The sequence below is a fragment of the Klebsiella sp. NPDC088457 genome (assembly GCF_044900465.1).
Classification (GTDB): Bacteria; Pseudomonadota; Gammaproteobacteria; order Enterobacterales; family Enterobacteriaceae; genus Klebsiella.
The window spans coordinates 1-56,568 of the sequence record NZ_JBJDNH010000014.1; the positions used below are offsets into that span (position 1 = coordinate 1).

Consider the following 56,568-nt stretch of genomic DNA (forward strand, 5'->3'; position numbering starts at 1 on the left):
GGGTTATCGCTGAAGCTAATCCTGAGTAAAACGGTGGATCAATATTAGACCGTCGGTGGAGATGTAAGTGGATCACTTTTTAACCGTCGTTGACACCAAGGTGATGAGACGTTCTATTTCCTGAACAGTGTAATACCCTTCCTGAGTACCGAGTTCTTCATGTAAACGAGCAGCATCAAGACGCAACTTAGATAAAGGTTTCACCAGCGAACAAGCTGCGGAAAAACCATTAACGTGAAAATCACGAGGAAGCCTTGCCAGCGCATCTTCCAGTTCGGTAACTGGAGTTTCAATTTCTTCAGTTACTATATCTCTCTCAAGATCTAAGCGAGCTTGCTGATACTGCTTACCCACTGCAACAAGTCGTTTAATTGCAGGCGCCTTATCATGCCAAACAGCAGAAATAAAGGCTTCCGCTGACAGGTCCGGTGCTTTATTGATACATTCAGCAACCTCAACTAATTTATAAATTGAAGAGAATGTTTCCGGTACGGGTGTAACGGTAAGCTCAGCAGACAGATTTGCAACAACGTTTTTAAGACGTACGACATCTCTTTCAAGCTCTTGCAGACGTGGAAGTAATTTTTCTACATCTATAGGTAATATCTGTTCAAGACCAACGCCACTCCACGGATGCTGAGCGGGCAAACCAATATCTCGGATGCGATCAACAATCTCTTTCACGAGCTCAAGACGTTTCTCAAGATCACTGGCATTCCAATGTTCAAATTCTTCGAGATGAAAATCGGTCGGGGCCTGACCTAACTGACGTAATCGAACAAGATGCCCCATGACCTGATAGGGAGAGAAAGTTGAAGGATGATATATCTTGTGCAGCCTTGCTGGATGCTCGTTAAGTTTATCCCTCGCCTCCGTTAGGTTTCCTACCAGTGTGTCTGGAAACTCACCTCTAGGAGATCCCAGCTCCCAGACCCTTTTCAATTCCTCCAGGAAGACCCTTTTATTCGTCTTATTACTATGCAACTCTAAGCAGGCGTCGCCCACACCCGCATGGTCAAGGCGACGTTTCACCACTTCAAGAGCAGCCATTTTTTCTGCGACAAATAATACAGTTTTGCCATCTACCACTGCAGAAGCAATGACATTCGCAATCGTCTGAGATTTCCCTGTCCCAGGAGGTCCTTGAATTATAAGGTTTTTTCCTTTCCGTACATCATGGATAGCAAGAGTTTGAGAAGTATCGCTATCCATGATATGGAGCATATCCCTCGGCGAAATAAAAGGATCTATATGTGCATCATCTGAAATCCTTTCATCCCTCTCATCAAACCCATCAACCATAAGTGACTGGATAAGAGGTTGTTCTGTGATATTGTCATTCTCTGGCCAGTTTTCTGGATCTAAATCCCGGTACATGAGGAATTTAGCGAAGGAGAAGAACCCCAGAGTAATATCGTTTTCTTGAACGCTCCAGTCAGGCTTTGTCTGCACAGCCTGAGCAACCTCATCGATATACCCAGAAAGATCTAGCTCCTCATCAGTGTTGATCTTAGGCAATAAAATCTCATGTGTTCGCTGTAGATATGCCTCCAGAGAAAGGTTTTCAATAATCTCATCCTGCCTTGCCCGTAGTTTAAACCTCTCACCAGCAGTTCCACGCTCAAGAGACGCGGGGATCAAGATTAAAGGGGCATATCTAACATTTTCTTTATTATTGGGATCAATCCATTTTAAGGTTCCGAGCGTCAGATAGAGTATGTTTACACCCTGTTCTTCTTCTAACGTTTTAGAATCGTGGTAAAGATCCAACAATCTCTTTTGCAAACCTTGCGGAGTTAGCCTTGTTTGTAGTTTTGTATCCTGATGCTCAGCACTGATTGCTTTTGGATCAACATCATCATCAAAAACAAGCAGCCGATCATCAACAAGAGCATCATCCGAATCCGATACAATGCCCTCATCATCAATTAGCTCCCCCTTCTTGCCTTCCCGTCCCGGTAGAAAAGTAAATACTTTTCCTTCTTTAACCAGTAAACGATAAATCTCAGTAGACCTCTCATCGATAATTTCTAAGAGTTTGGTTGTTTTAGAGCGAGGAATATTGAGGAGTTTATTGCGCGCAGATAAGTCAAGAAGCTCTGTACGAGCTCGCTCTAGCTTTTGCTGAAGAGAAAGATTATTATTCTTAAACAGTGAATCTTCGTTATCATTCATGGCTGGGATTCCGTAGGTTCCATAACATCATCATTGCATACCCAATTTATAGTGTAACGAAGGTATTCAACGTCAGAATTCTACCATCTTAGCCATTTTTTTTAGGACAATTCTAATAGATATCTTTGAAATCAAGGTAGGCAGAGTGGTATCCATAGTAGCTTCATTCTGATGAATGAGTTACAGGCTTTGACCTGTTTCCTATGGAGCGCCCCTTACTGTTAAGGTACCTTTATCATTGACAGCCCCCACACACAAGAAGTCAATTCCATGTAATACAAAAAAAACAGAATAAAACCCTTAAAATTACCCCAAAAAAGAGTCTATTCATATGAAGTATGATGTTTTTTTCTAGCTAAACCTATTAGCACCCATTCTGGTAGTCTTGACAGGGATGGGGTTCGGCTTTAGCTTTTTTATCAGCCAGTTACTGGTTAAGGCGATCCCAGTCAGAGGAGCCATATTTAAGAAGCCCGCTTAAGGAAACTTAAGCGGGCTTTTTGTTTGTGTGTCCCCTTCTTTCTCATGCTTCACGCGCATCGGGAAAGCATCCCCCGCCGGTGAAAAACCATTGCCTCTCCCTGGCGCTGGAGCGACGGCCCGAAAATAAATGGCTATCTACGGGATAGTTAAATAGATCGGATGGCCCCCGTACGGAAATTAGCCCGGGTATGGCGCGCCGGGAACTGTCCACGGATGAAGATAGATGGCAATGGCACAATGGCCGTCTCATTGCGCAATCAGGTCCTAATCCATCAACAGGATCGGGCCTGAAAACGATAATCCGCATCTGTATTCCTGCCGTTTAACGCTGCTTCCAGGTCTCGACAGTATACCCAGCGAAAATACGCTCTCGTGGCAGATTAAAAATTAAATACGGGTTCATCATAGGCAACTGCCCTGCGGCCTCCAGACGGGATAATCGATCGGCCGTCAGCTCAATTTCCAGAGAGGCTATATTCTCCTGCAATTGTTCTACCCTGCTCGCGCCAAGCAAAACTGAGGAGACCCCTGACCGGTTCGCGACCCAGGAGAGCGCAACCTGCGCCATCGGTCTGCCTACTTCGGCTGCAACTTCGCGAAGCACGTCGACGATACGGAAATTTGCCTCAGTAAAGAGCAGCCCACCAAACGGGTTATCCCCATTGAGACGCCCGTTACTCCCTCCGCTGGACTCTCCGGCACGATTAGGTAGATTGCCGGCAGGCCCGGCATCAGCAAGTTTTTCCCTGCCATATTTCCCGGTCAGCAAACCGGCGCCAAGTGGACTCCAGGCCACCAGCCCCATGCCAAGCGCATTGCCGGCCGGAAGTATGTCCAGTTCAACGCCGCGATCGATGAGTGAATAGGAATATTGCAGGCAGACGGGTCGCGGCAAACCCTGGGCGGAAGCCAGGGTGGCGATTTGCGCGGCATACCATGCCGGAGCATTGGAAAAGCCATAGTAGAGAATATCGCCACGACGTACGGCGTCGGTTAGTGTCCGGAGCACCTCTTCTGGCGGAGTCGTCATATCCCAGATATGAGTCCAGTAGACGTCGATATAGTCAGTGGCAAGCCGCTTCAGCGACCCTTCAATTCCGTTACGGATGTTCCGTGCCGAATTTCCCCCGGCGAGCGGCGTATCCTGACGGCGCGGGAAGCCTGACCGGGTCGATATCACCATTTTCTCACGACTACCGCTCCTGGCCAGAAAACGGCCCAGCATCATTTCACTGTTTCCGCCAGCATAAACATCTGCGGTGTCGATGAAGTTTCCCCCCGCCGCGGAATAAGCATCAAAAATCGCGCGGGCGCCTGTTTCATCCACTCCCCAACGGCCAGCACCAAACGTCATCGTGCCCAGAGCCAATGGACTAACCGCCAGCCCGGAGTTGCCGAGCGTGCGATAGCACGTCATATCCATGATATTATCCTCTCAATAAGCCGGTAAAAAGTAAGAATATGACAGCGAACACCGGTACGAGTATCCCTGTAACGTGGCAAAGCCTTATGAAAGGAATGCAGCAATGAAGCGTGGTGACCTTGACGACCTGGCGGCATTCGCCACCGTGGCCAGAACCGGCAGTTTCACCCGAGCCGGGGCCGAATTAGGTTTGTCCCCGTCGGCACTCAGTCACGCGATGCGCAGCCTGGAACAACGACTGGGTGTGGTCTTGCTGGCACGAACCACCCGCTCGGTAGCCCCTACAGCCGCGGGCAAACAGCTGTTACAGACGCTGGAACCCGCGCTGACCAGCCTGGCGGAAGGGCTGGAAGGACTGTCTGATTTTCGCAGCGCTCCGTCCGGCGCTATTCGCCTGACAACGTTCCACTATGCCGCGCGTACCCTTCTCGCGGATAAACTTCCCACCTTTTTACTGGAACATCCTGACATATCAGTCGAAGTTATTGTGGATGACCACCTGGTGGATATCGTCGCTAACGGCTTTGATGCCGGTATCCGACTCGGCGAAACGGTGGAACGCGATATGATCGCAGTCCGAATTGGGCCAGATGTCCGCGCACTGGTGGTAGGAACGCCGGACTATTTTGCACGCCATGGAAAACCCACCTCTCCTCTCGCTTTGGACGAACATATTTGTATTAACTATCGCCTCGTCAGCACGGGGAAGCTCCTGCCATGGGCATTTAAACACGAAGGCCATGAGGTAAAACGCCGGACTACGGGTCAGCTGATCGTGAACGATGGCGTTCTGGCCGCGGCGACGGTCAGAGCAGGCGCAGGGCTAGGCATGTTGATGGAGCATGAGGTCGCAGAAGAACTGGCTGACGGTAGACTCATTTCTGTGCTGGACGAATGGTGCCCAGCCTTTCCAGGCTGTCATTTATACTACCCGAACCGCCGGGTGACTTCAGCGCTACGGGCGCTGATTGATACGCTGCGCTGGAAGGATGCCGGCTCCAGCCGGTGACGCCATACTCGCCCTGCTGCTACCGTGTCGCAAAAAGTCACAGCCAGAATGGTAAAAATCAATAGCCGAACCGTTCTAAACCAAACAACACGTTGCTGAAGCTCGGGTTGTTCCCGATACTTCACGACCGGGCGAACATAAAAAAAGCCCCGCAGGGCTTTTCATTGGTCAGCAGCGTCAACCGGTGAATTACCACATCAAATCATCGGGCACTTTAAAATCGGCGTACGGATCGTCTTCGTCTTGCTCTTCCTGACTCAGCGCGCTATTTAATACAATGCTGTTCGCATCTCGCTGCGCAATTTTATCGGCTACGCTCGCCGGGATAATCACGTATGTGCTTTCGCTATTGTTATCCCCGTCCAGACGAGCAATGGCGAGACGGCCGCTGGTCAGCTGGGCCTGAGTCAGCTTATCGACAAATATTTTTTTAATTAAATTATTATCGGTGAAGTTAAAACCAATATCGCCTTTTGCAATGTCGATTCTGTTCATTTCAATAAGCTGCTTAACCTGAGCTTTATACTCTTTAGATAAAGCGGCCTGTTTTTGTTGTTCGCTTAGCTGCTTATCACGCTCAAGCTGCGTTTTTTTATTTTCCTCGACAGCCGCTCTTGCCTCCCGGGCCTGAACGCGTGATTTTTTGGCCGTCCTCTGGACTTTGGCCATTTTTTTGCTGGTTACTAATCCAGCTTTGAGCATTTGCTCTTGTAAGGTCAGTTTTGTCATCTTCGTTGCTAAGCCCGTTGCACATTTTGTAGGATTATACCCGTAATTTTTAAGGCTGTACCAGCTTGCAGGAACGGCTAACGATACGGGTTGCGTCCGAAAGGAGTGCGCTAAGGCCGCCGGGAGCTGCGTCCAGGATCGGTTTGCTTACCGAACATCCCCCTTTCTCACCGCTTGCGCACCCGCTCGTTCCCCCGTATTTTGAGCATTCTGCTCTGCCCGTTAGGGTAATCACTGCTTTGGCTAACGAGGGATAATGGAACGCTTGTTTGTCTACGGGACGCTACGTCCGGGCTATGCTAATGCCCATATTCTGGAAAACATCGGTGGGGAGTGGCTGACGGGGTCGGTAACGGGGACATTTTATGAGCGCGGCTGGGGAGCGGCTGCCGATTTTCCTGGGATCGTTCTGGATAATCAAGGTCCGCTCGTCCACGGTTACCTGTTTTTCTCCGCGAACCTGGCAGCGCACTGGCCAATGCTGGATGAATTTGAAGAGGGCTACGACCGCGTTGAGGTGGAAGTAACCACGGCAGAGGGTCAGCGCGTTACGGCATGGATCTATCAGCTACAGCCACCAACGACCGCGTAATATTGCCCTGCTCCGGGAATTCCGCTTTAACGCCTCGCCAGGCATAACCCAGGCGAGACGTTTTTCAGGGCTCGGCTATGCCTCGCGCCAGCCCATCGCCGGAGCGACATGCTGCAGAATAGATTCGATAACGTGCACGTTGTAATCCACGCCCAGCTGATTTGGCACGGTCAGCAACAAGGTGTCCGCTTCGGCAATCGCTTCATCCTGTTTCAGCTGCTCGATCAGCTTATCCGGTGCGGCGGCATAGCTGCGCCCGAATATCGCCCGGGTTTTCTCATCCAGAAAACCGACCTTATCGCTATCGTCGCGGCTTGAACCAAAGTACATCCGGTCGCGATCGTCCATCAGCGCGAAAATGCTGCGGCTCACCGAGACGCGGGGCGTCCGCGTGTGCCCCGCCTGCGCCCAGGCCTCACGATAGGCACGGATCTGTTTTGCCTGCTGAATGTGGAACGGCTCGCCGGTTTCATCGTCCTTTAATGTCGAACTTTGCAGGTTCATACCCAGCTTCGCAGCCCACATCGCCGTAGCGTTTGAACCGGCCCCCCACCAGATACGCTCGCGTAACCCCTCGGAGTATGGCTCAGGGCGCAGCAGGCCCGGCGGGTTCGGGAACATCGGCTGCGGATTGGGTTTCGCAAAACCTTCACCACGCAGCACATCCAACAGCACTTCGGTATGGCGGCGCGCCATATCAGACTCGTTTTCCCCTTTCGCAGGAACGTAGCCGAAATGGCGCCAGCCATCAATGACCTGCTCCGGTGAGCCACGGCTGATCCCCAGCTGTAGACGCCCGCCGGCGATCAAATCCGCCGCCCCCGCCTCCTCCGCCATATACAACGGGTTCTCATAGCGCATGTCGATGACGCCGGTACCAATTTCAATACGCCGGGTTTTCGCGCCTATCGCGGCCAGCAGAGGGAACGGCGAGCTCAGCTGGCGGGCAAAGTGATGCACCCTGAAATAGGCTCCGTCGGCCCCCAGCTCTTCAGCGGCAACGGCCAGATCGATGGATTGCAACAATGCGTCAGCGGCCGAGCGGGTGCCGGACTGCGGCGATGGCGTCCAGTGACCAAATGACAAAAATCCAATCTTTTTCATGACGTATTTATCCTGGTTGCAGGGAGATGTTCAGCAGATGAGGTATCATTGGTCATCGAACGTACCTGGCCCTGCCTTGTGTGACCTCTACTCTACGCATTAGCCGTTGAGAATAAATATCGGTTGTTTAACATAAAGCATCAAATAAATTGACGGATGTCCGCCGAACCTTACTCCGGCGGCCTGTGACATTAATCCGTATTACGCCCGTATATCTCCAGCACCAGTTGCGTCGTACGCCGGGCGTCGCGGCCGCTGCACAAAGGCGAGCTCCCGGTCTTAACCGCCCGGGCAAAATCATGAAGTATAGCTTCATGGCGCGACGTGTCCGTCACTACCGCACTACGCGCGCCGTCATCTGCGGCCGTCACCAGCGTGCTCGCCGGGTTAGCGACCCCGTCAATATCCCACTGCGTGATCCGATCGTCCGTTAGCGTAAAGGTGCCTTTTTCACAGCAGACTTCGAGGCGCGCAGCATAACCCGGCCGCGCGCAGGTAGAAGCGACTATCGTCCCAATCATGCCGTTGGCATGACGCAGCAGCACGGCGCCATGATCTTCGGCCTCCATCCGGTGGGCAAAGGTCGCGAGTTCACTGGTGACACGCGCCGGCATACCAAACAACCAGATATAGTTATCGATATTGTGCGCAGCCTGCTGAATAAAAACGCCACCGCCGTCAATTTCATAGCCGCCACGATACTCTGCGCTGTCGTAATAGGCCTGCTCGCGCCAGAACCGACAGGAAAGATCGGCGGCGTAACATTTTCCCAGCACGCCGCTATCGACCATTTTTTTTACCGCCATATTGTCCGGATAGGTCCGCCGCTGGAAGGCAACGGCCAGCACCACGCCAGCCTCTTCGGCGCGGTTAATGATCTGGTCAGCGGCGGCGAGGGTGATATCCAGCGGTTTCTCAACCAGAATATGTTTGCCTGCCTGTGCGGCGGCAATCGCACTCTGATGATGTAACCCATTAGGTGTGGTGATAATCACGGCATCAAAGGGCCGATCCACCGCGTCCAGGCTGTTCCAGCAGGCTAAGTCTGGCGCCGATTGCGGCGCGCGACAGCTGCGCGAAACACAGCCCACAATGTCAGCATGGTCGATGTTTTTTACCGCCCGAAGATAGGTATTACTGATATTTCCGCTGCCTACGATGACATATTTCATTTACCCTCCAGGAATCAGTCCCCGGCCCAGCCGGTGACGCAAGGCTAAGCCGCTGCCGTCATTTCCGCCCAACGGATCTTATCAAGGCGGTTCACCGGCTAACGCTCATACGTATCATTTTCTGCCTGAGTGAGGGTCGGCGCATTCACCGTGACCTGATCAAACCGCAGCCCCTTCACCCCGGCTATTTTGCCAAATTCTGTCGCATCGATATCAATGGCGCTTAAGGTCAGGCCGTCAATCGCCAGCTCCGGATACCCTTCAATAAAGAACGCGCGGGAAAAAACCTCCTGCTGCCCGCGGCGGGCTGAAATATCGCGAATCTCAATGGCGGAGACCCGCGTTAAACCGGCCTCGCCATCAACGCCTTCGGCCAGATCGCGCCAGTGGGCCGGGGCATCGGTAAGATTTTCCCGCGCGCCGTAGCTATAGAGAGGGAACCAGTTCAGTTGGATCATCAGCGGAAAGGTGACATCCAACAGGTCGAGATGGCGAACCGTAATATCACGAATAAACCCGCCGCGATTACGCGCGGATTTAATGCGAAACCCCACGCCGGTACCGCGAAAACGGTTCTGTTCGATGGTAATACGTTCAATGCCGCCGGAGGTTTCGCTACCGAGGGTAATCCCGGAACCGCGTAGCAGCGTACAATGGCGAATCACCACATCCCGCGACGCTCGCCCCTGCAACGCGGCCGCTTTTCCCCGCCCTGCCTTCACGCAGATATTGTCATCATTACAGGAGACGGTACATCCTTCAATCAGGACCTGTTCACATGAGTCGACGTCAATTCCGTCGGTGCTGGGGCCCGCGGAATTAGCAATCGTCAGGTTCTGGACGCATAGACGACGCGAATAGCACAGGTGCAGATTCCAGAAACCTGACTCGCGACTGGTGAAATCCTGTAACAGGATAGTATCGCTCTCGTAGACCACAATATTACGCGGCCGCTGACAATCATAATCGACCACCCAGCGTAACCCCTTCGCCGCGTATGTTTCCAGCATGCCGCCGCGGCCGTCGCTCCCCCAGAAAGCCTCCCACCAGCTGACCCCCTGACCATCGATGGTACCCGCCCCGCTAACCTGCACATTCTGGCAGCGATGAATATTGATGATGCCTGCCGGCCAGGGCATATCGATACCGGCCACCCGCGTGGTTATCAGAGGGTAATCGGCAAGGTTCTGACTGCCGAGTAACAGTGCATCTTTGGCTAAATGGAGGGTAATGTCGCTTTTCAGAAACAGCGCTCCGCTAAGAAAGCGTCCGGCGGGGATCAGGATCGTGTCGCCGGTTTTGGCGCTACCGATGGTTTGCTGGATAGCGGATGTTGCCAGCCGCGTGGCCAGCGGGTCTGCGCCAAAGTCGCGAATATTAAGGATTGCCATCGTTATCTCCTGCTCAAAATGAACCGGGATCATAATCGTTTAGCAGCGGAGCAACCTTTACATAGGCGCCAGGCGTCGTCCGTCGATGGCAATATCTGCATAAAAAGCGCTGTGCCGATCGCATTTACTGGGCTAAAAGTTCGGGCATCCCATCAAAACCGTATCTATGTGGGTGCTGCTATGCCACAGAGACCAGCGAGGACATGGCTGCGGGGAAACGGAATAGACAATAAAAAACTGTTTCTTCTTTAAACAAGCATGATATTTCGAGGAAAGATAAGATTATAACTTATGCAGCCATCTCATCCTGGATGCAATCAGCGTATCAGAGCCGTTTTCATCCCTCCCGGTAGCGCACTCTTCTCCCTTCCTCGTTATAGAGCAGAACAATTATCCGCGCTTAACCGATACTCCAGCTGGTAGAGCGCATTTTTTAATTCAGCCCTGAGGTCTTGATTCGCCCGGCCAGCCGCCGTTGAGGCAAAGACGGCCTTATCGTAGATATCATTTAGCATCACGGCGACAGACGGTGCCATATTGCGGCAAAGTAAATAGCTAAGCACCCTGGCTCTTGTCAGACATTCACAGGATTGTGGGGAGGTGGTCGCCAGAATGGCACTATTCACTTCATGCTTGAATTGTTGAAAATCAGATAGATACTGTGATTTTTTCTTCATATTCCTGATGCCACCCAGCCAACAATAATATTATTAAAATATAAAATCCTTTTTAATATTAAGCGCTATTAATATATTTCGCCGCAGTAAAAAGCGCCTCGCAGAACTATCACCCCATCCAGTCGACACGATACCCTCACTACGGAAGATTTCATTTTGTGCAAGAGGATAGACCTTGTCCATGATTTTATATTGAATTTTTGTTCTGTTTGTAAAGCGTTTAGAAAGTCGCCTCTTCACGTTGCTGGCGCGCGACGCTATGCATAGGGTGAAATGGCGGATGGCAGCATAGTCTAAAGCCATCAGATATTCCGCAGGATAATTTATCACGTAGCCAGGATGCAGCGTATATAAACCCGTAACATCAGCATAAGAAAATTAATGTCATTACAAATATTGATCGTGTAAGTCATTGTAATTGTGGATATTTACAGTTTACATGATTGATCTAAAACAATATTCACCGCCCATTTTTTGTAATCATAGCCCCGCATTTCCGCTTGACTAAAACAAAGGAGTTGTTATGAAAAAGGTCATTACTGCCATTGCTGCCGCCTCTATTTTTGTGTCCATGAATGGTTTTGCTTCAATGCTCATTTCAAAAGATGAAGCGCATCACTTCAAATATGAGTATGTTGATAATATCTCTGTGGGGGCGTCCGGAGGTGAAATATCATCGCCAATGGATCTACATGAAAAGTTATCCCAGCTGGCCGATAAGAAAGGTGGGAAATATTACGTCATTATCTCAGCCAGAGAACACGGCCCAAACTTTGAAGCCACCGCTGAAGTATTCAAATAATAGATAGTATTGTTATTACTCCCGAGGCCGCAGCAGACGATGCGGCCTTAACCTCTGCTCCCGGCCCGCTGAACGCGCGTTCCCCCGGCAGATTCCCCGGGGTAAGAATGAGCAGAGATTCATCGTAGCTCCCCCGCCGACATGCTCAGCGCGCGATAACGAAACGGCTGCGGGCATTCGCACGCCCCGCGCTTGCGGCGCTCAGCGACAGAATCCCCTTCCTCCTCCCGGGAGGATTGCTGTATAACAAATATCAGAATATATATGATAAATTTTTGAAGGCTGTCATACCTTACCAGGCCGCAGAACCTTAGAATCAGCACGTCATACCGGGAGAAACAGGCGCCGGGTACCGTTTTATCACCCTGATTTTATAAGGAGAATCTGATGACTGATATCGTCAACTGGGGGGTACTGGGCTATGCCCGGATAGCCCGACTGTCCGTTATTCCGGCCATCGAACGGGCGGCAAACGCCCGGCTGCTCGGGGTAGCATCACGCAAACCTGACGAACTCCCCACGGATAAGTGGGAGAGAAGTTATGCCAGCTATGCCGACCTGCTGGCGGATAGCGATATTCAGGCGGTTTATATTCCCTTACCCAATTCGTTACATAAAGAGTGGGTTATTCGGGCGCTGGAAGCGGGCAAACACGTGTTATGCGAGAAACCGCTGGGATTAGATGCCGCCGAAGTGGCGGCCATGCAGCAGGTCGCAAGCCGGCATAAGCGTATTCTGATGGAAGCCTTTATGTACCGCTATACCGACCGGATGCGGGTAGTGCAAGAGGTGCTGGACGGCGGGGAATTAGGCGAATTACGCCATATCAATGCCTCCTTCCGCTTCCTGCTGGATCGTCCCAATACGATCAAGATGCAAGCCGAACTCGGCGGCGGCGCCCTGTATGATGTGGGATGCTATCCGGTCAACTTTCTCGGGATGGTCACCGGGCGCATACCGCGCCGTTGCCAGGTGCTGAGCGAGAGGCATCAGGGCGTAGATACCAATTTGTCGGCGCTGTTGCAGTACGACGATGGTCTTATTGCCAATATTCACTGTGGTTTCAATGCATTCGGGCGAAACTATGCGGAAATTATCGGCGACAAAGGCATGCTCTGTATCGACACGCCTTTCCTGGATGATGCGGGAGAAATTTATCTGCATAGCGCTCAGGGGGTACGCGCCCTTTCCGTCGCGCAAGCGGATCGCTATCAGGCGGAAATTCACCACTTTTCCACCGCCGTGCTAAACCAGCCCGCACGGCTGATATCCCTCCAGGAAAGCCTGCGGAACATGCAGGTGCTGGACATGATTCGTCACGCTCAACTCCCCGGCTGAACAGCGACGTCGCCGTTGGCGCCGTGAGCGCGCCTCACCAGTTTTTCATATCAAGCCACACGGAGTGTGGCTTTGGTGATTAATTTTCGCATTCGCCCCATTGCAGCGAATAGATTCGCCTCCTGCAGCGTTAACTCCTTATCTGAGCCAAGGAGTTTCCATTATGAACCGTTTCCCCCCGCTGCTGCTCGTAACGCTGATGATAAGCCCGCTCCTGCATGCAAAGCCGCTTAACTACGCCATCGACACGGAAAGTACCGCCATCCAGCTCACGTGGCGCGCCTTCGGCGGCGTCCAGTCCTGGGCCAACATTCACGGCGTGACGGGTGACGTGACGCTGGATCCGCAAAACGAGTTCAACGATCGTATCAGGGTAAAAATTCCTGTCGCCACCCTCGTCGCCTCCAACGCCTTGTTGACCTGGCAGCTAAAAAGCAACCTGTTTTTTGACGCCGGACGCTACCCGTATATCACCTTCATCAGTGACAGAGTGGTAATGCAGGACGCGGGTCATATGCGGATCTTTGGCTCGCTGCGGGTCAAAGATATCCGGCGGCCGGTTATCCTCGACACCACGCTCGAAGCGCAAACAGGGTTATCGCCAGAGGATGGTGACCTGGCGCTCCATGCCGCCAGCGCGATTTCACGTTCCGCCTACAACATGGACAGCTTCGCGATGGTGGTGGATGACCGGATCGCAATCGCGATTGCCATCCGCGCCACCAGGTCCTAGGCCAGCGGCCTCACTGTATTCTTTATCCAGGCGGTTGATGAAAACGCGTTCTTCAACCGCCGGGCTATTAACGAAAAGCACGCCCCGGCAGCATGCGGCGTAGAACGTTATCCCGCAACAGATAGTGGTGCGCCAGCGCCGTCAACGCGTGGCCGCAGGCAAGCACGATCAGCGCCCAGGCCACGTTGTTATGCCACTGCCCCAGACTATGCCGGAGGGCAGGATCCACATACAGCAGGTCGGCAAGATCGAATTGGCCAAAAAAGCGGAAGGGCTCCTGCTGCGCCCAGCGAAATAAAAAGCCCAGGCACACCTGCGCCAACAGCAGCAGGTAGAGTGCGCCATGGACGCAGTGGGCAAGGAATTTAACCGCTCGCGGTCCCTGCACCGCGGGCATGCGATATCGCGGGGACAGCTGGCTCAACAGGCGCCATAGGGGGCGAATCACCATCACTATCGCCAGCATAATACCGCAGGAGATATGTACCGCCTGCAGACCTTTCCTCAGCGCCGTGCCCCGCTCCAGAAACTCCCAGATATGGGCGCTGGCAAAAAGGAAAATCACGCAGGCGGCGGTGAGCCAGTGCAGCGTTAACGTCAGGCCGTCGTAACGCTGGCGCCGCTGAGTTATACCCTTATCATTCATCGCAAAATTACTCCGTAGTGGTGTGAATGAGGGGTAAACGCCCCAGCGAGCGTTTTTATTCGCCAGCAGGCGATTTTTTCCGATCCGGCACGGGGATGGCCTGAAAGCAAAAGCCCGCAAAGGCGGCCTTTTTGAGAGCATCATCGGAGTATCGAAGGTTAGCTGCCGGCAGCATTGAGACCAGAAGCGCTGATATTCACCGGCATACCGGAGCGCCTTTCCAGCGCCTGGCTGGCCTGATTGACATCAACGCCCTCACCTTTTACAAAGGTCTGAAGCCCCGCCGCCATCGGTAGCGGAACTTTGCGATCCGACTCATATTCCGCGCGGTTACGCGACAACGGTTCATGTACTTCAACCCAGCGGCTGCCGTCCGGCTCCTGGGTAAATTTCACCGGCTGATCGATAATCTGCACGCGGGTGCCCAGCGGCACGTTGTCGAACAGATACTTGATATCGGCGTTACGTAAACGGATGCAGCCCTGGCTGACGCGCAGCCCAATACCAAAATTGGCATTGGTGCCATGAATGGCGTACAGCCTGCCGATATAAATGGCATATAGCCCCATCGGGTTATCTGGCCCGGCCGGCACGACGGCCGGTAGGGTTTTGCCTTCTTTAGCATATTCGCGGCGGGTATTGGCTGTCGGCACCCAGGTCGGCCCCTCTTGCTTGCGCTCAACCGCCGTGACCCAGTTACGCGGCGTTTCACGCCCCGCCTGGCCAATACCGATCGGCAACACTTCCACCGTATTTCCTTCCGGCGGATAGTAGTAGAGGCGCATTTCGGCCACGTTGACCACAATACCATTGCGCACCGTGGCGGGCAGGATCAGCTGCTGCGGCACCACCAGCGTGGTCCCCGACTTTGGCAGAAATACGTCAACGCCAGGGTTGGCCTCGAGCATATTGCTCAGCCCCTGCCCGTACTGCGCGGCAAAGGCCTCCAGCGGCTGCGTATTATTGTGCGGAACGGTGATAGTCTGCGGGTTTCCCACCAGACGGCTTCCTTCCGGCGGCAAGGGATAGCTCACCGCCAGCACGCTGGGGCTTGAGATCATAAATAATAGAGAACAAAGCAATTTCACACGCCGCACCATCATTTCCCTTCCTCAGTCGCGACAATCGTGAATGAATTATAGCTTTTTTATCTCCCGCAGGTGCAGCGGAGCGCTCTTCCCGCTGGCGCCCCGGCGTTTATTCAGATCTGATAGTCGATTGCCGCTTCTTCCGGCTCCATCGCCTGACGCTTGATTTCATCCAGCGACAGCCCGGCGTTGCACAGTTCGATAAAGCGCCAGACATAGTTACGCTGCAGCTGTCCGCGTTTTAAACCTAGCCAGACGGTATTCGCGTCGAACAGGTGGCGGGTATCAAGGCGCGTGAAGGTATCCGCCTCCCGGGCATCGCCGGATTGTTCCGCCACCAGACCGACCCCGAGCCCCAGCTCAACATAGGTTTTAATCACGTCGGAGTCCTGGGCGCTGAGGACGATATCCGGCATCAGCCCTTTGCGGTTAAAGGCCTCATCGATGCGCGAACGTCCGGTGATCCCCTGGCGATAGGTAATCAGCGGCCAGCGCGAAATGGCTTCGAGGGTCAAAGGGGTGACCTGCACCAGAGGGTGATCTTTCGGCACCAGCAGGCTGTGATGCCAGCGAAACCAGGGGAAAGCCACCAGCGTCGGATCGTTGCTCAGGCGCTCGCTGGCGATACCAATATCCGCCCCGCCGTTATGCAGCAGCGCTTCAATCTCCTGGGGCGTGCCCTGCACCAGTTCCAGACGAACATCGGAAAAGAGTTCACGAAAGGCTTTAATCACCGGCGGCAGGCTGTAGCGGGCCTGGGTATGAGTGGTGGCAATGGTTAATACGCCGGATGCGTCATTAGTAAACAAGTCGGCAAGGCGACGGACGTTGCTGGCTTCATTGAGAATACGTTCCGCAATCGATAATAAAGCCTTACCCGGTTCCGTCATCCCCAACAGACGCTTACCGCGACGGATGAAAATCTCGATCCCCAGCTCTTCTTCCAGCTCGCGGATGTGACGACTGACGCCCGATTGCGATGTATACAGCATATTGGCGACTTCCGTCAGGTTGTAGTCCTGACGGGCCGCTTCACGAATTATTTTGAGTTGCTGGAAATTCACCCTTTCCTCCGGGCTAGCAGACATAACATATGCTCTATTGTTAAAGTCTGTTGTCCCTGCTAACAAATAATAAAAACCAGCAACTTATTCCATTCAGGAATATACATTAACTCACCAGCAGCAATTCACGGTTTTCCAACGACGGACGGCTGACCAGTGAGAGCAAAATCTCCTTCACTGCCTGCGCCTGCGGCGACAGACTTCCCCTGGCCGACATGTTGAGCGATAGCGACAGGCTCATGGACGGGGTACTGATCCGCGCCATCCAGCCGTTTGCCGCGCCGCACAGCGAGCGGGCGGCGGATTCCGGCAGGACGGTAACGCCCATGCCGCTGGCAATCGCCGCGGTTAAGGTGGTGATCGATTCAATTTCGCCGATAATTTTCGCCGACAGGCGGCGCAGCGTGAAGGCCTCGGTCACCCGCGCCCGCACCGCGCTGTAATCGCGCGGCAGGAACAGATTCATCTCCGCCACCGCCGTCAGATCGACGCTTTGCCCCGGGCAATCGCGGGTGCCCACCAGGTAAAGATCTTCTTTCAGCAGCGGCTGGCTGACGATGCCGGCAACCGGGGAACGTTCATACAGCACGGCCATATCCAGCTGGCCGCTGAGTAATTTGTCGTTGAGGATGGTGCCGCTACTTTCCTGCAGATACACCATAACCTCCGGCAATTCGTTACGCACCGTCTGCAGCAGCGGCATAGTAATGGCCGATGCCGCCGTTCCCGGCGCCAGGCCAATGGAAACCTGGCCGGTGAGCGTATGGCCGACGTTATTGACCGCCAGCTGCGCCTGCTCGCACTGGCGCAGAATAGTACGGGCATGGGTGTAGAGAATTTTGCCCGCCTCGGTCGGCGTGACCCCGCGCTTAGTCCGAATCAGCAGCTGCTGGTCCAGTTCGCCTTCCAGGGTCGCCACCTGCTGACTCAGCGCCGGTTGTGCGATATGCAAGACTTCAGCCGCCTGGGTCAGACTGCCGATATCGACGATTTTTACAAAATACTTCAGTCGTCTTAGGTTCATTTTGCCTCCTGTAAGGAAAGCCAGTACCAACGCTGGCAATTGAGATACAGAAGGTTTTGCAATTTGCTTGCCAGTTTTCTTACATTAGCGCAAATGCCGCCGGACGCGGCGTGATAAGCGATTCTGATAGCAGGCGCGGATTTATTTGCCCGGTAAGCGGATTACGATATGCCCCATTAGGGGTACATCTGCACTATTGCGGTGCACGGCGAGGGAAAAAAGCGTAAAAGCAGGCCAGCTGCTGAAATTGTCAGCAATCAAACGCATTCCGGTGATTCTGCCTTTGACAAGGCCATGCGCCGCCGTTAATATGCGCCCCGTTCACACGATTCCTCTGTAGTTCAGTCGGTAGAACGGCGGACTGTTAATCCGTATGTCACTGGTTCGAGTCCAGTCAGAGGAGCCATATTTAAGAAGCCCGCTTAAGGAAACTTAAGCGGGCTTTCTGCTTTCGTATATCCTTACGAATCCTTATACGGCATGCATTCAAAAGGTTAGGTTAAAGCCCATCCCGGAGCGTTGAAACTTTACCCTCCGTAGCGGGGAAAATTGGTGGTCAAATCTGGGGTCAGGTTAGTTCGATAATGGAGTGACCTCATATGTCCCTTACCGACGTGAAAATCCGTACTCTCAAGCCTTCTGATAAACCCTTTAAAGTCTCCGATTCCCACGGTCTTTATCTGCTGGTCAAGCCGGGTGGCTCCCGTCACTGGTATCTCAAGTACCGTATTAACGGTAAAGAATCCCGCATTGCGCTGGGTGCCTATCCTGCCGTCTCCCTGTCTGATGCGCGACAGCAGCGTGAAGGTATCTGTAAGATGCTGGCGCTGAACATCAACCTGGTAATTAATCACCAACGAAGCGCTCCCGATTACGCTCATCAAGCAAATAGAATATATCATGGGGAATAGGGGCATTCTTGACGTTGCCCCAGGACTTACGGTAACGATTAAGAGCAAAGGGGTCATGCGGTTTAGAGGATTTGGCGCAAGCTGAATATGCTGATGTCCCTCTTACTCATTATGTAAGAAATACAGCAGTATCTCTCCCCCCGGAACTCAAGCTCAGAGGGCTGCTGAGAAATGAAACTTCAGGCTGAAGAAACTGATTTCTGATATCAGTCTCGACAGGATTATGTAAAGGGCATTCTGGCATGTCTGCGTAAATAAATCAGGTACAGTCAGGATAATATCGATACTCTCCGAACCTTCTGCCTCGTCTTAGGTCAATTTGTTGGCCTGAAATAATAGTTGCATCATACAAGACTCGACAAGGGACATGCCTCTAACGCTTCAACATTGACCAGGACCTTAACGAAAAACGCTTCCCGGTTATAAAGCCCCGGCAAAATCGACGGAACCTGTTCCAGTAACACCCGTTTTGTAATTAGTGGGTAGACATCAATCTGCCCGGTACTCAGGTAATGGATGGAGGTCTGCCACTCTTTTCCCGGAAACGGCGCAGAGATTGAGTTCCATGAGCCAATGACCTTAAGCTCATTGCGTACAATTTTTTCAAAATTCAGCCGGGGTAAAGCAACGTCTCCGTAAGGGATACCCAGCAGTACCACCGTGCCACCTTTAGCCGCCAGAAGCAGGGATGAGCCGACCCCGGCCGCATTCCCGGATGATTCAAAGACAACATCAACACCGGCGTTATGGGTAACCTCCCGGAACCGGGATAAATGATTTTCATCTTTGACATAGAACGTTGCCGTTGCCCCGGTTTTCGCCGCAATTTCGAGTTTCATTTCATCGGTGTCAAATGCAAATACGTCTCCCGCACCGCAGATTTTTGCCCATTGAACAGCAAGTAAGCCGATGGTGCCGCACCCAACAACGGCCACGCTGCTCCCCGGTTTGATATCGACCTGCCGCATGCCATGCACAACCACACTGGATGGCTCGATAAAGCTTGCGGTCGCGAAGTCCATCGAGTCGGGTAATTTGAGGACGTTCTCAGCCGGCATCCGAATATATTCAGCAAAAGCTCCGCTGACATGGCCACCCAGCACCTTCAGATCCGTACACCGGGCATAATTTCCCTGTTGACAGTAATCACAGTGGAAGCAGGGAAAGCAGTTACAGGCTGTGACACGGTCGCCTTTCCTGACCGATGTCACCCCACTCCCCGTGCTCTCCACGGTACCGGAAAACTCATGTCCCCAGGTCAGACCGGGGTTATATGATCCGATTTTACCAAAGCGCGATATATCAGAACCACATATACCTGCCGTATGGACTTTAATAAGAACATCATTTGCGGCTTCAATTTCAGGTTTCCGCACGTCTTCATAGCGGACATCCTGTACACCATACAAATTCAGTGCCTTCATCATAATCTCACTCACTGTTATCGGGGTTAAACACACGAATGTGAAAAAAATGTCGCCCCCCACAAGAGCGACAAACGCACCTGCTATGTCAGGGATTAGTGCGGCGAATTCAGGAGCCCGGAAAGCTGGTGCCAGCATTCCATGGCCGTTCTTTCAAACATTAAAGGCGTGACAGAGATATATCCTTCGGAAACCGCCCCGGCCTCACTGTGTTCAGGAAATGTCGTGATCCCATGCTCCACCCGGATCCAGAAATAATTTTCTCCGTGCGGATCTGTCGTGGGGGCGACCTGTAATCCTTTCACTTTGCCGATACCCTGGCGCGTGGCTTTAATGCCCCTGATCTTTTCCGCGGGCAGGTCGGGGAAATTAATACTCAGGCAACAGTCCAGCGGCAACCCCCGGCGGAGTAACGTCTCGAGTACGGGCAGGCAAAAGGCTTCTGCCGTACGCCAGTTAACAGCATCCTCAGGTCGTTTGTCCTGACTCAGTGCGACCGACGGAATGCCGAGCAGGAGGCCTGTGATGGCCGCGCCTACCGTGCCGGAAAGCACGGTTTCAAAACCGATATTAGAGCCGTTGTTAATGCCTGACAGTTACAGCTGTGGAGGCTGTTCTTTCATCAACTGCCGGACGGCCACCGTGACACAATCAGCCGGTGTACCATGCACTGCAAACCAACGTTCTCCGCGTTGCTCCACACGGACAGGCTCCCTCAGGCTGACAGAGTTGGCCACGCCGCTTTTATCAGTTGCTGGTGCCACGACCCAGACTTCATCGGCGAGCTGTTTTGCCACCCTTTCAAGCAATTTAATTCCCGGTGCGTCAATACCGTCATCATTGACAAGTAAGATCCGTTGTAACCATTTTTGAGCCACAGTATTACCTCCCTTTCAGGGATAAATAAAGACCAGTCAGTGAGTTAAACTTTCCCGGGAATAAAGTGGATTATTCTTTCTCGCCAAATCCGCTGGCAAATAATCCTTTGATTTCATCCATCAGAACCTGTTCGTCAGGACCTTCGCAGATGATTTCAATACTGGATTACCTTTAACGCCGGCTCCCAATACACTCATCAGTCCTTTAATAACGGTTTCCTTACCATTATTTATAAGCGTAACAGAAGACTCATATTTTTTTAGCGTTTTAATAAATGTGGCCGCAGGACGTGCGTGCAGTCCCGTGCTGTTAACAACACGAATATTTTCTCGAATCATTTTTACATCCAACTCTGATTGAAGAATTAAAAGAAAAGGTATATCAGGACGCCTTATTCATCATCAGAATTTTGCTGTAAACGTCCGCTTCTACTGCCGCTTTCGCACCGGACATCACTTTAGCCAAATTTGCTTCATTGTTATTTTGCGTCCACGCCTGACCCACTGTGGTAATAAATGCCTTACGCAGATCGCTGGCAATATTAACCTTCACGACGTTATATTTTACAAAACTGCGGATGATATCTTCATCAATGCCGGAACCACCATGGATAACCAGCGGGCAAGGGCATACTTTGGCAATTTCCTGCAGCAACGGAATATCAATGCGCGGAATATCTTCCAGACCGTGAACGTTACCGACGGAAACTGCCAGCATGCTGCATCCAGTCTCTTCCACAAACCGACGAACCTGATTCACATCCGTCTTACAGTCGGCCTCGCTGACGTGGTCATCTTCTTTACCCAGAATCGCGCCGAGCTCCGCTTCAACGGGCACGCCAAAAGATTTGCAGAAGTCGACGGCTTCTTTAGTAAACGCAATATTTTCTTCATACGGCAGCTCTGCTCCGTCAATCATCACGGAGGTGAAGCCTGCACGAACAGCCCGCTTAACATCATCCAGCTCTTTACCATGGTCAAGGTGGAGACTGACCGGCACATCCATGGTCGCCGCGCGTTTACGCACAATTTCATAGATATAATCATAACCCGACAATTTTGCATTTGTCGGTGCAATCTGAATAAAGTTAGGTAATCCTGAACGCTCAATCGCGTCCAGAATAGAAATAGTGGTTTCCAGGTTGGTGGTGTTGAATGCACCCGCCAGGACACGTTTTTCACGGATACGATCGAGCAGGATATTACCGTTTACTAATGGCATGATATTTACCTCTTTCTTCGTTGAAGTACTGTACCCAAATAATATTTATCTGATTTCAACCAGACATTGCCGAAATCAAATGGCATATGATTATCGAGGAATACCAGTTGTTCGAGATGAAGCACCGGTGCTTCTTCATTCACTTCCAGATAGTGTCCCCGTTCGCTACCCACAATTTTTGCGGCGTAGCGACTTTCAGAATATTCAATTTTTCGTCCCGTCATGGCTTCGACAGTCTGAAACAGGTTTTGCTTATTGAAATCAACCTCAGTTATTCCCGGACACAGCGAAATATTGATTCTGTTTTCAATTAACATAACCCTTTCTCCGTCCACGCTACGGATTCGTTTAAGATAAAAAATAGGTGTACCGGGTTCTATCTGCAGCTTTGCGGCCACCCCTTTTGACGCCTTTTCTATACAGGAGTCAATGACCTCCGTCGTAAAAGATAAGTGCTGGCTTTCGAGCGACTCCGCGAAAGATAACAATCCTTCTCCCAGGGAGTAGGAGATATTTTCTTTCTTCACAAAAGTCCCCTTTCCCTGCACCTGAACCAACAACCCCTCATTGACCAGCATGGTGACACCTTTTTTAACCGTGCCTCGGCTAACCTGAAGTATTTCCATGATCTGATTTTCGGAAGGGATCCGATCCCCCTTACCCAGCTCACCCTTATAGATTTTCCCGCGGATCCATTCAGAAACCTGCATATATAATGGAATTTCAGAGTCTTGCAGTATGGTACTCATGTGATGCTTCTCCTGTGTGTAGATCATCTGTATACAAGTATGAACAACTCATGATAATACAGCGTTTTTAAAAATTTAACTATATGACCAACTTCACAGTTTCAGCCCAACATACAGATGTCCGTACGGCAACGCTTTCCATTCTGCAGAGGCCCCGTACAGAAATACGGAGGCACATCCGTCATACGTCAGCTTTAATAATGACTTTCAGGACGTCATTATCCGGATTGGAAGCAAACTCAATCGCTTCAGCAATACGGGACAACGGCCAGGTATGGGTGATCATGTCCTTCGTATTGATTTTGTCTTTTTCCACAATCTCAATCGCTTCTTTCATGTCATAAGGCGTTAGTGAATAGGTGCCCACGATTGAAATTTCATCCCGGAACAGTCTGCTGGCATCAATTTCCACAACCGGATTTTTATCAAATGGTGAGAACACAACAATTCTCCCCCCGCGGCGTACAACATTGACCGCCTGAGAAACCAGGGACGAGACCCCGGCGGCGATGATCACCACATCCGGACCTTTCCCTTGGGTAATTTCTGCTACCCGGGTTTCGACATCTTCGTTTGCCGGATCGATTGCGTGGGTAACCCCCACCTTCAGCGCCAGTTCACGCTTGAACCGGGAAAGGTCGGATACAATCACCGTCGAGGCGCCTTTCAATGCCGCCAGTTGTGCGCTGACCAGGCCAATGGTACCGGAGCCCAGAACCAGCACCGTATCTTTCGGATGGATATTGGATGATTTCAGGCCATGCAGGCAACAGGCGACAGGCTCGATCATTGCCGCCCGATCCCAGTCAAGACCGTCGATAATCCGGTGCGTCAGATGTTCAACGTGCAGGCGTGGGATACGAATAAACTCACTGAACCCGCCAGGTTCCAGATTAGTTTTCTTGAACTGATCGCACAGAGTGAAGAACCCTCGATCACAGTAATGGCAGTTAAAGCAGGGAACATGAATGGCGGTCACCACCCGTTCACCAACCCGGTAGCGGGTAACATCCTTGCCGACTTTCACCACCTCCCCTGACACTTCATGGCCGAGGATCACCGGGCCGGTCACCGTCTGGTGCTGCGCTTTATGAATATCGGTACCGCACAAGCCACAGGAGTGCATTTTGATGAGCATGTCACCGTCGCCAATTTCTGGCACCTCGACATCTTCATACCGAATATCATTTTTACTGTAGTAAACGCTGGCTTTCATTAGTTAACTCCATTACAGAGACGCTCAGTACGCATCTTGGATTCATAAAGCGGCTTATAGATCTGAGTGTAAATTGCCTGATAGTGCATCACGGCATCACTCTCCGGCAGGTAGCGTCGGGTCTGTTCTTCAGCTGTTCCGGGAAGAGATTCCACGTCCACACCTGCAGCTTTCGCTGCCAGCATGGCGGCCCCTTTGCTCACGGCCTCATTGACATTACAGGCCACAATTTCTCGGTTAAGAATATTGGCCTTAAGCTGCAACCAGTACGGGTTTTTGCAGGCGGCCCCAATCACATTCACGACCGGATAATTTTTTCCGATCAGCGTTTCGTATAAATCCAGCAGGTTTCGCAGTTCAAAGCACAACCCCTGGAACACAAAGCGCAGAACGTCTTCCGGTCGGGACTTATCATCAAGACCGTAAACTAATGCCCGGGACCAGGTGTTTCTGTCCGGAGGTCCGCTGCCCCGCAGATGGGGAATGAAGATACCGTCAAGCGCGTCAGCCACAGCCATGTCCTGCTCGTGGCGAAGCGTATCCACCATTCTCAGGAAGGCGGGCATATCGAGCTCGAAGAGGTTTCTGAACCATTCAATGGCATACCCGGCAGAAGGTAATGAGGCATACAGGGAATGGAGCCCTGGAAGCACATGCATGCCATTTGACACCCGGGCACGAAAGAACCGTTCGGTGTTGTTGACTGCTTCGGTCACCACCAGTAATCCCTCTGTTGTCCCTGTGGAATTCAGGATCTGATCTTCACTGGTCAACCCGACGGCCACGGAACCGCACATATGGTCATGCCCGGCGATGGCGACGCGAGTGTCCACCGTCAGTCCGGTCAGTTCAGAGACGTCTGCCGCGACGGTACCAATCGCTTCCCCGGCGTGGACCAGCGGACTAAATAAAGAAGGGGAAAGTTCAGCAGCAGTAATGAGCTGTTCATCCCAGTTCATCTCAGTAATATTTAATGCCATCGTACGTGAAGCCAGGGAATATTCCGAACGTTTCACCCCAGATAATTTAAAAGCAATATATTCCGCCAGGCATAACCATTTCCGGCCTTCATGGGCATTGCTGATATTATCCTGCAACCACTTAATTTTATTGATGCTGTAATTTGAATGTGCAGGGATACCGGTTATTTCATAGATATGTTCGATATCCATGGCGGAAATAATATTTTCCAGCTGTTGTTTAGGCCGGGTGTCATACCAGGTCAGTACCGGACCAACGACATTATCGTTATCATCAAGCAGAACGCCGGCTTCTCCCACACTGGCGACCGCTACGGCGCTGATTTGCTCCGCATCATCCAGAATATTGGTTATTGTTCTGAGGCCATGGATGACCCCTTCCCAGATGAGGCGGACATCAAAATCAGTATTTTCTCCGTCAACAATTTTAGGCGTTCTGAAACTGTACTGATTCATTAATTCCAGAGAAGGAATAGCGAACAAACACACCTTACAATTGGTCGTACCCACATCGATTCCGATCGTATACATCACTCTCCCCTTTTTTTGCAAGGGACAACGTTTGTTTAATTCAAAAGCAGTTCCCTCTGCTTTCGAATAGACAGGATTATTTTGCTACCGGAATATCAGCCGAAGCGGCTTCATTTTCTGCTACTTCTTCTGCTTTCAGTTGTTTTTTGGTGACACGATATAACCACAGGCACAGCAGGAAGATGACAGGAATAAGCACCAGGGCAATGGTATTTCCTTCAAAGATTTTGACTGCCCAGAAACGATACGGGTTACCACCATCCAGCAAGCTGGAGATTTCACCATCCGTTTTCAGCGGGAAGTTCATATCCCGTGCAATTTTGGTCAGGATAGGCGCCGCTGCCGAAGCCACATACAGGTTCACCGCCAGGCATGGAATGCCAATGATGAACGCCCTGACAATATTGCCGCGACAGGCCAGTACCACCATGGATATCGGTACCCAAATGTTCGCCAGGTCACCCAGTGGAAGCAAGCGGTTACCAGGCAGAACTACCGCCAGGAGTACGCCAACCGGAATCAGCAGCAGTGCTGTCGACAACACGGACGGATGCCCCACCGCAACCGCGATATCCAGACCAATATATAGATCGTGGCGGTCAGGATACCGTTTCTTCAGGAAGCTACGCACGGCGTCCGACAATGGTAGCAGGCCTTCCATCAGCAGCTTAACCATGCGGGGCATAATCAGCATCACCGCACCAAGACTCATCGCCAGGTTAAGAACGCCTTTAACATCATATTCCGCCAGCAGGCCAATCCCTGCTCCCAGAATCACCCCTAACATCATCGGCTCGCCAAAGACGCCAAAGCGCTTCTGGATCTGATCCGGATCAGCGTTAAGTTTGTTAATACCCGGGATTTTATCGAGCACCATATTCCCCAGCACGCCGATCGGAAAGAAAATAACCGATGACAGTGTTGGCAAGGAAATTCCCGGCAGATTGAAATACTTCTGGATCATCGGTGCACACCAGTCAGCCATCACGAACGTAATCGCTGCGGTGACACCTGCAATCAGCAGACCAAAGAAGAAGTTACCGGTTACCCCGTAAACCATGGCACCGACCATCGAGAAATGCCAGAAGTTCCAGACATCAATATCGACTGTCTTAGTCCAGTTCAGGGTCAGCATCAGCACGTTAATACCGATAGTCATCGGCACAACGAATGGTGCGACCTGAGAAGCCCAGGCAATAGCAGCAAGCGGTGTCCAGCCAAGGTCAACAACCGGCAAATCGATCCCAGTGTGACTGACCATTTCCTTAGCAGCCGGACCCAGGCTGTCGACCAGTAAACCAAAGACCAGAAAGATGCCGATGAAGCCCATACCGATGGTCAGCGCCGAGCGTAATGCCCGGCTAAAACCGGTCTGAAGACACATTGCCATGATAAATATAATTATCGGCAACATGATCGTCGGACCGAGCCCCAGAATATACTGGACGGCGGAAAATACTTTATCCATCATGCTCACCTTTATTTTTTAAGGATGGCTACGATTTTTTCCAGTAATTCTTCTTCGCCAAATCCGGTCAGCAAAGGAAGGCCATTCAGGACCGGGGTATTCAGTTCCGTCTTAACCGCAGATGTCACGATAATGAGATCCGCCATTCCATCCTGTTTGCCAATCGTGCCGATATTAGACTGAATAGGCTCAACGTTAATACCCTGGCTTTTACAGTACTGAACCACTTTTTCAGTTGCTACCGCAGAAGTCGCAATACCGCTGGTACAGGCGAAGATAATTTTCTTGTTCATTTCAGACTCCAGATATAGTAATAAGAATAACGAGGTAATAAGAACAAATGTTAAGACGGTTTAATACAGATTCTTTGCTAAAAGCTCCATAACATCATCCTTTGATTTCGCCCAAAGGATTTTATCCATTTCATTGCTGCGCTGAAAAAGCGAAATTAGCTTCATCAGAAATTCGAGGTGTGCATCTTTTTCTTTGAGCAGTAAAAAGAAAATGACATTTACTTTCATAGTACAGTCGGGATCTTCAGCCTGATTAAATACGATCCCCTCAGGGCAGGTTACCACGACCAGTTTTTCTTCCCGGATATGCTCGACATCAACATGAGGGATAGCGACCCCCATTCTTTCCAACTGCATTGCCGTTGGATGATCTTCTTCCCGGGCAATCAATGCCTCCGGGTAGCTCGGTTCTACATAGTTTTTTAAAAGCAGTAACTTACTAACGGAACTGAACAGGGTGTTTCTGTTCTGGGGGGGCTCATTCAGGATAATGAGTTCAGGTTCAAGTCTTGAATTTAACGACATATCACTTGGCCTCATAATGGCTGTCAATGCTTAAGGATTCAAAAAATGACAGGTATACTTGTCTATGTACAACCATGCTCAACTTGTTTAAACGTTACCCCTGACAACACAAATCACGCAACCAGCGTCGTTAAGATTTGTGCCTAAGTTCACAAAAAAGCATTACTCATTTTCTTTTTCGGTGAAGAAAACACACATAACAAATTGATTTAAATAAAAAATCTAATTTATTATGACTTTTATGTTACTGACCTTTCCATTTAGCCGTGTGCTTCAGGTCATATGGCTGATAACAGAATTCCGAACGCCATGACCGGCGCTTTTGTCTCGTCACTATCAGGAAAACGGTACCCCGGAAGAAAACGGGGCACCGGAATAGCAGCTGTCGAAGGTAAATGAACACCGTGTTCTTCACTCAACAGTCAGTGGTTGTTACATTTGAGCATGGATAATTGTGATCATCTTTTTTCAGGCGGGAAAATTCGTCTTTGGCTTTTTGTAATTGTTTCATGAACACTGGGGTCTAATGCAGAGTCGCCACGGCAGAGGCTCCAACCAGGCGGCTGGCATCCACATCGCTAGCCCACTGCTCCCCCTGCTTTGACCTATCCTATAGAGCACCTGCAGAAAGTGCCCTGGACCAGATAGTTTTACCGGAGGTGATATCAATGGCTAGTATCAAGTTATCGTCGCGGCTACGATAAAGATCAAACCCGACGTGGTTACGACTGAACCGCCAGCGTTAGGCGTACCAATATAAATTGGTAAACCTAATTTAGTACCGAATGGACCATTTTCACGTGCCGTGCCAAACGGACAATCCCATACCCGTCGATGCGTCGAGCTCAATAACTCACCTATCCAGCGTTGCTGGAATGATTGGTGGTCATTCTGCTGATCTTGCCAGAGAGTGAATCAAGGTTTAGCTTACCAATCAGCCAGTTACTGGCAAAGGCGATCCCAGTCAGAGGAGCCATATTTAAAAAGCCCGCTTAAGGAAACGTAAGCGGGCTTTTTGCTTTCTGTCTGAGGCTCGCCATCCGGGACGGAACTTAACCCGTCTTGCGGCATAGCTCATCGATGCTTTTCCCGGGACTACCGTATCGGGCAAACGCCATCTCCCGGCGGTGAGAATAGGTAAAAGCGTAGCGGAAACGAGGTAGGCGCGTACGCTTTCCGCAGTGAGCTGAGCCTCCACTTCCCGCCATGGCTGTCTGATACTGGTATGGGCCGCAAGAGGGTAGGTAAAATGAGTGAGAAAAATACACCGCCTGTTTCTATAGCAATATCAATCACTAATAATAATGCTATCGATCACCGGCTGCACAATTCTCGGGAAAACGGCCGCATCATCAAAGGCGCGAGCCGACAGCATCGCGCCGTGCACCGTCGCCATCAGCAGGTTCGCCACGTTCTCAGGGGTTCCGCGTAGCTGAAAGCGCTTTTCGCTCTCTCCTTTACGCAGGAGCGAAGCCAGCCAGTCGGTAAGATCGGTGAAATGCCCGCTGACTTCGCTGGCCACCTCGGGCGGCAGCGTCGGCAGTTCGACGGCAAGCAGCGCGCAGATGCAAAAAGGTGAGGATCCCTCACGAATACAGGTCGCCCAGTAGTCGGCGTAGGCCTGAAGCTCCGCCGCCGGGTTGTTTATCTGGCGACTCATCGCCTGCATTCCGGCCCGGGCCTCTTCGCGATACCCGGTGACGACGACCTTGACCAGGTCTGCCTTGCTGGGAAAATGGTGATGAATGCTCGCTTTGCGGATGTTCACCTTTTCCGAGATATCGGCGAAGCTGAAACTGCGGTAGCCGCCGCAGGTCAGCAGCTGCCGGGTATAAGAAATAATTTCGTTTGCTTTCGATGAACGCTCAGTCGTCATGGTCAGATCCCGGTGTCAATATACCGCTCAATAAGATGCATACTATCAGAGCGTTGGTGGAAAACCTACCAACAGGTAGTCTGCTTATTGATGATGAAAATGCTGTGTCCAGCCGTTCGGGCGCAACATATCGCTCCCCTTCCCACAAATGCGTCTTCCTTTTTGGCCTCATCCCGCCGGGTTTTTTATGCGCCGCGTGGGAGTGATAATCCTCTTGCCTGTCCAGGATGCGGTAAATATAATCATCAGGCATTTCCACAATGCCGTAGGCGTTACCGTCATCCAACGCGCCCGGATGCCCCAGGGTCTCAGCAGAGAGTACGGGGATCGTCAGCGGCGACGTCCTGTTTTTCATCCAGGCTATCCTCATCCACGGCAATGCCGATAGTCCCCTCGCCGCATTTCCACCCATTCCAGCCGGAGAGGACATTGTTATGAAAATTAGCGGTAATACCCTGCTGATTACTGGCGCCACCAGTGGTATCGGTCGCGCGCTGGCCGAAACGTTTTACGCACGCGGCAACCGGGTCATCATTACCGGACGCCGCCAGTCCCTGCTCGATGAAATGACCCGCGCACATCCGGGTATGACCGGCTTCAGGCTCGATATACTCGATGATGCGATGCTTGACGCGGTCGCCGCCGAGGTCAGAGAGCGCTTTCCCGATCTGAACGTGCTGATTGCCAATGCCGGTATTTCACGCACAGAGCGTTTCATCGCGGACGGCTGGAAGACAGACGCCGCTCAGGAGATAGTCAGCACCAACATTCTCGGCCCCCTACGCACCGCGGCGGCCTTTATGCCGCTGATTATCGGACAGCCGGATGCCACCTTCATGGCAACCAGCTCCGCGCTGGCGTTTGTGCCAAGAACCGACTTCCCAACCTACTGCGCCAGCAAAGCGTTCCTGCACTCCTGGCTGATCTCTTTACGTCACCAGATGCGTCATATCCCCGTCGAAGTCCTCGAACTTTCTCCGCCTTATGTGCAGACGGAACTCACGGGCAGCGCTCAGGCCACCGATCCCCGGGCCATGCCGCTGGCGGAATATATCTCCCGCGTAATGGCGTTAATCGAAAATCATCAGCACCCGAACGGAGAGATCCTGCTTGAGGGGGATAAAGCACGGCGCTGGGCGGAAAAAGAGGGAACCTTTGATACGCTTTTCCGCGCCATGAACCCGGATTAACCCCCAGCCGTGCCGATATGATTCGGCACGGCTTTGCTGGTCAGTTCGCCGAACTTATCGCCTGCCGCGACCGGACATACTTTCGAAGACGCCATCGCGTCGCACCAGGGCATGGAATAGCGCGGCGGCCAGGTGCAGCATAACGGTGATAAACAATGCCAGCGCCACCAGCGAATGCAGCGGGCGCAGGACGGCATACCAGTCATTATTCACCGGCGTAAGCGGCGGTAAAATAAAGACGCCCGCCACAGAGATGGGATACCCCGCCGCCGATTGCATCGCCCAGCCGATAAGCGGCTGGAGAAGCATCATCGCGTACAGCGCCCAGTGCGAGAGATGCGCCAGCCCCCGTTGCCAGGCGGGTACCGAAGCCGGCAGCGGCGGCACGGCGGTGTAAAAACGGAGCCATAGCCGCACCACCACCAGCAGCAGAATCATCAGCCCCAGCGGCTTATGTATAGACACCAGTAACGCATGCAGCGACGAAACCGTTGCGACCATGGCGACGCCAATAAAGAGCATCGCCATGATAGCGGCGGCCATCAGCCAGTGCAGGAAGCGCAGCGCCGGATGGAAATGAGCGACCTGTTTCATAAGTGGGCTCCTGACTGTTGGGATTGTTCACGGGTGCGGGCGTTATACGATTTGGCGTAGGCTGACGAACGCGCATTGAGTAACGGATCGTCTGAGGCGGCAATACCGTTCGGGAGAATCAGGGGGTCGTAATTGATATCGTTGCATGGGCCGTTCTGCTGCGCCACGGCGCTTGTCAGCTCAAGCGTACCGGCATTGATAGTTTGCCGATCGTCAGGCCAGACGCTGGCGGCATCGTTTCCCACGTCGCCAGGTCGGGCGACGGTGATTACCAGATCCCACTTCAGCGTCCCTTGCGCCAGGCGCTGTGCAATATCCTGCTGCAGGAAGTCTTTATCACGTTTATCCGCCTCGCTAATGGGCTGATAGCCGGTATGCGGCACCATGCTCCAGCGAACCAGATGTTCTGCCCCCGTCTTGTCGATAAAACGGAACGCATTCAGGCTGTTATAGCGATCGCTCGCCCAGCTGGATGAGGGAACGTACTGCTTTGCCCAGGCCAGATAGCGCTGCAGTTGGGGGTGCGCGCCCACAAACGTCTTCAGCTTTTCCGGGTTGGGCTTGCCGGTTGCCGGGTCAGGCAAGGTGACGGTTTGCAGTTCGTAGAACTCTTCAACGGTGGAAACCGGAAACAGCGGCATGGCGTTCATGCCTGTCCGCCACTGTTCGCCATTCTGCTGCCTGAACTCCAGCGCCATACTGCGCACGGGAACGGCATAATCCGGCGCGTCGGGGTTGCCGCCGGCAATGGCGAAACGTCCGGTGACCGGCGTTTCTCCCGGTGCGAACAGCGCTGCCCGCGACAGGGAACTGGCATGGCCATTGGAGATAAAGCGCCCCACGACACATACGCCTTTGGCATGGTTGCGGCGAAAGCCCGGATGCTCGCCGCCCGATTGTTGCAGCACCGTAACCAGCTTGTCAGAGGTGAAACGATGCGGCGTCAGCCAGCCGCCCGCCCACAGAAACAGCGCTATCACGGCCAGGGGAATAATAGCGACCAGCAGCAGGCGCACTATTTTCTGCCTGCCAGAGAGTGAAGAGATTGTCATATTTTTGCTCACACTATTGCATTGAATCCGCAGACCGGGAGGCGAGAAGGCGCTCCGGCAGGTCAAAAGTTTATTTGCACAAAACCGCGGGTCGTTATCGCCGCGCGGTCTCATTGTGGTTATGCCCCACGCCAAACAAACCTACTAGTTGGTAGTTTACCTGTCAATGCCGGAATGCGAATCTGTCGCGGCAGCGCTGTCGATACAGGATCGGGAAGGCGTCTTATTGGGGAGGGCGGCCTGGCCGTTACAAAACAGGCGAAGAGCCTATCCGCGCCGGCTGATGCCCGCTGGCGACCTGCAGGAGCTGGCCTGGAGAAGGATAATTCACGCTGTTAGCATGACGTGACCCCGTAACTTACCGCCGGAGCGGAAAGAAAAAACGGTGCTGATGCCCTTTTCTCTCTTTTACAGCGTCGCCGTGCGCATCATCTCAATCAATTTTCGCAGGCCCGGATGGAGCTGCCTGCGGCTGGGGTAATACATCACCATCGGTTCATCTTCGCATTTCCACCCGGGAAGCACCTGTACCAGCCGCCCGCTTTCCAGCAGCGGGCGCGTCCGCACCTCCAGACAATAGGCCAGCCCAAAGCCGTTAAGGGCGGTATCGATAATCATCTCGGTCTCGTTAAGGATCAGCGAGCCGGGAACATCCAGCGCCAGCGCTTCCCCGGCGTGGTTAAGCTGCCATTTGTACAGCGTCCCGTTACCGAGCCGCATGCGGATACACTGATGCTGCAACAGATCGTCGGGATGGTGCAGAGGAAGATGGGCGTTATTGTGCAGATACGCCGGGGAAGCCACCACAATCCACTTCAGCTTGCGGGTCAGCGGCATGGCAATCATGTCGCGCGGCACGCTCTCGCCATAGCGGATCCCGGCGTCATAGCCGCTGCCAATGATATCCACCAGCGTATTATCGACGGTGATTTCCAGCTGCAGCCGCGGGTGCATCGCCATAAATTTCGCCAGCACCGGGGCAAACAGCAGCTGGGCCGCATCGCGGGGAATATTAATCCGCAGTCGCCCTACCGGAGATTCGCGGTAATGATCCAATTCATCCAGCGCCAGGCGGATATGGGAAAAGCCCGTTTCCAGATGGCCGAGCAGCGCCTCGCCGGCATCGGTCGGCACCACCGAACGGCTGGTACGATTGAGCAGACGCACCCCCAGCCGTTCTTCCAGTCCGCGCATGGTATGGCTTAGCGCGGAGGTCGATACGCCAAGCTCCGAGGCCGCAAGGCGAAAGCTTTTGCGCCGGCAGATAGTTAAAAATACGTTCAGATCGGCGAGTTCGCCGCGGACCGGTGCAGGCATAAAAGTGCCCTCTGTCATCAAGGGTTCGTTGAAATTAATTCAACTTAACATGAGTTAGTATAGTTCCCAACTATCGACAGGAGGGAACATGGCAATCGAAACGATTCACATCGCCGGCATTTCACAACCGGTCAGCCGTATCGGTCTTGGTACCTGGGCAATGGGCGGCAGTATGTGGGGCGGCAGCCATGACGAGCAGTCGATCGCCACGCTGCACGAAGCGCTGGACCGCGGCATCAATCTTATCGATACCGCCCCGGCCTACGGCTTCGGCCACTCCGAGGAGGTGGTCGGTAAGGCGCTGGCGGGCCGCCGCGAGCGGGCGATTATCGCCACTAAAGTCGCCCTGGAGTGGGACGACGCGGGACGCATTACCCGCAATTCCACCCCGCAGCGTATCCGCCAGGAGATTGAAGACTCGCTCCGCCGCCTGCAAACCGACTATATTGACCTGTATCAGGTCCACTGGCCGGACGAGCTGGTGGCGTTCGAAGAGACGGCCCGCGTCCTGCAAGATCTGCAACAGCAGGGAAAAGTTCGTGCGCTGGGGGTCAGCAACTACTCTCCGGCGCAGATGGATCGGTTCCGCAGCGCGGCGCCGCTGGCGACCCTGCAGCCGCCGCTCAATCTGTTTGAGCGCGGAAAAACGCAAAGCGAGCTGCTGCCTTATGCCGAACAACATCAGCTGGTGGTCCTCGCCTACGGCGCCATCTGCCGCGGCCTGCTGTCGGGGCGGATGACGCCGGATACGGTATTTGGCACAGACGATCTGCGCAGTATCGATCCCAAGTTCCAGCCGCCGCGCTATGCCCACTACCTGGCGGCGGTTGCGGCGCTGAAAACCTTCGCTCAGCAGCGCTTCGGCAAAAGCGTGATGGCGCTGGCGCTGCGCTGGGTCCTCGACGCCGGCCCGACCGTTGCGCTGTGGGGCGCCCGTCGTCCGCAGCAGCTGGCGGGGCTCGAAGAGGTTGCCGGCTGGCAGCTTACCGCGGAGGATAAGCAGGAGATCGACGCGATCCTCGCGCAGCACATCGCCGAACCGCTGGGTGCGGAATTCATGGCGCCGCCGCACCGCCGCTAAGCGTGGTAAAAAGAGTGACGCGCCCCGAGCAGTGCGCTGCCCGGGGCGCGTTTTGTTGTTCACCTGCACAAGTCAAAATAAAAATGAGCTCATCAGTCAATGAACCTCCTCGCGAGACGGATGCTGGCGAAGTTTCCCTGTCGCGCCTCGCTCTGCTGAAGGCGCTGTTCGCCCTCGGCACGGGCGGTTTCGCTATCGGTACCGGCGAATTCGTTATTATGGGCCTGCTGCCCGATGCGGCCAGCGGGCTGCAGGTGTCGATTCCATCGGCCGGCCATCTGATCAGTATCTACGCGCTGGGGGTGGTAGTCGGCGCGCCGCTGCTGGCGGTCCTCGGCGCACGTTGGGCGCGACGGGACTTTCTGATTGCCCTGATGGCGATGTTCGCCGCCGGCAACCTGCTGAGCGCCGTTGCGCCGGGCTACTATTCCATGCTGCTGGCGCGCTTCGTCGCCGGGTTTCCGCACGGCACCTTCTTCGGCGTTGCCGCGCTGCTGGCCGCCAGCCTGGTGGACCGCTCGCGACGCGCTCAGGCGGTATCGATGGTGCTGCTTGGCCTGACCATCGCCAATCTGCTGGGGGTGCCGGCGGTGGCCGCCATCGGCCAGCTGTTCGGCTGGCGCAGCGCCTTCGCTATCGTTGGCGGCCTGGCCGTACTGACGCTGATTCTGGTGCGCGCCTGGGTGCCATGGCGCGCCGGCGATAAAGCGGCCAGCCCGCTGCGCGAGCTGACGGCGCTGACCCGCAAGCAGGTGCTGCTGACGCTGGCGATCGGCGCCATCGGCAGCGGCGGGATGTTCTCGATATTCAGCTACGTGAAGCCGACGATGCTGGAACTGGCCCACCAGCCGGTAGACATGATTCCGGTCATCCTGGCGATGTTTGGCTTTGGGATGATTATCGGCAATATCGTTGGCGGCCGTCTGGCGGATCGCGGCCTGGAAAAAACCATTCGTCTGCTGCTGGTCTGGGCGATTGTGGTGATGAGCGCCTACGTCTATACCGCACATTACGCGTGGCCCGGCGCGATAACCGTAATGCTGGTGGGCACCATGGTGTCGCTCTCTTCGGTACTGCAAATCCGCCTGATGGACGTTGCCGGCGATGCGCAAACCATGGCCGCGGCGATGAACCACTCCGCGTTTAACATCGCCAATGCGCTGGGAGCCTGGCTGGGCGGCGTCACCATTTCCGCCGGTTTCGGCTGGCAGTCCACCGGCTGGGTCGGAGCCATCCTCGCGCTCTTCGGCCTGCTGATCCACACCTGGGCGACGATCGATGCCCGAAAACGCTCACCTTTACCCCATTGAGGATGATGTCATGACCCTGACTCTGACGCTTGCCGACGCGCTGCTCGCCGGTGTTAAAACGGCGGTGGAAACCCATCGCTTTCCGCCAGTTTCCGCGGCAGTGCTGGACAGCGGCGGCCATCTGACGGCGTTTGCCCGCATGGACGGTACGTTCCTGGCGACCATCGATATTGCGATACGTAAAGCCCGTACCGCCGTGCTGTTTCAGGCGAACAGCGAGAGGGTCGGCGCCGATCTGCATCCCGCCGGGGCGGCATATTCGCTGGAAAACAGCAACGGCGGCCTGGTCGGCATTGAAGGCGGCATCCCGCTGCGCAATGCCCGGGGCGCGACGATCGGCGCGATCGGCGTTTCCGGCGCCAGCAAAGAGCAGGACCGGCAGATTGCCGCTTTTGCGATTGCCGCGGTGATGGAGTCCCGCACTTAACCGCAACCGGGCAGGCGTAGGCGCTATCACCTCACCTGCCCCCCGCCCGCCCCGCCTTTTCGTTCAATCCTATTCCGCAGGCGCGCATCTCGCATCACGCCCGCGCGATAAAACCCACCTTTTCGTCCGCATCTCAGCCTTGCTTTCATTAAAAATCCGGCAAATCAGGTAGAGAATCGAACGGACATCACATTAAGCCGCGGTTTAGCGGTCAACGGGCGAAATTTGTGAAACCGATCATATTTGTATTATTGAATTATTGTCATACAAGATTATAACCTCTTTACTACAAAAAACGATCGGGCAGTTATCGACCTTTTAACAAGGAGTCAACAATGTCTTCCGCCGTTGAACAGTATCGAATCTACGCAATCCGCTATGCCCACCACCACCGTATGGCGCGGGATAATTTTATCGGCGGCGATCTCCACGATGGCCCCATGCCGATTGACTACTTCATTTGGGTGATCCAGAACGACACCCGCACCCTCGTGCTGGACACCGGCTTCGATGAACAGATGGCCAAACAACGCGGGCGCACCATCATCCATCCGATCGCCGAAGGTCTGGCGCAAATTGGCGTCGATCCGGCTACCGTGACTGACGTCATCATTAGCCACATGCATTACGACCACGCCGGTAATCACCCGCTGTTCCCGGCGGCAACCTTCCATCTGCAGGATCGCGAAATGGCCTTCTGTACCGGCCGCTGCATGTGCCACCACGAAGTGCGTCACCCCTTCGATGTGGAAGACGTGAAAGCGATGATCGATAAGCTCTTCGCCGGTCGCGTACGTTTTCACGACGGCGACGCCGAACTGGCGCCGGGCATTACGCTGCATCGTACCGGCGGCCACTCTGACGGGCTGCAGATCGTGCGCGTCAGTACCGCCCGCGGTTGGGTGGTGCTCGCGTCGGACGCCGCGCATTTCTACGCGAATATCGAACAGGCTCGCCCCTACCCGGTGGTGTTTAACGTTGGCGATATGCTGGAAGGTTACGCAACCGTCAAACGCTTAGCCGACTCGGCCGACCATATCGTTCCCGGTCACGATCCTTTGGTTCTACGCCGTTATCCTGCTTTTTCGGCCGCCACTGAGGGGTGGATTGTCCGCGTCGATCGGCAGCCGCAGCCCGCCACTTCATTTTGAAAAGGAGTATCCCATGATCGTTGAAATGCGCATTTACCACTGCATGCCGGGTCGGTTACCGGCATTACTGGAGCGTTTTCGTCATACCACGCTCGGTTTCTTTGCCAAATACGGTATTAAGCAAATTGGTTTCTGGACCACCGCGGTCGGCGAAAGCAACCACACTTTGACCTATTTGCTGAGCTGGGAAGATATGGCCGAGCGTGAAAAATGCTGGAATGCATTCCAGGCCGATGTGGAATGGCAGGAAAAGCGTGCGGAAAGCGAGCGTCAGCACGCCATCGTTTCCCGCATCGAGAACAGCTTCCTGCTACCCACTGATTTTTCAGCGCTGCGCTAAAACCGCCGTTTCTGCCGTTAAGAGAGGTTGACGTGAAAAGTATCCACACCGTGGGGTTTATTGGCTTAGGCATGATGGGAACGCCCATGGCGACCTGCCTGAGCCGGGCGGGTTACAGCCTGCTGCTGCATGACGCCGATCGCCAACGCGCCGACGCGCTGGCGGAATCGCTGCGCGCTGCGCCGCTGTCGGCCGATAACGTGGCAAGTCTGGATGTGCTCATCACCATGCTGCCCAACTCCGACATCGTCGAAGAGGTGCTGTTCGGCCAGCAGTGGGCCGAACGCCTGCCCGCCGGCGCGGTCGTCATTGATATGAGCTCATCCGTACCGTCCCGTTCGCGCGATCTGGCGCAGCGCCTGCAGCAACAGGGCTTATGTTATCTGGATGCTCCGGTTTCCGGCGGCGTCGGACGTGCGGAACAGGGCAAGCTCGCCATCCTCGTCGGCGGCGAGGAGGAGGTGCTGTCCCGCTGCCAGACGCTGCTGGCCGCCATGGGCAGCTCCATCCTGCATATCGGCGCCGCCGGCAGCGGCCATGCGGCGAAGGCGCTGAACAACTATGTTTCGGCCGCCGGTCTGACGGCGACGGTGGAGGCGTTGCTGGTGGCCCGCCGGTTTGGCATCGATCCGCAAGTGATGACCGATGTGCTCAACGCCTCCAGCGGCCGCAGCAACACCTCAGAAAACAAGGTGCGGCAATTTATGCTGAGCGGAAGCTACGCTTCAGGCTTCGCGCTGAAACTAATGGATAAAGATTTGCAGATTGCCAAAGGCCTGGCCGCTGCGGTCGATTACCCGCTACGTCTTGGCGAGCATTGCATCGATCTCTGGCACCAGTATGCAGGGTCCGTATCGGCCAGCGCTGACCATACGGAAATGTATCGGCTGCTGGACGACAACGGCCCCTCCACAGGAAACTGACTATGCCCCATACCACACAGTTTTATATTGATGGCCGCTGGGTTGAGCCGGCGGCGCCGCGCTGGTTCACGGTGATAGACCCGGCAACCGAGCAAGCGGTTGCCCAGCTAGCGCTGGGGAATGAGCAGGACGTCGACCGGGCGGTCGCCGCCGCGCGGCGGGCGTTTCCCGCCTGGGCTGAGACGCCGGTTGCCGAACGCATCGCCTTATTAAAACGCATCCTGACCGGGTATCAGCGCCGCTACGAGGAGTTTGCCGCCGCCATTCACCGCGAAATGGGCGCGCCGATGAAATTCGCCCGCGACGGGCAAGCGGTACGCGGCGTCGCGCACCTGGAGACGTTGATTGAGGTGCTGGAAAATTTCGCCTTTGAAGAACAGCGCGGTAGCACCCGTCTGCGGCTGGAACCGATCGGCGTTTGCGGCTTGATTACCCCCTGGAACTGGCCGGTGAATCAGGTGGTGGTGAAAGTGCTGCCGGCTCTGGCGGCAGGTTGCGCCATGGTATTGAAACCCAGCGAATACTCCCCGCTCAGCGCCTTGCTGTTTGCCGAAGTGCTGCATGACGCCGGGGTGCCTGCCGGCGTTTTCAACCTGGTGAATGGCGATGGACCCGGCGTCGGCGCCGCCCTGGCGGCGCACCCGGATATAGAGATGGTGTCGTTTACCGGCTCGACTCGCGCCGGGATCGAAGTCGCCAGGCTGGCCGCTCCGGGCGTCAAGCGCGTGGCGCAGGAGCTGGGGGGCAAATCGGCCAATCTCCTGCTGGATGATATCGATCTGCAAAACGCCGTAACCCGCGCGGTCGCCGCCTGTTTTACCAACAGCGGACAGTCCTGCTCAATTCCGACGCGCTTACTGGTCCCTCGCGCCCGGCTGGATGAGGTCAATGCCATCGCCCGGCGGGCCGCGATGCAGTATCGCGCGGCTCCTGGCGACGATGACAAACCCCGGTTGGGGCCGCTGGTCAATCGCGCGCAGTTCGAACGCGTTCAGCAGCTCATCCAGCGCGGCATCGATGAACAGGCGGAGCTGTTGCTCGGTGGAACCGGCAGACCCGAAGGCGTCCAGCAGGGTTACTACGTGAAACCCACTATTTTCAGCCAGGTGACCCCCGACATGATCATCGCCCGTGAAGAAATCTTTGGCCCGGTGTTATGCATCATGCCATATGACAATGAAGACCAGGCCATCGACATCGCCAATGGTTCTGACTACGGTCTGGCCGCTTACGTGCAGTCGGCCGATCCCGAACGAGCCCGGGCCATCGCCCGGCGGCTCCGCGCCGGTCAGGTCCATATCAACTATCCTCCCGTTGATTTTCATGCTCCCTTTGGCGGCTATCGCCGCTCCGGTAACGGACGCGAATGGGGAGAAGCCGGGCTACGGGAGTATCTGGAGGTGAAAGCGATGGTCGGCTATCACCCAGCCTAATCGGCAAAAAAATTTTAGCCATTTTCACTGTCATACAATCATACGAAAAATGAGGAAAGTTTCCTCAGGGGGGCATAATGGAAGAAAGTGAACTGTTTCAACAAGGCTTTGCTAACCGTAAAGAGGTCTTAGGCGAGACCCATGTTGATAAATCATGGGCCAGCGCGGATGACTTCAATCGTCCCATGCAGCGCCTGGTGACGGAATTCTGCTGGGGACGAGTGTGGGGAGACGAAACCTTGCCCTTCAAAACCCGCAGCATGCTGAACATCGCCATGTTGACCGCGATGAGCCAGCACCACGAACTGGCAGTCCACGTCCGCGGCGCGCTCAATAACGGCGTCAGCAAGGCTGAAATCCAGGCCGTGCTGATGCAAACCGCCGTATATTGCGGCGCGCCTGCCGCGCTCGCCGCATTTCGCGTCGCTACCGCCGCCATTAGCGAATGGGAAAAGGAGAACATCCCCGAGGCATGATCGCGCATTCTGACCCTACACATTCACCGCCTCCGGCAGTGAATTCCCTAACGCCAAACGCGCCCTGAGAGGTGCGAACAATGCAGGAGACAGACATGGTAAGCATTAGCGCCAACCAGGCCGTCACTGATATGGAACAGAAGCAATCGCAGGAAGATAAACGTAAGAGCGCCGTGCGCGGCGCATTCTTTTCCGAATATATCGACATGTTTGACATCTACCTTCCGGTCGTTGCGCTGTCGCCGGTGCTGTTTTATTTCCAGCCGCCTAATCTGTCCAGCGGTACGGCCACCATTCTGGCTTCGCTGGTGTTTATCACCACCCTGCTGGGCAGACCGCTGGGGGCACTGATATTCGGCATCGTGGCAGACAAACTGGGGAGACGAAAAGCCTCCATCTATTCGGTGTCCGGATTTGGGGTCGTGACCTTCCTGATCGCCCTGTTGCCCGGGTACGAGACGCTCGGCCTCACTGCCTATATTTTGCTGGTGCTGCTGCGCTTTATTGACGGCATCTTTCTCGGAGGCGGCTATACCGGGGCTATGCCGCTGGCGATCGAATATGCCAAAAAAGAGCAGCGCGGGTTTGTCGGCGGACTGATCATCGCCGGTTTCCCGGCGGCCTATGTGACCATCAACTTAATCACCATGCTGATGTTTTTCCTGTTCCCGCTCGACGGCATTCACTCGCCGTATGCGCAGTGGGGCTGGCGTATCCCGTTCATTATCGGTGCGCTGCTGGCGGCCGCCCTCGCTTTTTATTACGTCCACAAGGTGGCTGAATCAGAGGTCTGGCAAAACGAAGAGGGAACGGTGAAAGAGAAGCTGCCGCTGCGCGATTTAATTAGCGGCAAAAGCGCGCGCAACCTGCTGCAGGTACTGATTATGATGACCGGATTCTGGTTAACGCAGAATATCGTCACGATCTATCTGCCGACCGGTCTGCTGATCAATACCCTGCATCTGAATGGCTTCGAGATGACCGCGACGCTGATGCTCACCTATCTGGTGCTGTTCTTCAGCTATATTGGCGCCGGTCTGCTGGGGCAAAAATTTGGTCGCCGTCGCTTCTTTATCGTCGTCGGACCGCTGATTGCAACCGTTGGCGCAGCCATCCTCTATATCCTGACCACCGTGCCGCTGCCGCTGTGGGCGGTGATGACCCTGGTCTGTCTGTTGGCCGTGCTGGTGACCTCCCCCTGGGGAGCGATCGTCACCTATATCAATGAACGATTCGTAACCGATGTCCGTGCAACCGGGTTTGGCGTGGGCTTCAGCCTGTCCGTGATCTTACCGTCGTTTTACGCCTTTTATATGAGCTGGTTGAGCGCGCTGATGCCGCTGGCCCTGACCGCCGTTTTCCTGCTGATACTCGGCGGGGTGATTGGCATGATCGGAGCCATGATGGGACCCGAAACCAAAAATGTGGATTTCACCGCACATTAACCGCACTCACAGGAGAAAAGTGATGCACAGTAAAAAGTTAGGTTTTATTGGCTTAGGTAACATGGGGGGACGCATGACCCGTTGCCTGGTGGACGCCGGTATCGAGGTGCTGGGGTTCGACCCTCAGCCTGGCGCGGCGCAAAAAGCCGGCGCCCGCGAAGCGCGGGACCTGCGTGAGGTGGCGGCGGAGTGCGATCTGATTCTGCTGTCGCTGCCGGATAGTAAGGTTGTCGAAAACGTCATGCGGCAGCAGGATGGCCTTCTTGCCCATTGCCGCCATGGACAGACCATCGTCGATTTGAGTACGGCCTCGCCGGCGTCGACCGTGCGCCTGCACGGCCTGCTGCAGGAAAAAGGCGTGACCTATATCGACGCGGGGATCTCCGGCGGCGCGGCGGCGGCGGAAAAAGGCCAGCTGACGCTGATGGTCGGCGGCGAGGAGGCCGCTATTCAGGCGCTTGAGTGGGCGTTTGCGCCTATCGCCAGCAAGGTGGTGGTGATGGGGGAAAGCGGCGCGGGCCACACCACCAAACTGCTGAACAATTTCCTCAACGCGGTCAGCCTGGCGGCAACCGCCGAGGTGATGGTCGCCGGTAAAAAAGCCGGTCTGGATTTGCCGCGGCTGCTGGACGTGCTGAACAGCAGCAGCGGGGTTAACTTCGCCACCCTGCATCGCTTCCCGCGGATCGTGCAGGGCGATTATCTGGAAGGCGGATTAACCGGCAAATTAATGACCAAAGATTTGGTGCTGTATGCCGACCTGCTTCACCAGCTCGGCATGGCGTCATTAAACAGCGCCGGGCCGCTCGCCAGCTTCGGTCTGGCGACCGCGCTGGGTTACGGCGATGTCATCAGCAACCGCGTGGTTGACGCCATCGGCGATATTTCCGGTGGTATCCGCCTCTCTTCTTCCAATAACTGATACGGAGCACATTATGCGTATTTTTCATGGCCGTGAGGCGAACCTGCCTTCCGAAAAACGCGGGGCGACTTTCACCGGCGAGGTCTGGGCCGATGTGGTGATGCCGGCGACCGACGGGATCACCATCAACAACGTCTTTTTTACCCCGGGCGCGCGTACCTTCTGGCATACCCACGAGCAGGGGCAGATTCTGCAGGTGATCGCGGGTAAAGGCTGGATTTGCGTTGCAGGGGAAAGCGCGCAGCCGATCCGGGCGGGCGATACCGTCTGGATCCCCGCAGGCGAACGCCACTGGCACGGCGCGGCGCAGGATAGCTACATGCAGCACACCGCGACGTCGCTCGGCAAAACCGGGTGGCAGGACGAGGTGACTCACGACCAATATGTACAGTCAACACGTGGATAGGGGGCGCAATGAATACGAGCCAACCCGATTTACGCCAGCAGATACTGGATACGCATCACTACTGGGAAGAGGGTCAGGATGCGCTGCTGCGTCTTGATGCCGGTTTTCTGCAGGCCTGGCACCAGCTGGCCTGCGTACCGTTACGAAAAAATCATCTGGAAAACAAAGTGAAAGCCATGGTCGCACTCAGCGCCAGCCTGGCATCGACGCATATCTATCAGCCGGGGATCCGCCGCCATATCGACGTGGCGTTAAAATATGGTGCCACCCGTGAAGAACTGGTCGAAATCCTGGAGCTCACCAGCACGCTGGGGATTCATGCGGCCAATATTGGCGTCCCGCTGCTGCTGGAAGTTCTGGAGGAAGAAGGGCTACGCCAGGAGCCGGCAGCGCTGACCGAACGTCAGCAGGCGCTGAAGGCCAGCTTTATTGCCAACCGCGGCTACTGGCACGCTTCATGGGACGGATTATTAGAACTGGATCCAGATTTGTTTGAATATTACATTGAATTTTCGTCAGTCCCCTGGCGCACAGGCGTACTATCCCCCAAAGTTAAGGAGCTCATCTACTGCGCGTTTGACGCTTCAGCAACCCACCTGTACGCACAAGGCCTGAAGCTGCATATGCGTAATGCTATCGGATATGGCGCCAGCAAAGAAGAGATTTTAGAAGTGCTGGAAATCGTGAGCCTGATTGGCATGCACGGAGCGGAAGCGGCGGCGCCGCTGCTGGAACAGGCGCTGAACCCGCGCTGAATGACCGGGTCGCAGCAGGGTCACTTGCTGTGACTCAGAAAGATATGGTACAAATTGTGATGTCTTTTGTCATACAGGAATACAAAAATGAATACGGAGATGAACTTGGTCCGGCCGAATACCCTGCGGCGTCAGGTGGAGAACGCCCTTCGTGAAGCCATCATGTCCGGCCGCTTTCATCCCGGCCAGCGTCTGATCGAACGCGAGCTGTGCGAAAACCTTGGCGTGAGTCGGACGTCTATCCGGGAAGCGTTACGCCAGCTGGAAGCGGAAAAATTAATCCGCATCGTGCCGCATAAAGGCCCGATCGTCGCCAGTATCTCCCTGAAAGAGGCCGAAGAGCTGTATGCCCTGCGCAGCGTACTGGAAGGGTTTGCCGCCAGGGAGTTTGCGCTCCAGGGCAGCGACGCCAGTATCGCGCAATTTGCTCAGGCGGCCGGTCAGCTGCGTGAGGCCGCGGAGTCAGGCCAGCAGGAAGAGGTGCTGCGTGCCAAAACGGCCCTGTATGACATCATTTTTGATAACTGCAATAACAGCCTGGTGAAAGAGATCCTCACCAGCCTGCATTCACGGGTGAACCTGTTACGCGCCACCTCGCTGATGGAGCCTCATCGCATGCCGTCGAGCCTGGCGGAGATCGATCAATTAGCCCAGGCGCTGCGCGAGCGGGATGCCGAACAGGCCCAGGCGATCGCCTCGTTACATGTCAATAACGCCTGCAAAGTGGCGCTGCAGATGCTGCGTCGCCAGAACGAAGAGTAGCCGGCGCGCGGATCGCGTAAAAGGCGGAGAGTTAAAAATCATATTTTAACGTTAAACGGTTCTGCCAAAAGTTCTTTTTATATCGTGATGATGTCTGTACTCCGGCATAATCGCTGAGATTAAAGCCTGTAAAAATACCCGGGGCGAACCAGGTAAAGAACACCATATATTCCGACTGATTGATTCCCGGCGCGGCGACGTCCGCCTTCAGATCCATAAAGGAGTAGCGCGCGCCGACTTTCAGCGCCTCCTGTAGCGAATAAGCCACATTCGTTGAGTATGCGTTTCCGCTGCCCAAATCCTCGGTGCTGGTAAAATAAGGCTGAGCGAACCACGGCCCGGAGGAGGTACTGTGCGCATAAGGCACCACCACGCTTCCGTTATTCCACGCTGAAGGGTGTGAAGCAATATGATCGTAGTTAATATCCCAGTGCATTTTCGGTAGCGGCGTGGCAGAAAACTGAATGCCGTATGAGGTGCTGTCCACCTCTCCCAGCCACTCTCGTCCTGCGCCGGTACCGCGAATAAACTGCAGCCCGATATCCGGCTGCCAGCGATAATTTAGCCAGCGCAGGCGGCCTTCGCTATAAAAAAGCCTGGCGTAGTCCTGATAGTTTTCATACCACAGCTGGCCAGACAGCTTTTTCTCCGCGGCCCGCCACGTTCGTCCCAGCCCTGCGGCCCACATACCATCGGTCTTCTCGCTAACGTTGGTATAGGCGCTGGTGGCCTGAAAGCGATCGCTGCCCCAGGGTTTATAACGCCAGAGCCGGCTGGCGTGCAAAAAGTCCTCTTTATCGCCATAGTGCGCATCCACGCCGCGAAACAGGATCGGGGTGATGCGCCAGTCATAATCGGAGACAAACGGCAGATTGACGCGCTGGTCGCCGGCGGTGATGCTTAATGCGTCATCGTGCCAGCGCAGCCAGGCTTCGCCGACATTCGTTTGATTATCCGCAAGGGAAGAAAGGGTGTGCGCGCTATCCGGGTGGTCAATACCTCGCACAAAAATACCGCTGATTCCGGCGCTAAAACCGTAATAGTCGGCGGTTTCATAGTTAATTGAACCGCCATAGCTGACCGTGTCCTGATTACGTGCCGTCACGAAGTTCGCATTATGGGTCGAATAATAAAGCGTTCTGATGCTGCCGTTCACCTTACCGCAGGCCAGGGCGGAAAACAGCGACGCGCCCTGCGGTTGCGGATAATGACACTCACGCGTCTCCGGCATTTCGGCAGCAAAAACCCCCGCCGGGAATAGCAATGCGATTCCCAGAATGCGATTTATCTGGTTTTTCATATTACCCTTAAATTAACCCAATAAATTCACTTGCGCTCCCGCCTGCTAATAATATCTGCGAGCCGGGAAATAACGCATATTAATCATGAACGGCGCGAGCCGGCCTTCCAGAAATAATTTCCGGAAGGCGATATTTTTTATTATTCAGCGCGGGATAAAACGTTAAAGCTGGCTGCGAACGCGCGGTAAAACCTCTTCGCCAACGCGTATCGCCTCCTCGAGGTGCGGGTTCGCAGCCAGGATAAAGTTAGAAAAGCCAGCGCGCACGTACTCCGCCAGGCGATCGGCCACCTGCTGATAACTGCCGACGATACCGATCGTCGGACCGGGGCGTACGAGTCCAAGGCCGGACCATAAATTCGGCCCGATAACGTAATCAGCGAAGTTTTCTCCTTTATCCTGGCGCAGCGCCGCCTGACGCTGCGCGCCTACCGAATCACCGCCGCCGACGCTGGTCATCGGGTTAGCCGTGCGCGGCGCGCTGAAGTCATGCTTATCCCACAACCGGCGCGCTTCATCCCACGCCTCTTCTTCAGTCTCGCGGGCAAAAATATCCACCCGCAGGCCGTATTTCAGCTGGCGCCCCTGCTCATCCGCCATCCGGTTCAGACGTTGCATCATCGCCTGCATTTGCGCCAGCGGTTCCAGCCACATAAGATAAAAATCGGCATGGCGCGCGGCCACTGCTAAAGCCGGTTCGGAGGAACCGGAGAAGTAAACTCCCGGCTTACGGGTATGCAACAGCGGAGCGGCTAACCCTCCTCCCGCCACCTGATAGCGTTCGCCATGATGATCGAACGGCTGCCCTTGCCATAAACCTTCGATGACCTCCAGCCACTCCCCCGTCCGCCCGTAGCGATCGTCATGCGGTAAAAAATCGCCGTAGGCGCGCTGTGCCGGGGCGCTACCGCCGGTTATCACGTTCCACTCCAGCCGGTTGCCGCTGATGCGTTGCAGCGTCGCGCTCATCTTCGCCGCATAGGCTGGAGTGATAAAACCGGGCTGAAACGCGGTCATAAAACGTAAGGTCCGCGTTTCCCGCGCCAGCGCCGCGGCAATCATGAGCGGTTCGTCGCTGGGCAGGGAGGTCGGCACCAGCGCGCCGTCAAAACCGGCGACCTCGCAGGCTTTCGCCACCATTGCCATATAGTCGATATAGCCCCAGGCGCTGGCGGAGGCCCCACCGCCGCCCGGGGCGATGGAGTGGGACGTTGCGGGCTTCCAGTCGCCGCGGTTCCAGGCTTTTGACGACACGGAGCGGCCATCGCCGTGCGTGGGAATACGCCAGAAAAACTCAATCGGCTGACCCATCGGTTATACCTCCACCGCATCAAGCTGAAAGGGTAAACGCGTCGCGTTGATATCGATTTTGTTGGCGATCAGACCGTGACGGAACAGTAAATCCCCTTCCGCCTGCTGTTCGGCAAAGAGTTGCTCATCCGGCGCGGTAATCCCCCATTCGCGCCCCTGCAGCCCGCGCGTCCACTCTTCCGGCGTCAGCCCGTTGGCGATCACCCGCGAAAACAGCTCTCCCGCCGCAGTTAGATTTTCGCCAATCCACGCATCGGTCGCCACCAGCGTGTCGAACAGCGCCCGCACTTTGTCCTCGCCGGCGGCCACCACATCCGGCAGGACCCAAAAAACGGAACGATTGGCGATCACATCCCCGCAATCCTGAATTTTACGCAAGCCGCCGCCCGCCAGCGCCGCGCTGAGGTAAGGATCCATGGCGATCCACGCATCTACCTCATCCGCCTGTAAGGCGGCGAGCGATGCGCCGGGCAATAAATTCACCGGTACGATATCGGTGTACTTCAGCCCAACCTGTTCCAGGGTCGCCAGCAGGAAGTAGGTCTGAAAAGAGCCTTCGATAAAGCCGATACGCTTACCGGCTAAATCCTCCGCGCGGACGATCGGCGAGTGTTCCGTCACCAGGATCGATGACCAGCTACGGCGCGGATGCGACGCGCCAATATACGCCAGCCGGACATGGTCTGCCTGCGCCACCACCGCACGCGTGGTGCCGGTGCCAATCACATTCACTTTGCCGCCGAGCGCCAGCTCATGCATCATTTTGCCTTCGGGATACCATAAGAATTCAGGCGCAAAACCGGCGTCCAGCAGCGGCTGCTGCAGGGGCGGATAGTGGGTCAGCGCGGTTAACGTCAGGTTGGAGGGATGGGCGCCGATACGAATCTTCATCACGTTGTTCCTTATTTTTTATGCTTGCGACGTACGGTCATACGCCGTGGGTTTATACCAGAGCCTCACCGCTCGCCTGCGCGAGGTCGGCCCAGATTGCAGCACACAGCCGGGAGAACTCCGGGTTGCCGCGCAGCGCGCGCGGCTCTCTCGGGCGGGGCAAATCAATACGGTAATCCTGCACGATACGCCCCGGACGCGGGCTCATCACGATCACCCGATCGGCCAGCGCTACCGCCTCTTCGATATCATGGGTAACAAACACGATGCTGCGCCTGCGGCTTTCCCAAATCCGCAGCAGCTCGCGCCCCATAACGATTTTGGTCTGGTAATCCAGCGCGCCGAACGGCTCATCCATCAGGTAAAGCTGCGGTTCATAGGCCAGCAGCCGCGCCAGGGAGACGCGCTGACGCATGCCGCCGGAAAGCGCGCTGGGGTAATGCCCCTCAAAGCCATGCAATTTGACCAGTTCGATTAGTTCGGCCACCCGCCGTGGATAGTCGGCAGGCGCCATGGCGGAGAGTTCGCAGCCCACTTTGATGTTTTCCGCCACCGTCGCCCAGGGTAACAACGTGTCGCGCTGAAACATAAAGCCAACGCCCGGCGGCGGCTCGCTAACCGGTACGCCATTAATCCGGACCTCGCCGCCGCTGGCGGCCACCAGCCCGGCAATCACGCGCAGTAGCGTCGATTTACCACAGCCGGACGGCCCCACGATGGCGACAAACTCACCGGGCGCCACGCGCAGAGAAAGGTGCTCAATCGCGGTCATCGTTGCGTGATTACCGGTAAACTGTACCGATAACTGTCTGATATCTATGCTGGCGGTCATTGGCGCCACTCCGTCATACGCCGGAAGATCCGGGCGATTAGTGAATTGGCGATCATGGCCAGCACCAGCAGAATCATGATGCCGGTAAACACGCCGGTAGAATCGAGCTGGCCCGCGGCATTTTCGATATACCAGCCGACCCCCTCGCTGGAGCCAATCAGTTCGCCAACCACCGCGCCAATGAGCGCCAGGCCGACGGCGATACGCATCGCCGCCGCGATCCACGGCAGGATTGCCGGCAGCATGACCCGGCGCAGGATATAGCGTGGGGTGGCGCGCATGGTGCGCATCAGATCGATGTGATCGCGATCCAGCGATCGCACGCCTTCCAGTACGTTTAACATGAAGACGAACAGCACCATCGAGAAGGACATCATCACCTTCGCCGACAGGCCAATGCCAAACCACAGCACGAACAGCGGCGCCAGCGCTACCCGCGGCAGGCTATACAGCCCCATCAATAACGGCTCCACCACGCTTGCGACACGCCGGAAACGCGCCAGCGCCAGCCCGAGCGCAATGCCGACCAGCGCGCCCAATATCAGGCCGATACCCGCTTCGCTCAGGGTAGCGGCAGTGTGGCGCCACAGATCGCCATTTAACGCCAGCTGCCACAGCCGCTGCGCGATATCACCCGGTCGGCTCACCCAGAACGGGTCGATAAACCAGCTTCCCGCCGCCTGCCATATCAATAGCAGCGCGAGGATAAACAGAATCTGCTGGCTTAATATCCGCCGCGACGTCGGGGCGCTTTTTTGCGCCGCGCCATCCGCCTGCCGCTTTGGCTGCAGTGAAGAAGAGGTAAATAGGTTACTCACGCCTTCTCCTTATCCTTTGCTCAGCAGATCGAGATCGGGCACGGTAATGGCGCTGTAGTCAGGCTGACTCAGTGTCGGATCGGACGCTTTGAGCATTTTCACCATCAGCTGATAGCCTTCCGGCGCCATTTTTCCGTCAGGCGACAGCAATTTCGGTGCCTCTTCCACCAGCACCTGGCGTAACGCCGGAGACAAACGCGGGTACATTTCATCCACCCCCGCCTGTACCGCGGCCGGGTCGGTCTGGATCACCTGCTCCGCCTTGATCACCGCGCGCGCCAGGCGCTGCGCCTCATCACGGTGTTTTGCCAACCAACGGTCAACCACCACCAGGTCCAGCGCCGGATACTGTAAGGTGCGGAAATCCTGAATCAGTTTAAAACGCTTGTCCGCCAGCGCCGCCTGGACATCCGGGGTTGTAAGCATGCCGGCCTGCACCGCCCCGCTCTCTATGGCCGCGCGCATTGGACCGCCGGTTCCAATCCCCACCAGACGAAAATCACGTTCGGCATTCAGCCCCTGCTGGCCGATGTAGTAGCGCAGGGTATTATCGGTGAGGCTGCCGGGAGAGGTTATCCCGACCGTTTTTCCGCGCAGATCGCTCAGCCGGGCGGCGGGAGTGTCTGCCCGCGCCACCAGCCCATAACCATGATGTTCGGTCAACGCCACCAGCACTCGCCCGCCGAGATGGCGATTTTGTAAACGCACCGCATGGTCGGCGGCGCAGATGCAGGCCGCGATGCTCCCTCCCGCCAGCGCCTGTACCGCCGGCGCGCCGCCTTTGAACGACACGGTGTTCACCTGCAGGTCTTCATCGGCAAAGAAACCTTTTTGCTCAGCCACGATCAAAGGTAGCGATCCCAATGAGTTTTGCGCCGCGCCGAGCGTAAGGGTGGTCTTCGCCTGCAGGGAAAATGCGCTTAATCCCAACAGTAATACGGCAATCATGCCGCGTCCGCGCATAGCTACTGTTTGCATATCGTTAGTTACCTTTAATATTTTATAAAATATATTTTGTATTAACATAAAGAAAACAAACGTGAAAACAATCGTTACGTAACGAACTTTTCCGCATAACCATAGGTGATAATGTGATAACCCCACCCTTTTCAGTCTTCGATTCCGCGCGCCATCAGGCAGCACGCATAAAATACGGTGAAATCAGCGCGGTTGGGCTGGTCGAGGCGCATTTAGACCAGATCGCGCGATTTAATCCGCGTATTAATGCGGTGGTTGTTTTGCTGGCTGAACAGGAGCTGGAACAGGCCCGGGAGGCGGATCACGCGCGGGAAGCAGGCCGGGCGATCGGACCGTTGCACGGCGTGCCGATCACGGTCAAAGAGTCCTGGGACCTCGCCGGGTTGCCCGCGACGTTTGGCTTACCCCATCTGCGCAATAATATCGCCGGGGAAGACGCGCTGGCGGTCTCGCGCTTAAAGCAGGCGGGCGCTATCGTGCTGGGAAAAACCAACGTTCCCCCGAACCTCGCCGACTGGCAAACCCGGCACCCGGATTATGGCGCTACGCTTAACCCGTGGGATGCGCAAAGCACCCCCGGCGGATCGTCCGGCGGTTCGGCGGCGGCGCTGGCCTGCGGCTTTTCCGCCCTTGAGCTCGGTAGCGATATCGGCGGCTCGATAAGAATGCCCGCCCATTACTGCGGCGTCTGGGGACATAAACCCAGCTACGGCGCAATCCCCGGACGCGGCCATGCCCAACCGGGAAATATCGCCCCGGCGGATATTGCCGCGTTTGGTCCGATCAGCCGCAGCGCTGGCGATTTACGGCTGGCGCTGGATCTGTTAGCCCATCCCGACCCGTACAGCTGGCCGCGGATGCGGCCCGTCCTTGACGACGCGCGGCCGCGCCACGGCGCGCATTTCCGGGTGGCGATATGGCGCGACGATCCTCATTTTGCAGTGCGCGGGGAAGTTAGTCTGGCGCTGGATCAGGCCGCCGAATCGCTGCGCCGCGCCGGCGTGAAGGTGGTCGAAACAGGGCGGCCGTCCTTCGACAGCCGGGAGAGTTATGAGGTGTACGTTCAGTTGCTGAGAGCCGCCACCAGCGGTCGGCAAAGCGACGAAGCCTTTACCGATCGCCAGCATCTCTGCCAACAGTTAGCCGACGACGACAAAAGCTACCGCGCTCTGCTGCTGCGAGGCAATGTGCTCAGCCATCGCCAGTGGCTGGCGCTGAATCAGCGACGCTACCGACTGATGGCGGCGTGGCAGGCCTTTTTTAATCAGGTGGATTTTTTGCTCTGTCCGGTGGCCAGCACCCCTGCCTTCCCGCTGTTTAATAATGTGCCGAAGGAGGATCGTTATCTGGAGGTCGACGGGCGGGCGCTGCCGTCGGCAAATGACTATTTCTGGCTGGGGCTGGCTTCCGCCTGTGGATTACCAGCGACCACCGTGCCGCTGATGCGCACCGCCTCGGGCCTGCCGGTCGGCGCACAGATTATTGGCCGTTCAGGGGCCGATCGCGCCTGTATCGCGCTGGCAGAAATACTGGAGCGGCACCATTACCGCTTCACGCCGCCGCCGGCAATCTCTCAGCCCGCGTTATCTGCCTCCCCGGCCGACTGAAGGCTGGCGAGATAGGCCCGGCCGCGATCGGCGGCATGCCCGACGTGCCCCGCCATCAGCGTACGGGCTTCATCTGCGTTACCTTCGCTGATGGCGGTTAAAATATCGGCGTGGGATTTAAGAATGGAAGCCGTGTCACCCGTCAGCGTTATGCCCTGAACCGGCAGGGCTTTCCATAAGCTGGTAATAAATTCGGCCAGCAGGGTTGAGCCGCTGGCTTCGGCGATCTTCAGATGAAACAGCTCGTTGAGCCGACTAAGCTCGCGCGCATTTTGGTTCTTTGCCGCGGCAAGCGAGGCTTCATAGGCGGCGGCAATCTCATCGATCTGCGCTTTATTGGCATGCATGGCGGCAAGACGCGCGGTCTCCGGTTCGAGAATCGCGCGTAGCAGGGAAACTTCATCCGTGCGGCTGAGTTTTTTCTCGGCAATCACCGCCGCATAATGCGGTTTGCGCACAATAAACCCCTGCTCGGCCAGCAGCGTAAAGGCATCCCGTACCGGCGTCAGGCTCATCCCTAAACGCTCAGCCAGTTCGTTGAGCGTGACTTTTTGTCCCGCTTTCAGTTCTCCGCTTTGAATAGCGCTAAGCAGCGTTTGGTATGCCAGCTCACTTTTCGTCAGAAAACCACGGACCTGATCAATCATATTTTATTCCTGCTGCCTGTGCCGTCAAAATCCACCCGGGAGAGCCCGCATTTTACGGCATCAGATCGATCCCCGCCAGCTTTCGCCGGTACAGGGCGCCCTCCCTGGTGCGTATGGCCTTATCGCCAGTTCAGCGTTTCGTCATCGATGATGAGCTCAATCACCCCGCCGCGCGATACCGTGCCAATGACCGGACAATGACGGGTAAACTCCAGCGCCAGCGCGGCGAGTAACATCCCCGCGCTCTTCGACCTGCCGATCGACGCCCGGGCGACGATCGATGCCCGAAAACGCTCACCTTTACCCCATTGAGGGCAGCGCCATGACCCTGGCGCTTGCCGCCGCCGGGCGTACATTATTCCCCCGACGAGGAGGAACGGGCAAGTAAGGTGATGATAAACACGCCGCCAATCCCGGCGGTAATGATCCCTATCGGCAGTTCCTGCGGGGCCAGCAGCGTGCGGCTGGCAATATCGCCGCCGCACAGCAATACCGCCCCCCACATCCCGCACAGGGGCAGCAGCAAGGCATGTTTAACCCCGGAAAAGGGTCGGCATAAATGAGGCACCATCAGCCCGATAAAGCCAATCACGCCGGTTAAGGCGACTAAAAAAGAGGTTGCCAGCGCACAGCAGAGGAAAATCTCCATCCTCAGACGGTTGACGTGGATCCCCAGCGACAGCGCCGTTTGTTCACCGGCCAGCATGGCATCCAGAGAACGCCATCGCCACAGCACCAGCGCACTCAGTAATAACAGGCTGCACAAGGCAAAAGGCAAGGTTTGCCAGCTGGCCAGCCCCAGTCCGCCGAGGGACCAGAACAGCACCGAGCTGGCGGCCCGCTGGTCACCGGAAAAGATCAGATAGCTGGTCACCGCGCCGAACAGAAAGGAGATGGCGAGCCCGCAGATCACCAGGTGTCCGGCCCCGCGCTGCCTTTTGAAATGGAACAGCAGCATCACCGCCGCGGCGGAGCAGATCCCGCCGACAAACGCCGAGGCCGGCAGCGTGAATGCGCCCAGCCGATCGCCAAACCGGGTAATGACCAGCACCGCTCCCGCCGACGCGCCGGATGATAGCCCGAACAGAAAAGGGTCGGCCAGATCGTTACGCGTCGTGGTCTGTAGCAAGGCGCCGACCATCGCCAGCCCCGCCCCCGTCAGTACCGCGAGGAGCGTCCTCGGCATGCGGACATCGATCACGATTCGGCTGACCAGATCGGAGACCGGTACCTCCGCCAGCCCCAATGCGCCCAACACCTGCATCAGCGATAGCGCAACGGCGCCTTTGGCGATACTGAGCAGCATCAATCCGGCCAACGCCACCGCCGCGATCCCCATCGCCCAGGGGTACCGGTACGCGGCGGATATCATGGCGTCGCCGTCGGGTACAGCGCCCGCGCCAGTTTTTCGACCGCGGTGACATTCGCCGGACCGGGCGTCAGTTCGGCGTACTGTAGCTTCAGATAACGCTGATGTTTCACCGCCGGAGTCAGTTTCATCAGCGGGTGGTGTTCCAGGAAGCGGCGAAGCGCATCCGCCCCACTGCCGGTCTGATAATCCAGCAGGATAATAAAGTCCGGTTCGCTGGCGGCGACGCTCTCCCAGGAGGTGGTTCCCCAGCTGATGTTCAGCGCCTCCATGGCGTTTGTCGCGCCGGCAGCCTCGATAATCGCCGTCGGCATCGCATACCGCCCGCTGGTAAACGGCTTGTCTTCCCCCGAATCATAGACGAACACCTTTAATGGCCGGGTCCCTTTCGGCGGCCCCGGGAGGGCGCTGAGGGTCTTTTTCCAGCCATTCACCAGCGCCTGAGCCTCCTTTTGCTTGCCAAAAATTTTGCCCAGCGTCAGCTCATCCTGATAAAGCAGATCCATACTGGCTTTACGCTTATGCGCCGCGGTGAACACACAGCTCTCGCTGAGCACAAACGTCCTGATGCCATATTGACCGAGTACCGCAGGCGTTACCTCGCCCCCCACCTTCATACCGTAGTTCCAGCCGGCGAAAAAGAAATCGGGATTCGCCGCCAGCAACGTTTCCAGCGCGGGGTATTTCGGCGCCAGTTCCGGGATCGTCCCCATTGCCTTTTTAAATTCCGGCGTCATTTTGTACCAGCCGCTGATACCGGTCAGCCCGACGATACGATCCTGCAGATGCAAAGCGAACGCCATTTCCGCCATATTGAGGTCGTTAATCACCGCCCGCTTCGGCGCTGCCCTGAACGTCACGGGCACGCCGCAGCTCTCTATCGTGACAGGAAAATCAGCGGCCTTCGTCGCGGAAACCGCCAGCACCGCCACCAGGCTTAACAGCCATTTTTTCATCATGTTCCTCAGTCAGTTAGGGTGTTGCAATCAGATACTTCGAAGATCCGCAGCGCCTTCCCCGTATGGGGGTGGGCTACGGTAAAGCTGGTCACCCCCAAAACGGGCCGCAGATACTCCGGGACCAGCACCCGCTCCGGGGTATCGCAGGCCACCGCCCTGCCTTGCGACAGGAGCAAGACGCGATCGGCAAAGGGTTCAATCAGCGACAGATCGTGCAATACCGCGACCACCGTGATGCCCTTACTTTTCACCAGCGAAAGCAGCTCCAGCCGCCCCGGGGGATCCAGATGATTAGTGAGCTCATCAAGCAGGAGCAGGCTCGGCGTCTGGGCCAGCACCCGCGCCAGCGCCGCCCGCTGCCTTTCCCCTCCGGAAAGCGCGGACAGCGATCGCTTGCGCAATCCCTGTAACCCGGTCTCGTTAATGGCGTTCGCCACGATGGCGTCATGCATGCGGCGCGGCATATCCCGGGCATGGGGAATACGCCCCAGGGCCACATAATCCTCAAGGGCCAGCCGCATATCGGGCGCGTCGTTTTGCGCCAGGATAGCAATCTGCTTTGCCCGCTGGGACAGTGACAACCTGGAAAGCGAACGCCCCAGGAGCTGGATATCGCCGTGCAGAGCGGTCAGCTGCTGGCCGATCGCCCGTAGCAAAGAGGTTTTGCCGCTGCCATTGGGCCCGACAACGGCCAGGCACTCCCCCGCCCGGACCTCAAAATGCACGGAGGAAAGCAGCTCTGCTCCGCC

At 55.4% G+C, this 56,568-nt stretch carries 56 protein-coding genes, 1 tRNA gene and 4 pseudogenes (1 of these 61 only partly in view); 22 read left to right on the forward strand and 39 right to left on the reverse strand.

The window, feature by feature from the left end; genetic code table 11:
* Positions 1-72 precede the first annotated feature (72 nt).
* Together ACI2JR_RS10805 and ACI2JR_RS10810 are read right to left on the reverse strand one after the other, a co-directional pair.
* Positions 73-2,175: a DUF4011 domain-containing protein gene (locus tag ACI2JR_RS10805; protein WP_462478520.1), complete on the reverse strand. Its 2,103-nt coding sequence runs from the start codon at positions 2,173-2,175 to the stop codon at positions 73-75.
* A gap of 805 nt (positions 2,176-2,980) precedes the next feature.
* Entirely contained in the window at positions 2,981-4,081 is a 1,101-nt protein-coding gene (locus tag ACI2JR_RS10810; protein ID WP_462478521.1) for an aldo/keto reductase, read from the reverse strand.
* Between the two features lie 103 nt (positions 4,082-4,184).
* Here ACI2JR_RS10810 and ACI2JR_RS10815 point away from each other — a divergent pair, with 103 nt between their 5' ends.
* Positions 4,185-5,090 carry a LysR family transcriptional regulator gene (locus tag ACI2JR_RS10815; RefSeq protein WP_132724867.1) on the forward strand — a complete coding sequence of 302 codons (906 nt, stop codon included), beginning with the start codon at positions 4,185-4,187 and terminating at the stop codon, positions 5,088-5,090.
* A 189-nt stretch (positions 5,091-5,279) separates the two neighbouring features.
* Here ACI2JR_RS10815 and ACI2JR_RS10820 read toward each other — a convergent pair whose 3' ends face one another.
* Positions 5,280-5,819: a DUF2058 domain-containing protein gene (locus ACI2JR_RS10820; RefSeq protein ID WP_132724869.1), complete on the reverse strand. Its 540-nt coding sequence runs from the start codon at positions 5,817-5,819 to the stop codon at positions 5,280-5,282.
* A gap of 256 nt (positions 5,820-6,075) precedes the next feature.
* On the opposite strand from ACI2JR_RS10820, the gene ACI2JR_RS10825 reads away from it, so the two are divergent.
* Positions 6,076-6,411, forward strand: a complete 336-nt coding sequence (locus ACI2JR_RS10825; protein WP_462478522.1) for a gamma-glutamylcyclotransferase family protein — start codon at positions 6,076-6,078, stop codon at positions 6,409-6,411.
* A 75-nt stretch (positions 6,412-6,486) separates the two neighbouring features.
* On the opposite strand, the gene ACI2JR_RS10830 is transcribed toward ACI2JR_RS10825, so the two are convergent.
* From ACI2JR_RS10830 to ACI2JR_RS10850, 5 genes are all read right to left on the reverse strand, one after another.
* On the reverse strand, positions 6,487-7,515 hold the full coding sequence (locus tag ACI2JR_RS10830) for an LLM class flavin-dependent oxidoreductase (RefSeq protein WP_462478523.1): 1,029 nt from the start codon (positions 7,513-7,515) through the stop codon (positions 6,487-6,489).
* 191 nt (positions 7,516-7,706) lie between these two features.
* Positions 7,707-8,687: a Gfo/Idh/MocA family protein gene (locus ACI2JR_RS10835; protein ID WP_462478524.1), complete on the reverse strand. Its 981-nt coding sequence runs from the start codon at positions 8,685-8,687 to the stop codon at positions 7,707-7,709.
* A gap of 98 nt (positions 8,688-8,785) precedes the next feature.
* A complete protein-coding gene (locus ACI2JR_RS10840) occupies positions 8,786-10,078 on the reverse strand; it encodes a glycoside hydrolase family 28 protein (RefSeq protein WP_462478525.1) in 1,293 nt (430 codons plus the stop codon).
* Positions 10,079-10,452: 374 nt separating this feature from the next.
* A complete protein-coding gene (locus tag ACI2JR_RS10845) occupies positions 10,453-10,755 on the reverse strand; it encodes a hypothetical protein (RefSeq protein ID WP_132724879.1) in 303 nt (100 codons plus the stop codon).
* Positions 10,756-10,788: 33 nt separating this feature from the next.
* A complete protein-coding gene (locus ACI2JR_RS10850; RefSeq protein ID WP_462478526.1) occupies positions 10,789-11,058 on the reverse strand; it encodes a hypothetical protein in 270 nt (89 codons plus the stop codon).
* A 220-nt stretch (positions 11,059-11,278) separates the two neighbouring features.
* Between ACI2JR_RS10850 and ACI2JR_RS10855 the strand changes: the two genes are divergently transcribed.
* From ACI2JR_RS10855 to ACI2JR_RS10865, 3 genes are all read left to right on the forward strand, one after another.
* Positions 11,279-11,557 (forward strand): YdgH/BhsA/McbA family protein, encoded by a 279-nt coding sequence (locus ACI2JR_RS10855; RefSeq protein ID WP_132724883.1) that lies wholly within the window; start codon positions 11,279-11,281, stop codon positions 11,555-11,557.
* A 387-nt stretch (positions 11,558-11,944) separates the two neighbouring features.
* Complete coding sequence (locus ACI2JR_RS10860; protein WP_462478527.1) at positions 11,945-12,895, forward strand: Gfo/Idh/MocA family protein; 951 nt, start codon at positions 11,945-11,947, stop codon at positions 12,893-12,895.
* A gap of 163 nt (positions 12,896-13,058) precedes the next feature.
* Positions 13,059-13,628, forward strand: coding sequence for a YceI family protein (locus tag ACI2JR_RS10865; RefSeq protein WP_132724887.1), 570 nt, complete (start codon positions 13,059-13,061; stop codon positions 13,626-13,628).
* 67 nt (positions 13,629-13,695) lie between these two features.
* Here the strand turns inward: ACI2JR_RS10865 and ACI2JR_RS10870 are convergent, their stop codons facing one another.
* From ACI2JR_RS10870 to nac, 4 genes are all read right to left on the reverse strand, one after another.
* Positions 13,696-14,274, reverse strand: coding sequence for a cytochrome b (locus ACI2JR_RS10870; RefSeq protein WP_462478528.1), 579 nt, complete (start codon positions 14,272-14,274; stop codon positions 13,696-13,698).
* A gap of 158 nt (positions 14,275-14,432) precedes the next feature.
* The gene (ldtA, locus tag ACI2JR_RS10875; protein ID WP_132724891.1) at positions 14,433-15,377 is read right to left on the reverse strand and encodes a L,D-transpeptidase; all 945 of its coding nucleotides are present in this window, start codon (positions 15,375-15,377) and stop codon (positions 14,433-14,435) included.
* Between the two features lie 98 nt (positions 15,378-15,475).
* On the reverse strand, positions 15,476-16,426 hold the full coding sequence (gene cbl / locus ACI2JR_RS10880; RefSeq protein ID WP_462478529.1) for an HTH-type transcriptional regulator Cbl: 951 nt from the start codon (positions 16,424-16,426) through the stop codon (positions 15,476-15,478).
* Between the two features lie 106 nt (positions 16,427-16,532).
* On the reverse strand, positions 16,533-17,450 hold the full coding sequence (gene nac, locus ACI2JR_RS10885) for a nitrogen assimilation transcriptional regulator NAC (protein WP_132724895.1): 918 nt from the start codon (positions 17,448-17,450) through the stop codon (positions 16,533-16,535).
* 330 nt (positions 17,451-17,780) lie between these two features.
* Between nac and ACI2JR_RS10890 the strand changes: the two genes are divergently transcribed.
* Positions 17,781-17,856 (forward strand) — tRNA-Asn (locus tag ACI2JR_RS10890).
* Between the two features lie 193 nt (positions 17,857-18,049).
* Positions 18,050-18,349 (forward strand): annotated as a pseudogene (locus tag ACI2JR_RS10895) (Arm DNA-binding domain-containing protein); the annotation flags it as partial.
* Positions 18,350-18,705: 356 nt separating this feature from the next.
* Here the strand turns inward: ACI2JR_RS10895 and ACI2JR_RS10900 are convergent.
* The 14 genes and pseudogenes from ACI2JR_RS10900 to ACI2JR_RS10965 form a co-directional block, all read right to left on the reverse strand.
* Entirely contained in the window at positions 18,706-19,788 is a 1,083-nt protein-coding gene (locus ACI2JR_RS10900) for a galactitol-1-phosphate 5-dehydrogenase (RefSeq protein WP_243655185.1), read from the reverse strand.
* Between the two features lie 92 nt (positions 19,789-19,880).
* Positions 19,881-20,663 (reverse strand): annotated as a pseudogene (gene surE, locus ACI2JR_RS10905) (5'/3'-nucleotidase SurE).
* A 70-nt stretch (positions 20,664-20,733) separates the two neighbouring features.
* Positions 20,734-21,002 (reverse strand): annotated as a pseudogene (locus ACI2JR_RS10910) (HPr family phosphocarrier protein).
* Between the two features lie 43 nt (positions 21,003-21,045).
* Entirely contained in the window at positions 21,046-21,885 is an 840-nt protein-coding gene (locus tag ACI2JR_RS10915; protein ID WP_048024379.1) for a class II aldolase, read from the reverse strand.
* Positions 21,886-21,890: 5 nt separating this feature from the next.
* Positions 21,891-22,634 (reverse strand): GntR family transcriptional regulator, encoded by a 744-nt coding sequence (locus ACI2JR_RS10920; protein ID WP_048024381.1) that lies wholly within the window; start codon positions 22,632-22,634, stop codon positions 21,891-21,893.
* Between the two features lie 181 nt (positions 22,635-22,815).
* Positions 22,816-23,850 (reverse strand): zinc-dependent dehydrogenase, encoded by a 1,035-nt coding sequence (locus ACI2JR_RS10925; RefSeq protein ID WP_132724899.1) that lies wholly within the window; start codon positions 23,848-23,850, stop codon positions 22,816-22,818.
* Complete coding sequence (locus ACI2JR_RS10930) at positions 23,850-25,361, reverse strand: L-fuculokinase (RefSeq protein ID WP_462478530.1); 1,512 nt, start codon at positions 25,359-25,361, stop codon at positions 23,850-23,852. The genes ACI2JR_RS10925 and ACI2JR_RS10930 overlap by 1 nt, the downstream gene beginning before the upstream one ends.
* A 76-nt stretch (positions 25,362-25,437) precedes the next feature.
* Positions 25,438-26,832 (reverse strand): PTS galactitol transporter subunit IIC, encoded by a 1,395-nt coding sequence (locus ACI2JR_RS10935; protein WP_462478531.1) that lies wholly within the window; start codon positions 26,830-26,832, stop codon positions 25,438-25,440.
* Between the two features lie 8 nt (positions 26,833-26,840).
* Positions 26,841-27,122, reverse strand: a complete 282-nt coding sequence (locus ACI2JR_RS10940; RefSeq protein ID WP_048024389.1) for a PTS sugar transporter subunit IIB — start codon at positions 27,120-27,122, stop codon at positions 26,841-26,843.
* 60 nt (positions 27,123-27,182) lie between these two features.
* On the reverse strand, positions 27,183-27,647 hold the full coding sequence (locus ACI2JR_RS10945; protein WP_165905615.1) for a PTS sugar transporter subunit IIA: 465 nt from the start codon (positions 27,645-27,647) through the stop codon (positions 27,183-27,185).
* A 415-nt stretch (positions 27,648-28,062) separates the two neighbouring features.
* Positions 28,063-28,242, reverse strand: a pseudogene (locus ACI2JR_RS10950) (hypothetical protein); the annotation flags it as partial.
* A 15-nt stretch (positions 28,243-28,257) separates the two neighbouring features.
* The gene (locus ACI2JR_RS10955; protein WP_462478591.1) at positions 28,258-28,329 is read right to left on the reverse strand and encodes a hypothetical protein; all 72 of its coding nucleotides are present in this window, start codon (positions 28,327-28,329) and stop codon (positions 28,258-28,260) included.
* A 606-nt stretch (positions 28,330-28,935) separates the two neighbouring features.
* Positions 28,936-29,523, reverse strand: a complete 588-nt coding sequence (locus ACI2JR_RS10960) for a TetR/AcrR family transcriptional regulator (RefSeq protein WP_462478532.1) — start codon at positions 29,521-29,523, stop codon at positions 28,936-28,938.
* The gene (locus ACI2JR_RS10965) at positions 29,513-29,878 is read right to left on the reverse strand and encodes a hypothetical protein (protein ID WP_462478533.1); all 366 of its coding nucleotides are present in this window, start codon (positions 29,876-29,878) and stop codon (positions 29,513-29,515) included. The genes ACI2JR_RS10960 and ACI2JR_RS10965 overlap by 11 nt, the downstream gene beginning before the upstream one ends.
* A gap of 79 nt (positions 29,879-29,957) precedes the next feature.
* Between ACI2JR_RS10965 and ACI2JR_RS10970 the strand changes: the two genes are divergently transcribed.
* The gene (locus ACI2JR_RS10970) at positions 29,958-30,713 is read left to right on the forward strand and encodes an SDR family oxidoreductase (RefSeq protein ID WP_132724909.1); all 756 of its coding nucleotides are present in this window, start codon (positions 29,958-29,960) and stop codon (positions 30,711-30,713) included.
* Positions 30,714-30,767: 54 nt separating this feature from the next.
* Here ACI2JR_RS10970 and ACI2JR_RS10975 read toward each other — a convergent pair whose 3' ends face one another.
* From ACI2JR_RS10975 to ACI2JR_RS10985, 3 genes are all read right to left on the reverse strand, one after another.
* A complete protein-coding gene (locus tag ACI2JR_RS10975; protein ID WP_132724911.1) occupies positions 30,768-31,307 on the reverse strand; it encodes a cytochrome b in 540 nt (179 codons plus the stop codon).
* Positions 31,304-32,359, reverse strand: coding sequence for a catalase family peroxidase (locus ACI2JR_RS10980; protein ID WP_462478534.1), 1,056 nt, complete (start codon positions 32,357-32,359; stop codon positions 31,304-31,306). The genes ACI2JR_RS10975 and ACI2JR_RS10980 overlap by 4 nt, the downstream gene beginning before the upstream one ends.
* A 408-nt stretch (positions 32,360-32,767) precedes the next feature.
* On the reverse strand, positions 32,768-33,676 hold the full coding sequence (locus ACI2JR_RS10985) for a LysR substrate-binding domain-containing protein (RefSeq protein ID WP_462478535.1): 909 nt from the start codon (positions 33,674-33,676) through the stop codon (positions 32,768-32,770).
* A gap of 88 nt (positions 33,677-33,764) precedes the next feature.
* Here ACI2JR_RS10985 and ACI2JR_RS10990 point away from each other — a divergent pair, with 88 nt between their 5' ends.
* The 13 genes from ACI2JR_RS10990 (at position 33,765) to ACI2JR_RS11050 (ending at position 45,107) form a co-directional block, all read left to right on the forward strand.
* Positions 33,765-34,757 carry an aldo/keto reductase gene (locus tag ACI2JR_RS10990; RefSeq protein ID WP_132724917.1) on the forward strand — a complete coding sequence of 331 codons (993 nt, stop codon included), beginning with the start codon at positions 33,765-33,767 and terminating at the stop codon, positions 34,755-34,757.
* Between the two features lie 83 nt (positions 34,758-34,840).
* Positions 34,841-36,067 (forward strand): MFS transporter, encoded by a 1,227-nt coding sequence (locus ACI2JR_RS10995; RefSeq protein WP_462478536.1) that lies wholly within the window; start codon positions 34,841-34,843, stop codon positions 36,065-36,067.
* 10 nt (positions 36,068-36,077) lie between these two features.
* A complete protein-coding gene (locus ACI2JR_RS11000; RefSeq protein WP_132724921.1) occupies positions 36,078-36,494 on the forward strand; it encodes a GlcG/HbpS family heme-binding protein in 417 nt (138 codons plus the stop codon).
* A 335-nt stretch (positions 36,495-36,829) separates the two neighbouring features.
* A complete protein-coding gene (locus ACI2JR_RS11005) occupies positions 36,830-37,645 on the forward strand; it encodes an N-acyl homoserine lactonase family protein (protein ID WP_132724923.1) in 816 nt (271 codons plus the stop codon).
* Positions 37,646-37,658: 13 nt separating this feature from the next.
* The gene (locus tag ACI2JR_RS11010; RefSeq protein ID WP_132724925.1) at positions 37,659-37,985 is read left to right on the forward strand and encodes an NIPSNAP family protein; all 327 of its coding nucleotides are present in this window, start codon (positions 37,659-37,661) and stop codon (positions 37,983-37,985) included.
* Between the two features lie 32 nt (positions 37,986-38,017).
* Positions 38,018-38,908, forward strand: a complete 891-nt coding sequence (locus ACI2JR_RS11015; protein ID WP_462478537.1) for an NAD(P)-dependent oxidoreductase — start codon at positions 38,018-38,020, stop codon at positions 38,906-38,908.
* Positions 38,909-38,910: 2 nt separating this feature from the next.
* Positions 38,911-40,341 carry an aldehyde dehydrogenase family protein gene (locus tag ACI2JR_RS11020; RefSeq protein WP_462478538.1) on the forward strand — a complete coding sequence of 477 codons (1,431 nt, stop codon included), beginning with the start codon at positions 38,911-38,913 and terminating at the stop codon, positions 40,339-40,341.
* A gap of 77 nt (positions 40,342-40,418) precedes the next feature.
* Entirely contained in the window at positions 40,419-40,817 is a 399-nt protein-coding gene (locus ACI2JR_RS11025) for a carboxymuconolactone decarboxylase family protein (protein ID WP_132724931.1), read from the forward strand.
* Between the two features lie 95 nt (positions 40,818-40,912).
* Positions 40,913-42,262, forward strand: a complete 1,350-nt coding sequence (locus tag ACI2JR_RS11030; protein WP_132724933.1) for an MFS transporter — start codon at positions 40,913-40,915, stop codon at positions 42,260-42,262.
* The gene (locus ACI2JR_RS11035; protein ID WP_462478539.1) at positions 42,240-43,184 is read left to right on the forward strand and encodes an NAD(P)-dependent oxidoreductase; all 945 of its coding nucleotides are present in this window, start codon (positions 42,240-42,242) and stop codon (positions 43,182-43,184) included. The genes ACI2JR_RS11030 and ACI2JR_RS11035 overlap by 23 nt, the downstream gene beginning before the upstream one ends.
* Before the next feature lie 13 nt (positions 43,185-43,197).
* A complete protein-coding gene (locus ACI2JR_RS11040; protein WP_462478540.1) occupies positions 43,198-43,590 on the forward strand; it encodes a cupin domain-containing protein in 393 nt (130 codons plus the stop codon).
* An 8-nt stretch (positions 43,591-43,598) separates the two neighbouring features.
* On the forward strand, positions 43,599-44,345 hold the full coding sequence (locus tag ACI2JR_RS11045; protein ID WP_132724939.1) for a carboxymuconolactone decarboxylase family protein: 747 nt from the start codon (positions 43,599-43,601) through the stop codon (positions 44,343-44,345).
* 87 nt (positions 44,346-44,432) lie between these two features.
* A complete protein-coding gene (locus ACI2JR_RS11050) occupies positions 44,433-45,107 on the forward strand; it encodes a GntR family transcriptional regulator (RefSeq protein ID WP_132724941.1) in 675 nt (224 codons plus the stop codon).
* Positions 45,108-45,138: 31 nt separating this feature from the next.
* Here the strand turns inward: ACI2JR_RS11050 and ACI2JR_RS11055 are convergent, their stop codons facing one another.
* From ACI2JR_RS11055 to ACI2JR_RS11080, 6 genes are all read right to left on the reverse strand, one after another.
* Entirely contained in the window at positions 45,139-46,407 is a 1,269-nt protein-coding gene (locus tag ACI2JR_RS11055; protein ID WP_462478541.1) for an OprD family outer membrane porin, read from the reverse strand.
* A 162-nt stretch (positions 46,408-46,569) separates the two neighbouring features.
* Positions 46,570-47,718: an LLM class flavin-dependent oxidoreductase gene (locus tag ACI2JR_RS11060; protein ID WP_132724945.1), complete on the reverse strand. Its 1,149-nt coding sequence runs from the start codon at positions 47,716-47,718 to the stop codon at positions 46,570-46,572.
* A gap of 3 nt (positions 47,719-47,721) precedes the next feature.
* Positions 47,722-48,609, reverse strand: a complete 888-nt coding sequence (locus tag ACI2JR_RS11065; RefSeq protein WP_462478542.1) for an ABC transporter substrate-binding protein — start codon at positions 48,607-48,609, stop codon at positions 47,722-47,724.
* A gap of 52 nt (positions 48,610-48,661) precedes the next feature.
* Entirely contained in the window at positions 48,662-49,441 is a 780-nt protein-coding gene (locus tag ACI2JR_RS11070; protein WP_462478543.1) for an ABC transporter ATP-binding protein, read from the reverse strand.
* Entirely contained in the window at positions 49,438-50,259 is an 822-nt protein-coding gene (locus tag ACI2JR_RS11075) for an ABC transporter permease (protein WP_243655187.1), read from the reverse strand. The genes ACI2JR_RS11070 and ACI2JR_RS11075 overlap by 4 nt, the downstream gene beginning before the upstream one ends.
* 9 nt (positions 50,260-50,268) lie before the next feature.
* Positions 50,269-51,237, reverse strand: coding sequence for an ABC transporter substrate-binding protein (locus ACI2JR_RS11080; RefSeq protein WP_165905617.1), 969 nt, complete (start codon positions 51,235-51,237; stop codon positions 50,269-50,271).
* Positions 51,238-51,350: 113 nt separating this feature from the next.
* Here ACI2JR_RS11080 and ACI2JR_RS11085 point away from each other — a divergent pair, with 113 nt between their 5' ends.
* A complete protein-coding gene (locus tag ACI2JR_RS11085; RefSeq protein ID WP_462478544.1) occupies positions 51,351-52,844 on the forward strand; it encodes an amidase in 1,494 nt (497 codons plus the stop codon).
* Here ACI2JR_RS11085 and ACI2JR_RS11090 read toward each other — a convergent pair.
* The 4 genes from ACI2JR_RS11090 to ACI2JR_RS11105 all read right to left on the reverse strand — a co-directional run.
* Positions 52,811-53,491 carry a GntR family transcriptional regulator gene (locus ACI2JR_RS11090; RefSeq protein ID WP_132724954.1) on the reverse strand — a complete coding sequence of 227 codons (681 nt, stop codon included), beginning with the start codon at positions 53,489-53,491 and terminating at the stop codon, positions 52,811-52,813. The two genes, ACI2JR_RS11085 and ACI2JR_RS11090, sit on opposite strands and share 34 nt — an antisense overlap.
* A 355-nt stretch (positions 53,492-53,846) precedes the next feature.
* On the reverse strand, positions 53,847-54,863 hold the full coding sequence (locus ACI2JR_RS11095) for a FecCD family ABC transporter permease (protein WP_132724956.1): 1,017 nt from the start codon (positions 54,861-54,863) through the stop codon (positions 53,847-53,849).
* Entirely contained in the window at positions 54,860-55,816 is a 957-nt protein-coding gene (locus ACI2JR_RS11100; RefSeq protein WP_132726246.1) for an ABC transporter substrate-binding protein, read from the reverse strand. Before ACI2JR_RS11100 ends, ACI2JR_RS11095 begins: the two co-directional genes overlap by 4 nt.
* Before the next feature lie 8 nt (positions 55,817-55,824).
* On the reverse strand, positions 55,825-56,568 hold the 3' portion of the coding sequence (locus tag ACI2JR_RS11105; RefSeq protein WP_132724958.1) for an ABC transporter ATP-binding protein. Its footprint extends 93 nt past the window's final position; the window shows 744 of its 837 coding nt (coding positions 94-837); its start codon lies beyond the right edge, outside the window — the gene reads right to left on this strand; its stop codon occupies positions 55,825-55,827.

Coding starts and splice junctions, on each gene's coding strand:
- nac (WP_132724895.1), bottom strand. CDS start 17,450: ATGAACCTAAGACGACTGAAGTATTTTGTAAAAATCGTCGATATCGGC.
- ACI2JR_RS10990 (WP_132724917.1), top strand. CDS start 33,765: ATGGCAATCGAAACGATTCACATCGCCGGCATTTCACAACCGGTCAGC.
- ACI2JR_RS10925 (WP_132724899.1), bottom strand. CDS start 23,850: ATGAAAGCCAGCGTTTACTACAGTAAAAATGATATTCGGTATGAAGAT.
- ldtA (WP_132724891.1), bottom strand. CDS start 15,377: ATGATGGTGCGGCGTGTGAAATTGCTTTGTTCTCTATTATTTATGATC.
- ACI2JR_RS11090 (WP_132724954.1), bottom strand. CDS start 53,491: ATGATTGATCAGGTCCGTGGTTTTCTGACGAAAAGTGAGCTGGCATAC.
- ACI2JR_RS11055 (WP_462478541.1), bottom strand. CDS start 46,407: ATGAAAAACCAGATAAATCGCATTCTGGGAATCGCATTGCTATTCCCG.
- ACI2JR_RS11045 (WP_132724939.1), top strand. CDS start 43,599: ATGAATACGAGCCAACCCGATTTACGCCAGCAGATACTGGATACGCAT.
- ACI2JR_RS10995 (WP_462478536.1), top strand. CDS start 34,841: ATGAGCTCATCAGTCAATGAACCTCCTCGCGAGACGGATGCTGGCGAA.
- ACI2JR_RS10975 (WP_132724911.1), bottom strand. CDS start 31,307: ATGAAACAGGTCGCTCATTTCCATCCGGCGCTGCGCTTCCTGCACTGG.
- ACI2JR_RS10870 (WP_462478528.1), bottom strand. CDS start 14,274: ATGAATGATAAGGGTATAACTCAGCGGCGCCAGCGTTACGACGGCCTG.
- ACI2JR_RS10970 (WP_132724909.1), top strand. CDS start 29,958: ATGAAAATTAGCGGTAATACCCTGCTGATTACTGGCGCCACCAGTGGT.
- ACI2JR_RS10835 (WP_462478524.1), bottom strand. CDS start 8,687: ATGAAATATGTCATCGTAGGCAGCGGAAATATCAGTAATACCTATCTT.
- ACI2JR_RS11040 (WP_462478540.1), top strand. CDS start 43,198: ATGCGTATTTTTCATGGCCGTGAGGCGAACCTGCCTTCCGAAAAACGC.
- ACI2JR_RS10805 (WP_462478520.1), bottom strand. CDS start 2,175: ATGAATGATAACGAAGATTCACTGTTTAAGAATAATAATCTTTCTCTT.
- ACI2JR_RS10920 (WP_048024381.1), bottom strand. CDS start 22,634: ATGAGTACCATACTGCAAGACTCTGAAATTCCATTATATATGCAGGTT.
- ACI2JR_RS10840 (WP_462478525.1), bottom strand. CDS start 10,078: ATGGCAATCCTTAATATTCGCGACTTTGGCGCAGACCCGCTGGCCACG.
- ACI2JR_RS11005 (WP_132724923.1), top strand. CDS start 36,830: ATGTCTTCCGCCGTTGAACAGTATCGAATCTACGCAATCCGCTATGCC.
- ACI2JR_RS10945 (WP_165905615.1), bottom strand. CDS start 27,647: ATGTCGTTAAATTCAAGACTTGAACCTGAACTCATTATCCTGAATGAG.
- ACI2JR_RS10860 (WP_462478527.1), top strand. CDS start 11,945: ATGACTGATATCGTCAACTGGGGGGTACTGGGCTATGCCCGGATAGCC.
- ACI2JR_RS10960 (WP_462478532.1), bottom strand. CDS start 29,523: ATGACGACTGAGCGTTCATCGAAAGCAAACGAAATTATTTCTTATACC.
- ACI2JR_RS10810 (WP_462478521.1), bottom strand. CDS start 4,081: ATGGATATGACGTGCTATCGCACGCTCGGCAACTCCGGGCTGGCGGTT.
- ACI2JR_RS10915 (WP_048024379.1), bottom strand. CDS start 21,885: ATGCCATTAGTAAACGGTAATATCCTGCTCGATCGTATCCGTGAAAAA.
- ACI2JR_RS10855 (WP_132724883.1), top strand. CDS start 11,279: ATGAAAAAGGTCATTACTGCCATTGCTGCCGCCTCTATTTTTGTGTCC.
- ACI2JR_RS11100 (WP_132726246.1), bottom strand. CDS start 55,816: ATGAAAAAATGGCTGTTAAGCCTGGTGGCGGTGCTGGCGGTTTCCGCG.
- ACI2JR_RS10845 (WP_132724879.1), bottom strand. CDS start 10,755: ATGAAGAAAAAATCACAGTATCTATCTGATTTTCAACAATTCAAGCAT.
- ACI2JR_RS10930 (WP_462478530.1), bottom strand. CDS start 25,361: ATGTATACGATCGGAATCGATGTGGGTACGACCAATTGTAAGGTGTGT.
- ACI2JR_RS10830 (WP_462478523.1), bottom strand. CDS start 7,515: ATGAAAAAGATTGGATTTTTGTCATTTGGTCACTGGACGCCATCGCCG.
- ACI2JR_RS10900 (WP_243655185.1), bottom strand. CDS start 19,788: ATGATGAAGGCACTGAATTTGTATGGTGTACAGGATGTCCGCTATGAA.
- ACI2JR_RS11070 (WP_462478543.1), bottom strand. CDS start 49,441: ATGACCGCCAGCATAGATATCAGACAGTTATCGGTACAGTTTACCGGT.
- ACI2JR_RS11025 (WP_132724931.1), top strand. CDS start 40,419: ATGGAAGAAAGTGAACTGTTTCAACAAGGCTTTGCTAACCGTAAAGAG.
- ACI2JR_RS10935 (WP_462478531.1), bottom strand. CDS start 26,832: ATGATGGATAAAGTATTTTCCGCCGTCCAGTATATTCTGGGGCTCGGT.
- ACI2JR_RS11050 (WP_132724941.1), top strand. CDS start 44,433: ATGAATACGGAGATGAACTTGGTCCGGCCGAATACCCTGCGGCGTCAG.
- ACI2JR_RS11035 (WP_462478539.1), top strand. CDS start 42,240: ATGTGGATTTCACCGCACATTAACCGCACTCACAGGAGAAAAGTGATG.
- ACI2JR_RS11080 (WP_165905617.1), bottom strand. CDS start 51,237: ATGCAAACAGTAGCTATGCGCGGACGCGGCATGATTGCCGTATTACTG.
- ACI2JR_RS11065 (WP_462478542.1), bottom strand. CDS start 48,609: ATGAAGATTCGTATCGGCGCCCATCCCTCCAACCTGACGTTAACCGCG.
- ACI2JR_RS11060 (WP_132724945.1), bottom strand. CDS start 47,718: ATGGGTCAGCCGATTGAGTTTTTCTGGCGTATTCCCACGCACGGCGAT.
- ACI2JR_RS10850 (WP_462478526.1), bottom strand. CDS start 11,058: ATGGCTTTAGACTATGCTGCCATCCGCCATTTCACCCTATGCATAGCG.
- ACI2JR_RS10825 (WP_462478522.1), top strand. CDS start 6,076: ATGGAACGCTTGTTTGTCTACGGGACGCTACGTCCGGGCTATGCTAAT.
- ACI2JR_RS10815 (WP_132724867.1), top strand. CDS start 4,185: ATGAAGCGTGGTGACCTTGACGACCTGGCGGCATTCGCCACCGTGGCC.
- ACI2JR_RS11030 (WP_132724933.1), top strand. CDS start 40,913: ATGGTAAGCATTAGCGCCAACCAGGCCGTCACTGATATGGAACAGAAG.
- ACI2JR_RS10980 (WP_462478534.1), bottom strand. CDS start 32,359: ATGACAATCTCTTCACTCTCTGGCAGGCAGAAAATAGTGCGCCTGCTG.
- ACI2JR_RS10965 (WP_462478533.1), bottom strand. CDS start 29,878: ATGAAAAACAGGACGTCGCCGCTGACGATCCCCGTACTCTCTGCTGAG.
- ACI2JR_RS11095 (WP_132724956.1), bottom strand. CDS start 54,863: ATGATATCCGCCGCGTACCGGTACCCCTGGGCGATGGGGATCGCGGCG.
- ACI2JR_RS11020 (WP_462478538.1), top strand. CDS start 38,911: ATGCCCCATACCACACAGTTTTATATTGATGGCCGCTGGGTTGAGCCG.
- ACI2JR_RS10865 (WP_132724887.1), top strand. CDS start 13,059: ATGAACCGTTTCCCCCCGCTGCTGCTCGTAACGCTGATGATAAGCCCG.
- ACI2JR_RS11000 (WP_132724921.1), top strand. CDS start 36,078: ATGACCCTGACTCTGACGCTTGCCGACGCGCTGCTCGCCGGTGTTAAA.
- ACI2JR_RS11010 (WP_132724925.1), top strand. CDS start 37,659: ATGATCGTTGAAATGCGCATTTACCACTGCATGCCGGGTCGGTTACCG.
- ACI2JR_RS10820 (WP_132724869.1), bottom strand. CDS start 5,819: ATGACAAAACTGACCTTACAAGAGCAAATGCTCAAAGCTGGATTAGTA.
- ACI2JR_RS10940 (WP_048024389.1), bottom strand. CDS start 27,122: ATGAACAAGAAAATTATCTTCGCCTGTACCAGCGGTATTGCGACTTCT.
- ACI2JR_RS10985 (WP_462478535.1), bottom strand. CDS start 33,676: ATGCCTGCACCGGTCCGCGGCGAACTCGCCGATCTGAACGTATTTTTA.